Annotated in this window: 55 protein-coding genes (2 of these 55 only partly in view); 32 read left to right on the top strand and 23 right to left on the bottom strand. The window is 37.2% G+C overall.

All coding sequences use genetic code 11. The features are described from left to right. Nucleotides 1-192, top strand: partial view of a hypothetical protein gene (locus ND855_RS02430; RefSeq protein WP_265357031.1) — the 3' end only. Its footprint begins 1992 nt before the window's first position; the window shows 192 of its 2184 coding nt (coding positions 1993-2184); its start codon lies beyond the left edge, outside the window; its stop codon occupies nt 190-192. Next, nucleotides 189-932 carry a motility protein A gene (locus ND855_RS02425; RefSeq protein WP_265357030.1) on the top strand — a complete coding sequence of 248 codons (744 nt, stop codon included), beginning with the start codon at nt 189-191 and terminating at the stop codon, nt 930-932. Before ND855_RS02430 ends, ND855_RS02425 begins: the two co-directional genes overlap by 4 nt. Nucleotides 933-945: 13 nt before the next feature. On the opposite strand, the gene ND855_RS02420 is transcribed toward ND855_RS02425, so the two are convergent. Then, a complete protein-coding gene (locus tag ND855_RS02420) occupies nt 946-1926 on the bottom strand; it encodes a class I SAM-dependent methyltransferase (protein ID WP_265357029.1) in 981 nt (326 codons plus the stop codon). A 207-nt stretch (nt 1927-2133) separates the two neighbouring features. Here ND855_RS02420 and ND855_RS02415 point away from each other — a divergent pair, with 207 nt between their 5' ends. From ND855_RS02415 to ND855_RS02390, 6 genes are all read left to right on the top strand, one after another. After that, entirely contained in the window at nt 2134-2547 is a 414-nt protein-coding gene (locus ND855_RS02415; RefSeq protein WP_100720127.1) for a ribonuclease HI family protein, read from the top strand. Next, nucleotides 2544-2906: a hypothetical protein gene (locus tag ND855_RS02410; protein WP_265357028.1), complete on the top strand. Its 363-nt coding sequence runs from the start codon at nt 2544-2546 to the stop codon at nt 2904-2906. Before ND855_RS02415 ends, ND855_RS02410 begins: the two co-directional genes overlap by 4 nt. Nucleotides 2907-2939: 33 nt before the next feature. Beyond that, nucleotides 2940-3362, top strand: coding sequence for a Fur family transcriptional regulator (locus ND855_RS02405; protein WP_135595003.1), 423 nt, complete (start codon nt 2940-2942; stop codon nt 3360-3362). Continuing rightward, a complete protein-coding gene (locus ND855_RS02400) occupies nt 3353-4639 on the top strand; it encodes a CCA tRNA nucleotidyltransferase (RefSeq protein WP_265357027.1) in 1287 nt (428 codons plus the stop codon). The genes ND855_RS02405 and ND855_RS02400 overlap by 10 nt, the downstream gene beginning before the upstream one ends. 179 nt (nt 4640-4818) lie before the next feature. Further along, nucleotides 4819-6333 carry an outer membrane beta-barrel protein gene (locus ND855_RS02395; RefSeq protein ID WP_265357026.1) on the top strand — a complete coding sequence of 505 codons (1515 nt, stop codon included), beginning with the start codon at nt 4819-4821 and terminating at the stop codon, nt 6331-6333. Between the two features lie 4 nt (nt 6334-6337). Next, nucleotides 6338-6808, top strand: a complete 471-nt coding sequence (locus ND855_RS02390; protein WP_407658695.1) for a cytochrome c family protein — start codon at nt 6338-6340, stop codon at nt 6806-6808. Between the two features lie 99 nt (nt 6809-6907). Here ND855_RS02390 and ND855_RS02385 read toward each other — a convergent pair whose 3' ends face one another. Continuing rightward, nucleotides 6908-7354, bottom strand: coding sequence for a hypothetical protein (locus ND855_RS02385; protein WP_265357024.1), 447 nt, complete (start codon nt 7352-7354; stop codon nt 6908-6910). Nucleotides 7355-7470: 116 nt separating this feature from the next. Here ND855_RS02385 and ND855_RS02380 point away from each other — a divergent pair, with 116 nt between their 5' ends. The 4 genes from ND855_RS02380 to ND855_RS02365 all read left to right on the top strand — a co-directional run bounded on the left by ND855_RS02380 (nt 7471) and on the right by ND855_RS02365 (nt 12541). Continuing rightward, entirely contained in the window at nt 7471-9510 is a 2040-nt protein-coding gene (locus ND855_RS02380; protein WP_265357023.1) for a methyl-accepting chemotaxis protein, read from the top strand. Nucleotides 9511-9573: 63 nt separating this feature from the next. Further along, a complete protein-coding gene (locus ND855_RS02375) occupies nt 9574-10689 on the top strand; it encodes a cytochrome-c peroxidase (protein WP_265357022.1) in 1116 nt (371 codons plus the stop codon). 356 nt (nt 10690-11045) lie between these two features. Further along, nucleotides 11046-11627, top strand: a complete 582-nt coding sequence (locus tag ND855_RS02370; RefSeq protein ID WP_265357021.1) for a hypothetical protein — start codon at nt 11046-11048, stop codon at nt 11625-11627. Nucleotides 11628-11683: 56 nt separating this feature from the next. After that, nucleotides 11684-12541 (top strand): LIC_13355 family lipoprotein, encoded by an 858-nt coding sequence (locus ND855_RS02365; protein WP_265357020.1) that lies wholly within the window; start codon nt 11684-11686, stop codon nt 12539-12541. A 122-nt stretch (nt 12542-12663) separates the two neighbouring features. Here the strand turns inward: ND855_RS02365 and secA are convergent, their stop codons facing one another. From secA to ND855_RS02350, 3 genes are read right to left on the bottom strand one after another with little or no spacing between them, the layout of a single operon-like run. Further along, on the bottom strand, nt 12664-15423 hold the full coding sequence (secA, locus tag ND855_RS02360; RefSeq protein WP_265357019.1) for a preprotein translocase subunit SecA: 2760 nt from the start codon (nt 15421-15423) through the stop codon (nt 12664-12666). A 10-nt stretch (nt 15424-15433) separates the two neighbouring features. After that, the gene (locus tag ND855_RS02355; RefSeq protein WP_265357018.1) at nt 15434-16123 is read right to left on the bottom strand and encodes a type 1 glutamine amidotransferase; all 690 of its coding nucleotides are present in this window, start codon (nt 16121-16123) and stop codon (nt 15434-15436) included. Further along, nucleotides 16120-16701: a TlpA family protein disulfide reductase gene (locus tag ND855_RS02350; RefSeq protein ID WP_265357017.1), complete on the bottom strand. Its 582-nt coding sequence runs from the start codon at nt 16699-16701 to the stop codon at nt 16120-16122. The genes ND855_RS02355 and ND855_RS02350 overlap by 4 nt, the downstream gene beginning before the upstream one ends. A gap of 147 nt (nt 16702-16848) precedes the next feature. Here ND855_RS02350 and ND855_RS02345 point away from each other — a divergent pair, with 147 nt between their 5' ends. Next, nucleotides 16849-17322, top strand: coding sequence for a DNA primase (locus ND855_RS02345; protein ID WP_265357016.1), 474 nt, complete (start codon nt 16849-16851; stop codon nt 17320-17322). A gap of 110 nt (nt 17323-17432) precedes the next feature. Continuing rightward, entirely contained in the window at nt 17433-18752 is a 1320-nt protein-coding gene (locus ND855_RS02340; protein WP_265357015.1) for a 6-hydroxymethylpterin diphosphokinase MptE-like protein, read from the top strand. Here ND855_RS02340 and ND855_RS02335 read toward each other — a convergent pair. Further along, complete coding sequence (locus tag ND855_RS02335; protein WP_238759933.1) at nt 18749-18928, bottom strand: hypothetical protein; 180 nt, start codon at nt 18926-18928, stop codon at nt 18749-18751. The genes ND855_RS02340 and ND855_RS02335 overlap by 4 nt on opposite strands. Before the next feature lie 134 nt (nt 18929-19062). Between ND855_RS02335 and ND855_RS02330 the strand changes: the two genes are divergently transcribed. Beyond that, nucleotides 19063-20535, top strand: a complete 1473-nt coding sequence (locus tag ND855_RS02330) for an HDOD domain-containing protein (protein WP_100720567.1) — start codon at nt 19063-19065, stop codon at nt 20533-20535. After that, complete coding sequence (locus ND855_RS02325; RefSeq protein ID WP_265357014.1) at nt 20528-21310, top strand: ABC transporter ATP-binding protein; 783 nt, start codon at nt 20528-20530, stop codon at nt 21308-21310. The genes ND855_RS02330 and ND855_RS02325 overlap by 8 nt, the downstream gene beginning before the upstream one ends. A gap of 42 nt (nt 21311-21352) precedes the next feature. On the opposite strand, the gene ND855_RS02320 is transcribed toward ND855_RS02325, so the two are convergent. Further along, the gene (locus ND855_RS02320; RefSeq protein ID WP_322113513.1) at nt 21353-25081 is read right to left on the bottom strand and encodes a Cna protein B-type domain protein; all 3729 of its coding nucleotides are present in this window, start codon (nt 25079-25081) and stop codon (nt 21353-21355) included. 285 nt (nt 25082-25366) lie between these two features. Here ND855_RS02320 and ND855_RS02315 point away from each other — a divergent pair, with 285 nt between their 5' ends. The 7 genes from ND855_RS02315 to arsB all read left to right on the top strand — a co-directional run bounded on the left by ND855_RS02315 (nt 25367) and on the right by arsB (nt 30894). Further along, entirely contained in the window at nt 25367-26545 is a 1179-nt protein-coding gene (locus tag ND855_RS02315; RefSeq protein WP_265357012.1) for a DUF445 domain-containing protein, read from the top strand. Then, nucleotides 26542-27504 carry an NAD-dependent epimerase/dehydratase family protein gene (locus tag ND855_RS02310; RefSeq protein WP_265357011.1) on the top strand — a complete coding sequence of 321 codons (963 nt, stop codon included), beginning with the start codon at nt 26542-26544 and terminating at the stop codon, nt 27502-27504. The genes ND855_RS02315 and ND855_RS02310 overlap by 4 nt, the downstream gene beginning before the upstream one ends. Nucleotides 27505-27533: 29 nt before the next feature. After that, complete coding sequence (locus tag ND855_RS02305) at nt 27534-28340, top strand: hypothetical protein (protein WP_265355882.1); 807 nt, start codon at nt 27534-27536, stop codon at nt 28338-28340. Nucleotides 28341-28528: 188 nt separating this feature from the next. Continuing rightward, nucleotides 28529-28870, top strand: coding sequence for an ArsR/SmtB family transcription factor (locus tag ND855_RS02300; RefSeq protein ID WP_265357010.1), 342 nt, complete (start codon nt 28529-28531; stop codon nt 28868-28870). A gap of 1 nt (nt 28871) precedes the next feature. After that, a complete protein-coding gene (locus ND855_RS02295; RefSeq protein ID WP_265357009.1) occupies nt 28872-29288 on the top strand; it encodes an arsenate reductase ArsC in 417 nt (138 codons plus the stop codon). A gap of 10 nt (nt 29289-29298) precedes the next feature. Continuing rightward, nucleotides 29299-29859 (top strand): DUF6428 family protein, encoded by a 561-nt coding sequence (locus ND855_RS02290; RefSeq protein ID WP_265357008.1) that lies wholly within the window; start codon nt 29299-29301, stop codon nt 29857-29859. Next, nucleotides 29860-30894: an ACR3 family arsenite efflux transporter gene (arsB, locus tag ND855_RS02285; RefSeq protein ID WP_265357007.1), complete on the top strand. Its 1035-nt coding sequence runs from the start codon at nt 29860-29862 to the stop codon at nt 30892-30894. Nucleotides 30895-30905: 11 nt separating this feature from the next. Here the strand turns inward: arsB and ND855_RS02280 are convergent, their stop codons facing one another. From ND855_RS02280 to ND855_RS02255, 6 genes are all read right to left on the bottom strand, one after another. After that, nucleotides 30906-32156, bottom strand: a complete 1251-nt coding sequence (locus ND855_RS02280; RefSeq protein ID WP_265357006.1) for an NADH:flavin oxidoreductase/NADH oxidase family protein — start codon at nt 32154-32156, stop codon at nt 30906-30908. Between the two features lie 86 nt (nt 32157-32242). Then, nucleotides 32243-33256 carry a sensor domain-containing diguanylate cyclase gene (locus ND855_RS02275; RefSeq protein WP_265357005.1) on the bottom strand — a complete coding sequence of 338 codons (1014 nt, stop codon included), beginning with the start codon at nt 33254-33256 and terminating at the stop codon, nt 32243-32245. Nucleotides 33257-33296: 40 nt separating this feature from the next. Next, nucleotides 33297-33884: a DUF6962 family protein gene (locus ND855_RS02270; RefSeq protein WP_265357004.1), complete on the bottom strand. Its 588-nt coding sequence runs from the start codon at nt 33882-33884 to the stop codon at nt 33297-33299. A 47-nt stretch (nt 33885-33931) separates the two neighbouring features. Continuing rightward, on the bottom strand, nt 33932-35743 hold the full coding sequence (locus ND855_RS02265; RefSeq protein ID WP_322113553.1) for a PAS domain S-box protein: 1812 nt from the start codon (nt 35741-35743) through the stop codon (nt 33932-33934). A gap of 235 nt (nt 35744-35978) precedes the next feature. Further along, nucleotides 35979-36449, bottom strand: a complete 471-nt coding sequence (locus ND855_RS02260) for a GNAT family N-acetyltransferase (RefSeq protein ID WP_265357002.1) — start codon at nt 36447-36449, stop codon at nt 35979-35981. Between the two features lie 227 nt (nt 36450-36676). Next, nucleotides 36677-37843 carry an acyl-CoA dehydrogenase family protein gene (locus ND855_RS02255; RefSeq protein ID WP_100719757.1) on the bottom strand — a complete coding sequence of 389 codons (1167 nt, stop codon included), beginning with the start codon at nt 37841-37843 and terminating at the stop codon, nt 36677-36679. A gap of 59 nt (nt 37844-37902) precedes the next feature. Here ND855_RS02255 and ND855_RS02250 point away from each other — a divergent pair, with 59 nt between their 5' ends. Next, nucleotides 37903-38973, top strand: coding sequence for an alpha/beta hydrolase (locus ND855_RS02250; RefSeq protein WP_322113377.1), 1071 nt, complete (start codon nt 37903-37905; stop codon nt 38971-38973). Nucleotides 38974-39027: 54 nt separating this feature from the next. Next, nucleotides 39028-39732 carry an SDR family oxidoreductase gene (locus ND855_RS02245; RefSeq protein ID WP_265357000.1) on the top strand — a complete coding sequence of 235 codons (705 nt, stop codon included), beginning with the start codon at nt 39028-39030 and terminating at the stop codon, nt 39730-39732. 53 nt (nt 39733-39785) lie between these two features. Here the strand turns inward: ND855_RS02245 and ND855_RS02240 are convergent, their stop codons facing one another. From ND855_RS02240 to ND855_RS02220, 5 genes are all read right to left on the bottom strand, one after another. Then, nucleotides 39786-40301, bottom strand: coding sequence for an SRPBCC family protein (locus ND855_RS02240; RefSeq protein WP_265356999.1), 516 nt, complete (start codon nt 40299-40301; stop codon nt 39786-39788). Beyond that, a complete protein-coding gene (locus ND855_RS02235) occupies nt 40298-40642 on the bottom strand; it encodes an ArsR/SmtB family transcription factor (RefSeq protein ID WP_265356998.1) in 345 nt (114 codons plus the stop codon). Before ND855_RS02235 ends, ND855_RS02240 begins: the two co-directional genes overlap by 4 nt. 125 nt (nt 40643-40767) lie before the next feature. After that, complete coding sequence (locus tag ND855_RS02230) at nt 40768-41862, bottom strand: GAF domain-containing protein (protein WP_265356997.1); 1095 nt, start codon at nt 41860-41862, stop codon at nt 40768-40770. 123 nt (nt 41863-41985) lie between these two features. After that, nucleotides 41986-42888 carry an aldo/keto reductase gene (locus ND855_RS02225; protein ID WP_265356996.1) on the bottom strand — a complete coding sequence of 301 codons (903 nt, stop codon included), beginning with the start codon at nt 42886-42888 and terminating at the stop codon, nt 41986-41988. After that, a complete protein-coding gene (locus ND855_RS02220; protein ID WP_265356995.1) occupies nt 42888-44051 on the bottom strand; it encodes an LLM class flavin-dependent oxidoreductase in 1164 nt (387 codons plus the stop codon). The genes ND855_RS02225 and ND855_RS02220 overlap by 1 nt, the downstream gene beginning before the upstream one ends. 109 nt (nt 44052-44160) lie before the next feature. Between ND855_RS02220 and ND855_RS02215 the strand changes: the two genes are divergently transcribed. The 4 genes from ND855_RS02215 (at nt 44161) to ND855_RS02200 (ending at nt 48613) form a co-directional block, all read left to right on the top strand. Further along, nucleotides 44161-46002: an SLC5 family protein gene (locus tag ND855_RS02215; protein ID WP_265356994.1), complete on the top strand. Its 1842-nt coding sequence runs from the start codon at nt 44161-44163 to the stop codon at nt 46000-46002. A 95-nt stretch (nt 46003-46097) separates the two neighbouring features. Further along, nucleotides 46098-46853, top strand: a complete 756-nt coding sequence (locus ND855_RS02210) for a rhomboid family intramembrane serine protease (protein ID WP_265356993.1) — start codon at nt 46098-46100, stop codon at nt 46851-46853. A 111-nt stretch (nt 46854-46964) separates the two neighbouring features. Then, entirely contained in the window at nt 46965-47804 is an 840-nt protein-coding gene (locus ND855_RS02205) for a hypothetical protein (protein WP_265356992.1), read from the top strand. Between the two features lie 89 nt (nt 47805-47893). Continuing rightward, a complete protein-coding gene (locus tag ND855_RS02200; protein WP_265356991.1) occupies nt 47894-48613 on the top strand; it encodes a glycosyltransferase in 720 nt (239 codons plus the stop codon). A 20-nt stretch (nt 48614-48633) separates the two neighbouring features. On the opposite strand, the gene ND855_RS02195 is transcribed toward ND855_RS02200, so the two are convergent. From ND855_RS02195 to ND855_RS02185, 3 genes are all read right to left on the bottom strand, one after another. Then, a complete protein-coding gene (locus tag ND855_RS02195; protein WP_265356990.1) occupies nt 48634-49914 on the bottom strand; it encodes an adenylate/guanylate cyclase domain-containing protein in 1281 nt (426 codons plus the stop codon). Nucleotides 49915-49999: 85 nt separating this feature from the next. Then, nucleotides 50000-51211 carry an NADP-dependent isocitrate dehydrogenase gene (locus tag ND855_RS02190; protein ID WP_100719767.1) on the bottom strand — a complete coding sequence of 404 codons (1212 nt, stop codon included), beginning with the start codon at nt 51209-51211 and terminating at the stop codon, nt 50000-50002. 46 nt (nt 51212-51257) lie between these two features. Further along, nucleotides 51258-51824 carry a hypothetical protein gene (locus tag ND855_RS02185; protein WP_265356989.1) on the bottom strand — a complete coding sequence of 189 codons (567 nt, stop codon included), beginning with the start codon at nt 51822-51824 and terminating at the stop codon, nt 51258-51260. A 79-nt stretch (nt 51825-51903) separates the two neighbouring features. Between ND855_RS02185 and ND855_RS02180 the strand changes: the two genes are divergently transcribed. Both ND855_RS02180 and ND855_RS02175 read left to right on the top strand, forming a co-directional pair. Continuing rightward, nucleotides 51904-52278 carry an LIC_13246 family protein gene (locus ND855_RS02180; protein ID WP_265359328.1) on the top strand — a complete coding sequence of 125 codons (375 nt, stop codon included), beginning with the start codon at nt 51904-51906 and terminating at the stop codon, nt 52276-52278. Nucleotides 52279-52367: 89 nt separating this feature from the next. After that, nucleotides 52368-53372 carry a hypothetical protein gene (locus tag ND855_RS02175; protein WP_265356988.1) on the top strand — a complete coding sequence of 335 codons (1005 nt, stop codon included), beginning with the start codon at nt 52368-52370 and terminating at the stop codon, nt 53370-53372. Nucleotides 53373-53388: 16 nt separating this feature from the next. Here ND855_RS02175 and ND855_RS02170 read toward each other — a convergent pair whose 3' ends face one another. Continuing rightward, the gene (locus ND855_RS02170; protein WP_265356987.1) at nt 53389-54336 is read right to left on the bottom strand and encodes an MBL fold metallo-hydrolase; all 948 of its coding nucleotides are present in this window, start codon (nt 54334-54336) and stop codon (nt 53389-53391) included. Nucleotides 54337-54384: 48 nt separating this feature from the next. On the opposite strand from ND855_RS02170, the gene trmB reads away from it, so the two are divergent. After that, nucleotides 54385-55044, top strand: a complete 660-nt coding sequence (trmB, locus tag ND855_RS02165; protein ID WP_265356986.1) for a tRNA (guanosine(46)-N7)-methyltransferase TrmB — start codon at nt 54385-54387, stop codon at nt 55042-55044. A gap of 78 nt (nt 55045-55122) precedes the next feature. Here trmB and ND855_RS02160 read toward each other — a convergent pair whose 3' ends face one another. Continuing rightward, nucleotides 55123-57671: the 3' portion of a tetratricopeptide repeat protein gene (locus ND855_RS02160; RefSeq protein ID WP_265356985.1), read on the bottom strand. Its footprint extends 1045 nt past the window's final position; the window shows 2549 of its 3594 coding nt (coding positions 1046-3594); the start codon falls outside the window, past its right edge; it ends in the stop codon at nt 55123-55125.

The raw sequence follows: 57671 nt of genomic DNA, 5'->3' as shown, positions 1-57671 counted from the left end.
GAGCTAGCTAGAGTTAGGTTATACATCAACCAAGAGAACTGGAAAGAAGTAGAACCTATTATTTCTGCACGTTTAAGAGAAAATCCCAATTCTGTGATTTGGGAACGATTGAAAAATGAAGTAATCGAAAAAAAAGACTCATTTAGACGTATCAGTATACGACCAGATGCAAAAGAGGCAAGAATCCAATGATCCATTCTACATTACTCGGTATCCTCGCAGCAATTTTATCCGTTTTTGTTGCGATCTTAATTGAAGGTGCATCATTACGATCATTTTTCCATATCCCTGCCATGTTTCTTATCGTTGGTGGAACGTTAGGTGCTACCTTTGCATCTTTTTCTATTTCACAAATTTCAAAAGCCATTCGGGATACTCGCTTTGCATTGCAAAAACGGAGAGAAACAGATTTAAAACTTTTATTCTTTCGATTTTGGGAAAAAGCACGGAAAGATGGATTACTTTCTCTTGAAGATGAATCCAAAAAATTGGATAATCCATTTTTACAAAAAGGAATTCAATTGATAGTAGATGGATCTGATCCAAGAACGATTGAAGAAATCCTTTGGGAAGCACATGAAGAAAAAGAGAAAGAAGACTTAAAATCTGCAAGAGTATATGAAACAGCCGCTGGTTTTTCTCCTACGATTGGAATCATTGGAACCGTACTCGGGCTAGTCACGGTTCTAGAAAATTTGGATGGTGGAACAAAGGTGCTCGGCCAAGGAATTGCAACTGCTTTCATTGCAACATTTTATGGTATTTCCTTTGCAAACTTAATTTTATTACCTATTTCCAATCAATTAAAAGTAGTTGCAAAACGAGAAAGTAACGAACGTCAGGCGATCATGAGAGGGATTTTATCCTTACAATCAGGTGAAAATCGCAGAATTTTAGCAGAACGAATCGATCCTTTTGTCAACCAATCATGAGATACATTTAGTACTAGATAGGAACGATGCAAAATAATTGGTGGATTTTTTGGTCCCTAAAGTCTGGTGGTATCGACTCCGATGTACGATTCATACATAGATACCCTCTCTCCTTCCATTCCTCTTCTTCAACTTCCATTTTAAACTTACGGAAATTAGTTGAGAACCAAATTTCACCGTGATCGGTTAGAAACTTTGTTAGCAACAATAAAAGTATATTTCTGTGTTTCGTTTGCACATCCCATTCTTCGTACATTTTTTTACTATTTGAGAATGTTGGTGGATCAAGGAAAATTAAATCATACCTTTCTCGGTTAGTTTTTTTTGCTTCACCTTCTAACCATTGCAATATGTCAGCATTGATAATTTGATGATTCGGACCAGCAAAGCCATTTCGTTGTAAATTTTGATTGGCCCATTCACAATATGTTTTTGATAGATCTATACTTTTTGTCTTGATTGCACCACCTGACGCAGCGTATACGGAAAACGCACCTGTATATGAAAATAAATTGAGAACAGATTTATTTTGTGATTTTTCTTTTAACCATTTCCGCGTAATTCGATGGTCAAGAAACAAACCTGTGTCCAAATAATCAGAAAGATTGATTCGGAATTCTAAGTTAGCTTCCTTTACCCAATGATCATTCCCTTCAATTGCAATTTTTTCGTATTGATCAGTTCCTTTTTGTTTCCTACGACTTTTCAAAAAAAGAGTATCATCTGTTATCTGAAATACATTTTTCACAATTCCAGCAATTTGTGCAAATCTTGTCTCGTGGTCAGCTTCTGCTTGGAACCGTAACGAACTTTTATCATACAAAACAAATCCATTTGGATATCGATCCAATATACATGCAACTTGGGGTATGTCTTCCGAATAGATCCGATAGCATTCAATATTTTCTCGTTTCGCCCATTTTTCGCGCTCTTTTTTTAATTTGCGAAGGCGATTTTCAAACATTATGAGGGCACCTAATCCTTGTTCCGTCATGGTTAGTTCCTTATTTGGTGGGCTTTTTAGGTATACTTCCCCGCCCTACTCGAGACTGGGTGGGGTTATCCACCCGCCACCCAATAAGCTCCAAATAACATACCTACTGGAAAAGTCCTCTTAATTTCAATTTCTAAGATTTTTTTTTCAAAGAGGTTCATGTTTTTGATTGGTGATAGTTTCATCATTGAAAATCATGTCGGCTATATGTCCTCTAAAGATACTACTTTTGTTTATTGTGATGGAAGTTCCCGTGGGAATCCTGGTCCTGCTGCGATAGGAGTTTCCTTTCAAGATAATGATGGGAATGAATTTTTGTCCTTATCTGAAAAGATTGGAAATGCAACTAACAATATCGCAGAATGGAATGCTTTATTTCGAGGAATGGAAGAAGCAATCAAACAAAGTATAAAAAAGATAAAGTTTAGATTAGATTCGGAACTAGTCGTAAAACAAATGAAAGGTGAATACAAGGTAAAAAACAAAGATCTGTTAGTATTTAAAAATAAATGCGAAGAGCTCAAAAATTCATTTGATAATTTTGAAATTCAATATATACCACGCGAACAAAATGCACGAGCTGACCAACTTGCAAATCTTGCACAAGATAATAAGGGATGAAAACTCTACTACCTCAATTTGCCTTCATTCTACTTTCCTTTTGGATGGTATTAAGTTGTAAACCTTCTTATACAAAACAATTGGACAAAATATTAGAAGAGGGAACCATCTATCAGTCTGCCATATTTTGTGAACAAAATAAAATACATCTAAAGGAAAGAGAGTTAGTATGTATTGAGGTAACTAAAAAGGCAAAAGAGGAAATTGATTCCATCATCAATCGTAGATTAGACTTAGGAATTGCACCAGTTATCATTGAGAAATCCAAAGGAAAAGAAATTGAGGAATTCTTAAAAGTCCATACACAAATGGGGATTCGTTATTGGGAAATCTGGAAATCGAGTGTGATTTTAGAATAGACAATCTTCGCCATTTTGCGATAACCATTTTATATGGCTGGCGATCCTTCTCAAATTCTCAAAAAAATTGGACTCAAGGTTACGAAAAACAGAGAACAAGTTTTATCGATCTTACAAGGATCCACAAGACCACTCAACCACCAAGAAATCATGGAAAAACTCCCCAAAGAAGAATCTTGGGATCGAGTTACGATCTATCGTGCATTATCTGATCTAGAAGAAAAAAATTTACTCAACTCTCTGCATTCAGCTGATCGTGTGACTTATTTTGAATTGAAATCGGACGGCAATCATGTTGTATCACTTGCCCATGGCCATTTGATCTGTAATGTCTGCGGAAAAATCGAATGTATCGATGATCCATGGAATGGTATGCCTTCCTCAAAACAACTAAAAGGTTTTACGACAGAATCGGTTGAAATTGTTTTTCGAGGCAAATGTCGAAATTGCCAATAAACCTTTCTTCTTACATTCCAACCTTTCATAAAAATCATCTAGAGATCATAGACTCTACTTTAAAAAATTCAGGTTTTGAATGTTATTTGGTAGGTGGTTCAGTTCGAGATTTGGTAATGAAAAAAATTCCAAAGGAATACGATCTCACTACAAATGCAGAACCAAAACAAGTTAAGAAGTTATTCAGAACAGTTATTGATACTGGTATCGAACATGGTACAGTCACGATTGTCATTGATAAGGTAAATTATGAAGTTACAACGTATAGAATTGATAAAGATTATACGGATGGGAGAAGGCCTGGTCATGTTGAATTTGGTACAACGTTACATGAAGATTTAAAAAGAAGAGATTTTACAATGAATGCATTGGCATTCGATCTTAAATCTGAAGAATTAATTGATGATCATACTGGGTTAGTTGATATAGAAAATAAAACAATTCGAACAATTGGTAACCCTATCCAAAGATTTTCAGAAGATGGATTAAGGCCAATTAGAGCCCTTCGTTTTGCTAGCACACTAAACTTTGTCATTGATGAAGAAACAAAAAAAGCAATCCATCTAACAAAACACATCACTCAAAAAATTTCATTGGAACGATTCCAAGATGAAATACTAAAATCATTTGTAGGCGAAAATCCAGCAAAAATGATTCAATTGTTAGCAGAAGAAAATATTTTTCAGATTTTTCTTCCAACAATACCCAATGATCTTATACCCAACGAAACGATTCTTAATAGGCTCAATCAAATTCCAAATGAATTGGTTGGGTTCCAACTTGCCTTTGCTTTTTATTCGATTTTACCTAGCTTAACACTCAAAGAATTGGAAACCCATTTACGTACTCTAAAGTTTTCAGGACAAAACATAAAAGATACAATTTTGTTTTTTGATTTGTTGTTAAAATGGAATCAAATTACGAATACTAGTTCTCTCTCATCTTACACGATAAAAAAAGAATTCTTAGCGCCCGTTAAACGACATTTTTTAAATCGTTATGAATTGAATCGTAACTTTTACGAAAAATTAAAACCAATTTTTGGTGATCAAATCGAAACGATGATCACAATTTGGGAACAAAATCCGCCCTTATTACTTTCCGACTTGGCAATGAACGGCAACCAATTGAGTGAAAATTTTCCAAACTTACCTAAAACTAAATTTGGAGAGGTGTTAAACCAACTCTTGGACATCGTTTTACAAACGCCTAAAGAAAATGAATATCTAAGACTTATCCAACATACTGCTGATTTTATAAACAAATTGTCCAAATAATTCGAACAGAGGTAACGTACCTCCGGACGTTTTGTTCTCTTTTTAATCAAAATTTGCCTTTTTTTTCTGATTTTCTCCCCTGAATTCGAAACCTCTCATTTTTTATTCCAATTCCAACCTCATCAATTGCCAACCTGGTACACAACTTGCACATCAAGTTCACATAGGAGAAATGGCAAATGAGAAATAAATACACTCTATTAGCGACGATCGTTGCTACCTTATTTTCCCAGGCTTCCCTTTTTGCTCAGACAAAAAAGGACAAAGACAAGCCTTGGTATGAGTTGGTAAATTTTTCCGGATATGTGGACGTATACTATAACTATACATCAAATAACCGGCAAGGGGCAACCCAAGATACTGCAGGAACATTTCACACTTACAACAAACAATTTGCTGTAAACGCTGTGAAATTGTCTATGGAAAAGTTAGCGGATAAGGAAAGCCCTTGGGGATTTCGTTTGGATATGCAAAATGGACAGAACAACATGTACCAAGAGCGTCCTTACCAAACAACTAACTCTCTCCATAACATGCAATTGTTACAACAAGCATATGTTTCAGCTTATTTCCCGGTCTTAAAAGGATTAACCGTTGATGCTGGTAAGATGGCGACTCACATCGGACTAGAGTTACTTGATTCGAAAGACAACATTGCTTACACCATTGGTTACGTGTTCTTTAACACAATCCCCTTTATCCACACTGGTGCGAGAGCAAACCTTCAAATCAATGACCGTTTATCAACAGGTTTCTACCTATATAATAGTGCACAAGGAACAGGATACACAGGTAACGGACAACAATTTGGTTACGTAGGTGTGACTCCTTATGGTGATGCCGCTGGTGGATCAAGTCTCACAAGCACTCAACAACATGCGTATGCAGATGGTCCAAACCCTACAAGAGCAATTGGAACACAAGTGAAGTATGACGTTGTTCCTGATAAGTTTCAAGTTGTATGGAACACATTACAAGCAAACGACAATATCAAAGGTAGACAAGACAATAGTCTCTACTACTTAGAACAAGCGACTGGAACATCTTTTCCAAAACAATCTGCTTTCAAAACAGACCATTGGATGATCCAAAACTTGATCTTAATCTACAAGCCAACTGACAGATTGACTACAATCTTTGACTATACTTATGGTGAAAGAGCTGGTCAAACAAACACTGCAGCTTTTGGATATGAGCCAGGTGGGATCACAAAAAACAAGTTAGATGCAGCAATGCCAGGACTAGTACCAGATTTACCAACAGGTTTAACTGCTGCTGGACTCACTGCAGATACCAACCTTTCTCGTGAAAACAGAATCAAAAGGATTTACCAAACTTACCAAGTGCAAGCTAAGTATCAATTCACTGATACATTCGCTTTGGGTTTCCGTTTTGAGTATTTGGATGACAAACGTTACGGTGGATCTCTCGTAGTAAACCCTCCATTATTTGCTGTGACTCCTACAAACCGTTACGATCTTAAATTCCAAGATTCAATCGGAGCAAGAGCAACAAGTAACTATGGACAAATCAAAACTTTAACATTCACGCCTACTTTTGATCTCACTGAGAACCTCCAAGTAAAAGTGGATTTAAGAAGAGATTGGGGTCCTGGCCAACAATTCGTAGATACATCTGGAAGACCAGCGTCTCACCAAAACGGTATCATCGTTGGTATGGTAGCAAAATTCTAAGGAGATGAAAATGAATCAGAATAAAAAAACTTTGAAATCAAGTTTGATTGGAATCTCTTTAGCCCTTCTTTTAGCAACCAGCTTCGTTGGTTGCACAGAGTCAGGTGCTAAAAAAGAAGATGATCCAAGTGCACTACTTTACTTGGTAAACAACCGAACTAGCCTAAATGCAGTTCAACAAATTTGTTTAGGAACATACGTTGCAGCTAACTCTTGTGTAGGAGGAACTGAATTCTTCAACCCAGGAATCGGATGTTCCCTCACAAAATTGGAAGGTAAAACAACTGATGACCTAAATGCATTGAAAGAATGTGTGCTTAAAAAAGTGAACGATACAGTGCAACCTTGTAACTTACCACAATTCACTTACGCTCTTGCGCAACAAGCTCTGGCAGGTGCTTTTGCAGCATGTAACACTTCGTATACGACAACTGCCGGTGCAACGGTAGATTTGAAAGGATACCTAGTTTACTAAAAACTCACTTAAGTCAGGAGATCACACTCCTGACTATTTCCTTTACTTTAACTTTTCACTTTATAATACTTGATCGAAAGAAAAATGAACCAACATCACTTATGGTTTTTTATGTTCAACCTTCTCAACAAAGGACCTTCTGAAGATCACAGTGATTTCTTTATCTGGCGGAGATTCACCATCAAATTTACAAATTGGTCTCTTATAAATCCAATACTCTCTGTCCCCTCCCCTTTTGATTTCATCTGGCACTCCAATAAACTCTTTTACAAAATTACCGTTTTTACCAGGAAGTGTATCCTTGATTTCCTTACGTAATTTAAGACCAGCCAGTTGTTCTTTTGTCAACTTAGCAAGATCTTCCTCACGTTTTTCTTCATCTGTTTGGATATCTTTAACAGAGTTCGACATAAATTCTTTGCACTTTTGTTCATCTTGGAACGTTTTCATACAATTTTCAAAAAGGTTTTCTTGGTTTTTTACCAGTACCGTTTTTGCACATTGCAAAGAGACAAGTAGGATGGGAATGACTAGGGATTGTTTCATAAATCCTCCGTAGATCTTCTAAGAAATGAAATGAGTAAAATTTTGGAAATCATTAATCCTTTTGCAATGAAATGTTATAAAAAATCGTCTGAACCTTTAAAATGAGTTTATCACTAATGAGATTTCTGTCAAAAATTTCTATCCAAAGCCGATTATTGCTCTTTCCACTTCCGCTCATTGTTTCTTTAGTATTTATCTTATTTTTATTAGTCCAATCGCAAAACGAAACCCTTGAATTTTCTAGAAAAGAACAACTCGGACTAGTAACCATCCAACCAATATCAGCAACCTATCGAGAAGGTTTACGTAGATTAAAAATTGGGCAAGAGTCTACCAAAGAATTAATTCCCCACCTTCAAAATATCAAAAAACAAATCATAGAAACTGAAATCATTAGTATAGATGCCGATGAAGTTGTGAAACTTGAACAATATGCAAAAAAGGATTCTTTCGACCAAACTACGACTCTACAATTTTTGAATGATACACAAGAACTTTTGCTAAAAATTGGAGACCTTTCGAATTTAATCTTAGATCCGGAAGTTGATTCGTATTACCAAATGGAAATTGTCTTATTTCGTGTGCCGTCTATGTACCAAAACATTTCCCTATTAAAAGAAATGATTCGAGACGAATACTTAGGTTTAAACGCAAAATCAAAAACATTTTCGAGTGAAAGTCTTACCAAAGCCATCTTAACAATTAATGGAATTGAAGTAACATGTAGAGAAATTAGTAAATCGTATAAAAAATCCTTTGATGCCAATCAAAAATACAAAAAGGAATTGGAAGAAGTCAAAAAAAATGCAGAGAAAACCTGTTCCGACTACATAGTAGAACTTAAAAGCACTCTTTTACAAAATAAAATCAAGCCAACATCAGCTGATATTCTTTTTAACACGGTACACAAAGGTACTTCCATCGCTGGTACCATCCAAGGCAAATCAAATTTTCTTCTCGAACAAATTATAAGCGATCGTGTTCAATTGCTTACCTGGAAAAGAAATTTTAATATCATCTTAGTATTCATCTCCTTACTCATATCTACTGTTTTCGTTTATTTTATATTCAAAAGTGTCAATGATCCATTAAAAAAAGTGCTCATTAAAATTGATGAACTTTCAAGCGGTGAAGCAGACCTTACAAATAAATTACCTGACTTCGGAAACAATGAAATCGGTAAAATTACTTATTCCATCAATTTATTCTTAGAAAATCTAAATCAGATCATGAACCAATTAAAAATGTCTGTCAGCGAATCTGAAAAAGTATCTTCAAAATTAAAACAAGATGCCATTTCTGTTTCAGATAACGCAACATCGCTTGCTTCTGTGTCTGAAGAATCAGCAGCATCATTGGAAGAGTTGACTACTTCATTCGAAATTATGTTCGAATTCATCACAAATGAAACAAAAAATATAGTAAAAATTACGGAAGAAATGACAACGATCAAAAGTTCGATTGCAAATATTGAAAAGGCACTATTGCAATTAACTGAACTTTCCGATCAATCAACTTCACTTGCAAATTCAGGAAATAGATCGATACAAAATACCGATATGACAATGACTGAAATCCGATCTGTGACTAAAGAAATCACGGGGATAATTGATTTGATTACTGAAATTTCAGAAAGAACCAACTTACTTGCATTAAATGCTAGTATAGAAGCAGCGCGAGCTGGTGATGCAGGAATGGGATTTGCTGTAGTGGCAGAAGAAATTTCAAAATTAGCTGATAAAACACAATCTTCAGTGAAGAGTATTAAAAAATTAATCGATAAAAGTCATCTTGTAGTCAATGAAGGTTCCACTCATGTAATGGAAGCAGTGAGTGCACTCAGTGAAATTGTGGGTCAATCAAAACGCATGAATAATGCTGTAACACACCTTAAAGAAGAAATGACAACTCAATCCAAAAGTTTACTGAGTGTCACAAGTGAACTCAATGGCTTAGAAGAAATGGCGCGAACGATCGAATTATCGAGTAGAGAACAAAAAAAAGCATCAGAAGACATGGTTAATACCGTGAACACATTATCTGGAAGTGCTCAAGAACTCGCAAATAATTCAGAAGATTTGAACCAAGTAAGCCAAAAAATTGGGGACATAGCAACTAACATTGCCAAGATCACAAATACGTTTCGCACCCACTAATGAATGATTTTTTTAACTTTATCACCTAACGGATAGACGTTTTTTCTAGTTTTTGAATTTTGTTTGCTCAAAATTGTATGGATTCCCTGTTTGGTCATCATGGGATCCACTGCAACAAAAAGAGTCATCGATAAAGTAAAATTCTTAATTCTATTCTTTTCTATATTAACATTTGTTTGTGTTTCTAATTGCAAAGAATTCAAAAATGATACTGGTGAAAACAACCAATTTCAATATTTAATTTCAATACAATTTATTAACGATATTTCTTTTGCTTCCGATCTCCAACAAAGAGCCAAGAATCAAATTGGTTCTCTTCCTGATTTTCCCCCTGGTTCAGAAGAGGATACCGATGCAAAAATTAATTTAGGTAATAAGCTATTTCGTGATATTAATTTGTCTGCAAATCAAATCCAAGCTTGTGTTACCTGCCATCCTATAGATGGAAGATCAGCTGGTATGGATCGTCAATCCACACCGAGGGGTACATTTGGCCAACTTGGGAAAAGAAATACACCAACGATTTTAAATGTTGGCTATAGTTCTGTACTGTTTTGGGATGGTAGGAGAAATTCACTCTATGACCAAGCAATTGACCCATTTATCAATCCAATAGAAATGTCATTATCATCTGAATCCGAACTGATACAAAAAATCCAGAATGATCCCTCTTATAGCGAATATTTTGTAAGGGCCTTCCCATCAAACCCAAATATTAGTCTACACAATGTTAGATCATCTTTAGCGTCCTTTGAAAGAAGTTTAATTTCAAAATCAAAATTTGATGATTTTGTTATGGGTAATTTACTTATCTTCAATCGACAGGAACTGGAAGGACTGAATATTTTTTTAGAAGTTGGATGCACTAATTGCCATTCAGGATACCTATTAGGTGGTAATAATCTTTCAAAACTTGAATCTTCTTTTTTATACAATCCAAATGATTTTGGTAAGTTTGAAATTACAGGTAATTCGAATGATAGATATTTATTTAAAATTCCAAGCTTAAGAAATGTAACTTTAACTCAGCCATACTTCCATGACGGAAGTGTAACTTCCCTTAGAGTGACAATTGAAAGGATGAATGAGTACAAATTGAACAGGCGATTGTCAAGTTCAGAAATAGATTTGCTGATTGTGTTCTTAAAAACACTCTCTGATAAAACAAAATCAAATTAAATTTGTTGACGCATAATCATGCTAAGACAAATGTGACAATACCTTCAGGGAGGAAACAGGTGAGAATCCTGTGCTGACCCGCAACTGTAATACGGAAAATAGCTAATACCTTTTTCTGTTGAGCCAGATCTTCCCCGCAATGTTTTCTCGTGGATTGGGAACTTTGCACACTTATGCTCTTTATTTTCAATAGAGAGCATAAAGGGGCCCCGAAGGAAAATTCGGGGCACCCGTATGGAAAACAAAACTATTCGATTATTATCTTTAGATTTGGTATACACATGGTTACATTCATGTCGTAACAACTTTCCGTTTCGTGTTCCCCTAAATTTCAAAAAAGATTTAGGAGAATCTAAATGAAAACTTTAATTAAACTAACACTCGTGATGTTATTAGCACTGGTGATTTCAGCGTGTGCTGATACTGGCAAAGTAGACAAATCAGTTGCTGACAATAATCTAGCATTAGGTTTATTAAAAACCGTTGAGTCATCGTCAAGAGAAGCTGGGCAAATCGAAATTAGAGGTACATACTTACAAGCAAGTTGTTCTGCTGGCACTTGTAATACACCTGGCTCCAATACAGTTACAATCCAATCCAACTTTGGAACTACAACTGGATATTTATATGTAGATTATGTAAATGGAGCAGGAACTTCAACCTACCGTGTAAATGCAGAGATCGTAGAATTTAATAATACCGATCGAGTTTTGTATTACAAACCTAAAAATAGCGCAAATATTTCTGCACTCATATGGACGATTACAGATGCGAAAGAAATTTTAATTTGTGATGTATTTAATGGCAAACCAACGTTAGCTGAAACTAAAACTGACCTTAATTCAAGAAAAGCATCTGGAACAGTCTATACTACAAATCCAAAATCTGCAGGATGTAATGGTTCCTTTGCCTTCAATTTTCTAACGAGAACTTTTTAAGAATCAAAATTTTGCCTTCATTATAATATTGAATGAAGGCATATAGGAGAACCAACTTGGGAAACTACCAATTAAAATCAGTCCTATTTATATTCATATTTACCTTTCCTTTTTTACAATGTAAAGAAGAGGAAAATAAAAATGATCTCTTATTATCGTTACTTGCAATTCCGAAGGTAAATAATTCTTCTGCTATACCATGTCCACCAACATCTCTACCGACTGAAATCCCAATTGCAAATACAGTTGTCTCCGCTAATTCAACAGTCAGTGGATTTAATAATCCGGCCAAAGCGATCAATGGAATCTGTGGTGGCGGAGAGTTTTCAGGTTCATTAGATGTATATGCCTTAAATTTGACAGGAACTGGTGCTAGTTTGACTTTATCTTGGGCAGGAAAAACTGTTAAGAATGTAAGTGGTATCGATTTTATCGTCTACGAAAATCCATTCAGAGTATCAGAATCTAGCGATCGTTATGCTTTTGACCCAATGGTCGTACAAGTTTCTTTTAATGGAACCGAATACTGTGGATTTGATCTAAGCGGTTATAATCCGAGTGTATCTGATAGTAATAAAATATCATCTTGGCCTGGTTTTGCGGGACTTCGACCAGTGATTTACAATATGGCCACAAAACCCTTTACTTTAAATGAATTATTTACTCCAACAGGGAACGGATTTTTGTTAGGTGGTGGAGATGGCTTCAATTTAGATGATCTAATTGTTGGCGGACCAGGTGCCAACTGTGATTCATCTGCTCGATCAATGATTCAAACCAATGGATTTAAATATATAAAAATGATTTCCGCATCAGGTGTGACGAACCCAAACACAGGGAATGGTTACACCTATCCACATTCATATGACAATGGATCTGACATAGATGGTGTCATTGCAAAATATATAGAATAAGGGTATTTTCAATTTGAATCCTCAAGTAATCTAGTTTGAAACAAATTAGATTACTTGAGTTTTTTTTAGATATAACAATTGATTAATTTGAATGGAGTTAGAAACATCCAATCTCAATCATCTTAACGCTTGTTACGGCGACTAGACCTTCTCTCTGAACCGCCCCCAGAACTTGTGGTTGAGGAAACTTGTGGTTTAGTTTTATTGGATTTTAACTCATTGCCAAACATGTCCACTTCCGCTCTTTGTTCTTGGCCAATTTTTTTGTACTCTTTTGGTGAAGAATCATCCTGTTTTTTATCAGATTCAGTTACTTCAATTTTAAGCAAAAAAGAAACTACTTCGTTTTTAAGATTTTCCACCAATTGGTCAAACATCTTAAAACCTTGCAGTTTGTATTCGATGAGTGGATTTTTCTCACCATAACCAACAGTCCAAATTCCTTCTTTTAAATGGTCCATTGCATATAAATGTTCTTTCCATCTATGATCTAAAATATCAAGGAAAACATTCCTTTCAATCGATCTCCAAATATCATCTCCAATGGAAGAAACTTTAAAATCATAAAGTTCTTTCACTAATTTTGATACAACTTCAAATACTTTTAATTGTGGATTAGATTCTTTTTTGAAATCTTTTACTTCTATGGTATGCTCGATGCCTAAACTTTGTAACCACTCATTGAGAGACTCTATTTCCCAAGCATCAACATTATTACCTTCACAATATAGAATTACTTGGTTTTCCACCACTTCGTCAAAAAAATCAACGATGGTTTTGGACATATTTCCTTTGTCCAATAATTCGTTACGAATCCCATAGATATAAATTCTTTGGCGGTTCATGACATCATCATACTCTAACAAGTGTTTTCTGATATCAAAGTTGTGACCTTCGACTCGTTTTTGTGCCCTTGCAATTGCATTGGAGACCATACTGTGTTCCAATTCCTGGCCTTCAGGCATTTTTAAAGTATCCATGATACGTGCGATACGATCAGATCCAAAAATTCTCATCAAATCATCTTGTAACGATAAATAGAATCTTGAGGAACCTGGATCACCTTGTCGACCTGACCTTCCACGAAGCTGGTTATCAATCCTTCTTGATTCATGTCGTTCAGAACCAATGATATGAAGTCCACCTGCTCCAATTACAAAATCATGATCTACTTTCCATTTTTTTGCATCTGTCAATATTTTGAGACATTCTTTTTTGATCGTTTCATTTCGAACATCCCCGATTTTCCCTTCTGCTTCATCGAACTTTTGTTTGATGAGACATTCTCGAAAACTATAGATTACCTCTAATTCATTTTTGTTTTTGATTCCTAAAGAATCACATTTATCATCCAATTTTTCCAAATCATCTTTGTATTTAGGCGCACCACCTAGAACAATATCTGTTCCTCGACCTGCCATGTTGGTTGCAATTGTGATGGCTCCTGGTTTACCTGCGTTGGCTACAATTTCCGATTCTCTTTCGTGTTGTTTTGCGTTTAAAACATTGTGTTGGATTCCATGTGATAATAATAGTTTAGATAAAACTTCCGATTTTTCAATTGAAATTGTTCCAACTAATACCGGCTGTTTCCTTGAAACTTTTTCTTGGATGTCTTTTACGACTGCATCAAACTTTTCTCGTTCCGTTTTATAAACACGGTCAGGTAAATCTTGGCGTTGGATTTTTAAATTAGAAGGAATTACAATGACATCTAAGTTATAGATTTTTTTAAATTCCTCAGCTTCCGTATCAGCCGTTCCAGTCATACCGGCTAGTTTTTTATAAATACGGAAATAATTTTGGAATGTAATGGATGCTAATGTTTGCGATTCACGTGCAATGGGAACACCTTCTTTAGCTTCCAATGACTGATGTAATCCATCAGAGTAACGCCTTCCTTTCATAAGACGGCCCGTAAACTCATCAACAATGATCACTTCCCCATCTTGCACTACATAATCTTTGTCTTTAAAAAAGATTTTATGAGCTTTTAGAGCCTGTTGTACGTGGTGAACAAGTTCAATATTCTCTGCGTGGTAAAGGTTTTCCACTTCCAATAAGTTTTCCACATGATGAACACCAGCTTCTGACAAAATTACATTTTTTGCTTTTTCATCAATTTCGAAGTCTTCTCCTTCAATTAACTTAGGGATGATTTTATTAACCTTAAGATATTTGTCAGTGGATTCTTCTGCTGGACCTGAAATGATGAGTGGGGTTCTTGCTTCATCAATTAGGATTGAGTCAACCTCATCCACAATGGCAAAGTTATGTTGTCTTTGGACACGGTGTTCTTTGTAACTTACCATGTTATCACGCAAATAATCAAAACCAAATTCGTTGTTTGTTCCGTAAGTTATATCAGAATTATAGGCAACTTTACGTTCTTCGTGATCCATATCATGTTGAATGACACCAACAGATACTTTTAAAAATTCAAAAACAGGGCGCATCCAATTCGCATCCCGTTTCGCCAAATAGTCGTTAACTGTAACTACGTGAACCCCTTCACCTGAAAGTGAATTGAGATAAATAGGAAGTGTAGACGTTAAAGTTTTACCCTCACCAGTTTTCATCTCAGAAATATTGCCCCAATGTAAGGAAATACCACCCATCATCTGAACATCAAAATGGCGCATACCTAATGTACGATACGCAACTTCTCTTACAGTTGCGAATGCTTCTGGTAAAATATCATCTAGAGTTTCCCCGTTTGCCAATCTTTCTTTAAACTTAAGTGTTTGAGAGGAAAGTGTTTCATCGTCCATCGCTTTGATTGAAACTTCAAATGAATTGATTGCTTCTACGATTGGATTGAGCCTTTTTAAATCTCTTTCGTATTTGCTACCGAATAGTATAGTTAAGATTTTTTGAAACATGTTTTGTCCGTTATAAATTTATAATATTGCTAAATATGATTTTGGCATTTTCTTCCATGATTTTCTGTTTAGAATCGATGTTAGAAAAATCTCCATTGCCCTTAGAGATAAACTCCCTATGGACATTTTGCCAAACTTGTAACATTGGCAATGTAGGTTCTAAGTGAGTTTGAAATGCAAACACTCTGTTTTTGTATGAAAACATTTGGTTTGCGTAAAACTCACTGGCAAGTAAATGATCGGCACCAACAGGAATATCAAAAATATCTTCGTGCAAATGGAATGCCATGATAGATTCTTTTTGAATTCCAGAAAAGATAGGATGTTCTGGTTTTAAAATTTGAAGTTCGGAAAAACCTGTTTCCGGACCCTTTGTTCCAGGCCTCACATTTGCACCGAATGCCCGTGCTATGATTTGAGACCCCAAACAAACTCCAATTAATTTTTTATTGGGTAAAGAGATTACATTTTCAACAATTTCGTAATATGGTTTAAAAAATTCCTGTTTATCAGGATCGGCAACTGACTGCGGACCACCTAACATGACTATCAAATCAAAATTCAAATGAATCTCTGGCATCAAATGGACACGAGAATCATAAGCATTATGGTAACTGATACGGTATCCTTTTTCACGTAAAATTGGTTCTAGTATTCCAGGACCTTCACAATCAATGAATCTGATAATCACTGCTCTCATATAGATTCCATTCCAAATTGGTAACGAAAAAAATTGAATTTAGGATCTTTCTCAATAGAGTCTTTTGTCGTTAGTTCTGAGATTGAACCTATGAAGTTATAATACAAGCGAAGAGGTTTTGTTTCGAACAGCAGTGTTTCTGGTGTTCCAGTCACAAGTCCACCTTCCTTAACTCGAAAAGGTTTCTTCATAAAGATGATAGGGATTTGTATATTACGATTTTTGATTTCAACTTTCATTCTCTCTTTTGCCAATTGGTAAACTTGGCCAAACGGAAGTTCGTCGGTGACATCAGGAACAATTTGGTATGGATCAACTACCATATAAATTGCTTTTGTTGGAAATTTGTTTTGGATCTCAACGTATAATAAATTTAATGCGGGAATTTCTTTCCAACAGGGTACACAGTCAGGAGAATACACATTCATCGCGATTTGGTCTTTTGCCAAGTTTGCAAAGTTGATTTCTTCCCCATCCGCGGTGACACCAACAAACGAAGTTTCTCCAAAGTAGGAGGATTTCGCAGGTGCGCAAGTAATGAGACATAAACTAATCAATAAACTGAGGGGGGTCTTCATAAATCCCATATTTTGGACGGTCCATCCCCATGGTTTGGACAAGGAGAACGTCTGTAAAGTCCGTTTTCGAACTTTCCCTTGACATATGACCCCCATGCCCCATTCTGGTCTAACGTTCCACTCTCTTCCCCAGGAATTTATAAAAAAATGAGCCAATCACATAAAGAAGACTTCGATATCGTATCCTTAATAGAACTTTGCCGGGAAAAAAAATACGAAACATGTGTGGCCGGTTTCAGTGCGATCGATAAAATCGAAAAAATCACTCTTCCTAAAAAATTAAAAAATCGTAAACTCACAGTCCAAGCATTGTATGCACTGACTAACGACTTAGTGCAATGGAAATACCTTTCTTCTGAAGAAAAAGCTCTCCTCCAAGCAGAAAAAGACAAACTTGCAGGTGTCACTTCCACTTCGGGAACATCATTTGCTCCCCATGCAGAAGAAGACATCGAAGAAGATTTTATCCCTGAAGAAGAAGCTAAAAAACCTGAATTTGAAGACGGTTATGAAGATGAATTTGGTGATGATTCTGAAGAAGAAGAAGAGGACGATGAGGATGATGATTTCGACGACGACTCTGATGACGAAGAAGATTCAGAAGAGGACGAAGAGGATTAGAGGTTAGTCCCATTCCTCTACTTCCCTTATTTCAAGACAACCTCCTCTACAACTTTCAAACCCCAGAAACATTTTATTTACACTCAAAAGTCTCCCCTGAAAAGGAGGCTTTGCGATTCTTAAGCCAAATCCAAGCAGATTCCATTCCCATTATCCTTGGATTAGGCGCTTTACATTCTGTTCGTTCCCTTGTTGTATCCCCTATCGGCAAACCAGTTGTCATTGTTTGGGAACCACTACCTGAGGTATTCGAACTTCCCGCATTCCAAACCGAAATAGAAGGACTTTCGGAAAAAGCAAAAGAGAATGGATTCACATTGGTTCTTGTCACTGGCATTACGCCAAATTGGAACGAAATCAAAGAAAAACTCTCTCTCTCTACTCGCGAAAAAGTACCAATCAATCAGAAATGGACTTTGTATGTGACACCGAGTTATGAACGTTATTTCTCAAATTTGATCGAAGAGTGCCGGGAAAACTTTCTATCTCAATTCCAATCGCAAAACACAAATCAAAATACAATCCAACACTTTCGTAAAGTATGGACTCATAATTATTTAAAAAACAAATCCACGCTTGGGAAAACAAATGAAGCCATCCATTGGTTTCAATCCTTTCACGGAACGAACTCCCATGTATTATTTTTAGGTGCAAGCCCAGGACTCGAACGAGACATTGAGTCGATCAAAAAACACCGCAATACATTCACATTATTTGCCAGTGATACATCGATTGGTTACTTATTAAAACATTCCATTGTTCCAGATTATATTCTTTCCTTTGATTCAGGAAGAGGTACTTTGTTTCATTTTTTAGTTGATTTACCAACAACTATTCCCATCATCACTTGGTTAGGTGGCTCTCCCTGTTTATTTGAACTCCCTAATCTAAAAATTTTAGTGAATACAGGTCATCCTTTGGACCAAATTGTAGCTTTTTATTTTCAAAATGAAAAGGGTTTCCATTGGCCACATATACAAAACCCAAGTTTAAATTTACTGGGTATGATGATATCCATCACAAAGGGAATATTGAATCGGAATTTAGTATTAAGTGGTGTGAGTTTTGTATCAGAATTTGGGAAGTCACATTGTGGTGGTACCGGATACGAGCGATACTATTTACCTCAATTGCATAGAAAACAAAGTATGGAATCTTTCACCAAACGTCTGTATTCTGGTGTTAGAAAAGGAAAAAATCAATTGGTGTGGGATGAATTGTTATCTGCAAAAACAACAGAGAACATTCAAAATTATTCAGAGTTAACAGCATTCAATACAAACAAACCATTCGAACAAACGGTAGAACTCAATTCGTTTCAGGGTTTTCCCCCAAGGATTTCCGATTTGGCAAAGTGGGCAAACCAAGACCAATCTGGTATCATCCATTCCAAAACACTCAATGTTTGGTTGCGGTTTTCACTAGGTTAAGCTCCGAATAGAATTGGTATTTCTTGTAAATTCCATTCAGCTCGTTCACGATTCGCAGGGATCCTATCAAATCCTTTTGTTTTTTTGGTTTTTCCCTTAGGTCTTTTCTCTAAGTCTTCTAAGATTTTTTCCAATCGTTCTTCCATCATCAAATGTAAATTCATTTGGTCTAACATATCCATTGTGTTTTCCTCCACTGATGAATACAGATTACCAGAAGGGGGGGACAAAATAGAAACTGCTTTGGAAAAAAATATCTATTGCCTCCAAAAGAATTTAATTTATAAGAGTGTAACGGGAAACATCGTTTGTGAATTTTAAAGATATCATTTCTCAATTAGAAACTTCCAAAGAATCCAGAATTAATTTTTATTTTGTGACTGAAGAACAAAATCAGGAGATATACGCATTACTTGTCCATGTAATGGGGTATATGGACAAATTATATTTAGTGGAAGTCATTTTCACTGTCCTTAAAGAACTCTTGATGAATGCCAATAAGGCAAATGCAAAACGTGATTATTTTAGTCGTGAAAAATTGGACATCCAAAATGCCACTGATTATGCGAAAGGGATGTCAAGGTTCCAAGAAAACATCATCATGAAGTGGAATGAACAATTAGAGCGGTTAGATGGTGGAAATTATTACATTAGTTTACTCATGAAAGTGGAAGGAAAATCCATTCACTTCGCAGTTGAAAATAACGCACCGATCACAAAAGAAGAATTATCAAGGATCAATCGCCGTATTGAAGTCGCTAAAAATTATAATGATTTATCAGATGCTTTCACTGATGTTTCCGATAGTACTGAGTCAGCAGGTTTAGGATTAGTACTGATCCAATTACTTTTAAAAAATTCTGGAATCGGTTCTGATAAATTTAAAATTTTTACAAACGAGAAAATAACACGCGCTACACTGAGTGTTCCCGATGTTACTACTCCAGTCGAAATCCAAACAGACCTTAAAACTAAGTTATTAAATGAAATAGATGGCCTTCCTCCTCTACCTCATTCATTGACCAAAATCATCCAACTCTGTAACAATCCGGATTCAGACCTTCACATGATTTCACAAGAAATTGAACGTAATCCTGCATTGTCTGCTGATTTACTCAAACTTTCCAACTCTGCTTTTTTTGCGAATCGCAGCCAAGTGAGTTCCATTTTACAAGCAGTGAAAGTAGTTGGATTAAAAAACCTCCGTAACCTTCTTTATGTTTCTGGTGTTCGTAAGATTATGGATGGCCAGTACGGCAAAATGATGGATGTGTGGGAACACTCCAGTCGTTGCAGTTATTATGCACGATACCTCGCAACAGAAAACAATCATACTAATAAAATTGCGGATATCATTGCCGTATGTGCACTGTTACATGATATCGGTAAATTTTTACTGTTATCTGTTGATAGGGGATTTTTCAAAAAAATCGAAACCTACCAAAGAGGTACGGATTCTGGAAACTCAACTCTTTTAGAAGAGATGGCAATTGGACTTAGCCATCCACAACTAGGGGCATTACTTGCTGAAAAATGGGAATTTCCACAAGACTTACGTGTTGCCATTGAATACCATCACAAACCATTTTTAGCTCCACCAGAATTACGAGATCTGGTAGAAGTGATTTACATGGCAAATATGATGGCAGATTTCCATGAACAGAAGAAAGGGTTTTATGCCATTGACAAAAACTTATTAGCTAAGTTTAATTTAGACAACATCGATGTTTTTTCAGCAGCTGTGAATAAAGTAGAGGTATTATACAAAAAAACGAATGAGTGAAGTGGTTCGGTTTCAGTCTGTTTCGTTTGTTAGAAATGATAAAACCATTTTACAGGATGTCAATTTTTCCCTCACCCAAGGTGAGTCCTTAGCAATCGTTGGACGTAACGGAGCTGGTAAAACAACACTCATCAATTTACTATTTGGTTACTTATGGCCGACATCGGGAACTGTTTCAACTTTTGGCGAAACATATGGTGACACACCCATGGCTCCCTTACAAAACAAAATGGGGATTGTCCAACCAGGACACCAAGAAACTTTACTACAAAGACTCACTGCATTCGAAATGGTGCTAACAGGTGTAATTGGAACATTGGGATTGTACAAAGAACCAACACCTGAACAAACAAAAACTGCCTCTTTATTATTAGAATCAATTGGTTTAGAGAATAAAGCCCACCAACAGTACCAAACACTTTCTTCTGGAGAAAAAATGAAGGTGCTCTTATTACGTGCGTTTGGTGAAGGAAAAGAATTACTGATATTGGATGAACCAACAGCTGCTCTCGATGTCACAGCAAGGGTAGATTTTGTCCGGTCGTTATATTCATTAAAACAAACCAATCCGAAACTCACAAGAATTTTGATCACACACAGAATCGAGGAAATCCCCGAAGATTTTCATACAATTCTTTTATTAAAAGAAGGTCAGGTATTGGCGTTTGGAGAAAAACAATCCGTTTTTACCGATACAAATCTTTCAAAGTTATATGATTTAAATCTCGCTGTAAGCGAAAAAAAAGGACAGTATCAACTTACTGTCCTTTCATAACGTTACACTCTATTAACTAAAGATCTGACGATCAATTGCTCTCTATTGATACATCGATCGTTCAATGAAATTGGTTGCTTTACAACTTCCAACACCTACATCTGTGACGGATTTGTCTTGTGCTATACAGAAGAGTTTCCACCAACGATTGGAATAGTTTGGTGCGATGGAATAATTTCTCACTTCACCAACACTTCCTTTGAAGATTCTAACCGTTGCGCCAGAGATTCCCATACTTGCCTCACCTGACCAGTTATAAACACTGTAATATCGATTTGGTTGGTTCCAGATTGAACCTTGCACTGTAATGGTTTCTGGACCATATCCAGTTGTGATATCATAGTCCAAACTTCCATTCCCAACACCTAACGGAGTTTTATTGTTCCATACGATGCGGTCGTTTGCTTGGTTTCCATATTGCATGTGTGAATCCAAATCTCTAGGTTTTGCACCCCATGATAGGACAACTCGCATCTCGTTTTCACCAAGGATTGGTGTGACTAAGATGTTTTGGTTAGCAGGAGTTTCCGATCCAGCGGAAACAACAGTTCTGTATGTTGTGGAATAGTTTTCTTGGACCGAAGTACAATCACCACGTTTCCCGGCACCTGATACTTCGAGAGTATAGTTTCCTGGAGGAACTGATGGAATGGCATAGGACCCATCCGTTGAGGTTTTCACAGCTGGGATTGTCACTCCATTGGCATCAATCGCATAAGGACCAGACTTCACATTCACACCTGGACGGATACGTGCTGTTAGGTTACAAACTCCCGTATTGTAGAGGGCAGATAAAGCTCGACCAGAAACCGTCCCACTCGTTTGGCTTCCAGGAACAAAGGTTATGATATCAAAGTTAGTTGTTACATCAGCTTGGATGTCAACAATCCCTTCTACGGTTTGGTAACCGGCTGATACGAATCGAACCTTCCAACGACCAGCATTGATATTAAAAATTGTGTATTGGCTTGAATTTGAGAAAATTGTAGAGCCAGTTGCGATGGATGCTGGTTGGACACCCGCTGATGGACGTAAGGTTCCTCCATTTGGATCTACAATTTCCAAGGAATAAGTTCCAAGGAAAGCAAATCCACCAGGAGTTCGCACTGATCCAGAAAGATTTCCACGACCGTCATTTGTGATTACAGGAGTGTTCACAACAACAGTTCCACCACCTGTTCCCACTTCGACAGGGAAGTATGTGGTGATTCCATTTTTTTCGACTCGTAAATGGTAAGATCCTGGGGAAAGGAATGGAAAACTATAACTACCGTTTGCTTGGGAAGAAACAGATCCAACAGTTTGGTCATTACCAGCAGTTCTTGTAGAAGAGACCGAACAATTCGGAGAGTCAAACCCACCAGAGCAGTCTCTTTTCACATCTGGAGTGAAATTTCCACCAACTAACCGACCCAATGTGATCGTTGCCCCACTGACAACGGAAGTTGAAATCGCATCTGTTACTACACCAGTGACAGTTGCACGTGGGCTATGAAGCACAACTCCATTCAATTGATAAACAACAGGATTGGAAGCATATAAATTGGTTGCAACCGTTGAAGTGTCCACACGAAGGCTATTGGAAGACAAGTAACTAGACTGATACGATGGAGCCACTCGGTCCACAACAATGATTTGGTAAGAACTTTGTCTAAAATTGTATTCGGTTCCGTCAATGATGTCAACCGAAGCTGTATTATCATTTGCACGGGCAACACTCGGAGTCGTTGCGAGTGTCGTTGCGGATCCAGTACCCAATTGGTAAAGTGCATAGGTTACTTTTCCTGCATCATCATTTGTGAAAGGAGCTGGTAATACTTGTGGTAATGTCACAACATAAGAACTTCCACCAAAACTAAATTGGCCAGAATTTGTTGTCGTGATGTGAACAAGTGACGCGCCTGCATCATTCGTATTTCCTAACATCACAACATACAATCCAGATTGAGTTGTATGGAGTGAGTTTGCGTTAGGAGCAGCATCCCTGACTGAAATAGAACCGGCAATTTGTGAACGTGTAGCGATTGAAGTCATCGAAATGGTTCCCGCATTGTACGTTGCGCCATTTAGACTCACTTGTAATGGATTGGATGAACAAGGAGTCGGATGATTGCCACAATAGTTTTCAAATCCTGGTGCAGAAATGTAATACGCCCAAAGTCCACTAGCGCCTAGAAAGGATACTTCTTTGGATGTTGGATTTACTTCATAAACTTTGTTCGCATATGTTTGGTAAGCCCATGGACCATTCCCTTGCACATTTGCCAAACAAGTAGCCGTTGGATTAATGGCACAAGAACAAACAGAACCCGTTGGATTGATGGCACAATTTGTTCCTGCAACAGCACCTAAGGATTCAAGAATCCAAAGTTTGATTGCATTTCCTAAAATTGCATCATCTTTCAAATAGACAATGTTAGATGGTGCTTGGTTGGCTGATGGTCGAACGTTGATCACAGCGCCAGCAACATGGTCATTATTTGCATCTTTTACATACCCAACCACTAAGGAAGGTTTTGCAACAATGAGAATTGGATCGTTTAACGTTACAGATTTTGAACCACCATTAGGAGCTGCTGTAAAGAGAAAGGATTGGGTGACTGTGTAAAAAGAAGGGTTAGAAACTTCTAAATAATAGACTCCATTTGTTAGTTCAAATCCTTCGATGGAGAAATTTCCATTTCCTGTGATTTGAACTGTTTGCAAAATAGCACCTTGCTCATTTTTAAGTTTGATAGTAAATACGGAAGTTTGGTCATTCGACAATGCTCCGTTACGAATCAGTCCAGAAAGTAAAAGATCACTTTCAGTTGCTGCCAACCAAGGTAAATTGGTAATTCCTAAATCAAGAACAGCCACTGTATTTGGATTGGTACCAGGAAACGTAAAATGTACACTTTCTTGTGTCGTCGCATACGGTTGGCCAGATACTACAACAGAATCTCCAACATAAACGATCGTATAATTTCCGTTAGGGAGGGGACTTATCGAAATCACATATTGCCCATTGGCATTTGTAATCCCCGTCCCAACTGTGTTTCCATTGGAGTCAAGGATGTTCACCACAATCCCTGCCACAGGCCCAGATGGAACCGTTACCCCACCACCAGAAAATCCAGGGCTTGTGACAACACCTGTGAACTGCGCTGGTCCTTGGGCATAATACATTCTTTCTGCAAGTAAATTACCTACATTCACTAAGGTGAACGGAGTTTGTGTTGGGTTATACACATACGAAAAGTCTTGGTAGGTATAATTTAATCCATAACCAGTGTTAATGAGAACGCGATAATTGTTATTAGGAAGGTCTGCTAAGTCAAATTGGAAACTTCCATTTGCTTCTGCAAATTTTGCAGCTACCAGTGTACTCACTTCTCCATTCGCTACTTCGATGCGGACAGAAATTAAAGTGAGATCAACACAATTCGGAAGTGCTGGTGCTCCTGGATTTCCACAAATCACATTGGCTGGGACTCCTGCAACCACTGGAACAATCGAACCAATGACACGTGCTGGTCCATGGTTTGGAACTTCTTGTTCAGAACCATTGCTTGGAACTTCATCCGGATCTGTGACTATGATGGAACCACCAGAAGGAGGGAGGGGAACACCGTTGGAATCGGGAGGGAGATCAGTTTGTCCACTGTTACCAGAAACAGCACCGCCTGTTCCTAACAACAACCAGAATGGCATGGATTTTTTCTTACGAGAACAACCCACGGATACAACAGAAATGAGTACGAGAATGGTGAACAACCCTCGAACGCGCATAGACTTACCCTCTAATCAAATTCGCTTTGTGGCGTTTTGCCACTTCCTTTCAAATGGCTTCGGGAAATTCCTAAGAGCTCCCAAAGTGTACCATTTGTAGTCTGTTTTCGTACAGAAAGCAAACCTTTTTTAGGGGTATCGGATAAAAATTTCCTTTTTCATAGCGTTTGTGCCAAAAATAGACAGGAAAATGAATTTCGATTGCCCATTCCTTTCCGCCACAAAGCCTACTCCTAGCGAAATATGTGGGATTTTTGGCTTTCGGTAGGCGGTTGGAAATTACTCATGATCCCATTCACATATGGGTTTGTGGGTTGGGTGACCAATTGGTTGGCACTCAAAATGACATTTTACCCAATCCAATTCATTGGAATCCCTCCCTATTTAGGGTGGCAAGGGATTATACCCAGAAAAGCACACAAAATGGCCAGTAAGTCTGTGGATGTGATCACAGAACGCCTTCTCAACATCAAAGAGGTTTTCCTTAAAGTAGATCCGAAAAAAGCAGAGGTTGTTTTTTTACCAGCGCTAGACTCAAGCATTCGTTATACGATAAAAGAATTTTCGGATAGTTTAGATCCAAAACTTTGGGAAATCATTCCTGACATTGTCAAAGAAGAAATTTATCATAAAGTACGAAGGGAAAGTGGGATTACCATTCGTAAGGTGATTAAAAAACTGCAAGCAGACATTGATTCCTTGTTTGATGTAAAAGCTTTGGTATTAAAAAAACTTTCTGGTAATAACGTAGGTTTGGTGGTAGAACTTTTCCAAGAAGTTGGTGCCCCAGAGTTTCGATTTATAGAACGATCTGGATTTTATTTTGGTTTTTTACTTGGCCTTGTCCAAATGGTATTTATGATTTTTTTTCCTATGGCATGGACTCTTCCCATCCAAGGAGTGATAGTTGGTTACCTAACAAATTACTTAGCACTTGAAATGATTTTTAGGCCACTGTTACCAAAAAAAATTTTGGGGCTTTGGACTTACCAGGGATTGTTTTTAAAACGACAAAATGAAGTATCTAGGTTGTATGCAAAACTTGTAAGTGAAAAAATCCTAACACCTAAAAATATACTATCAGAACTTATTTTTGGAAAAGCTTCCAAGGAAATCATCGAAATCATTCGCAAAGAAGTAAGTAGCCATGTAGATACCGTTACGTTCCTTGCTAAACCTGCTTTGTATGCGACTGGTAAAATCAATGAATTTGATTCTGCAAAAGAAAGGATTGCTGTGGCGATGGCTGATAATGCAATTGAAAATGCTTTCCATTTAGAATCGTATTTAGGGGAATCTTTACAGATTGAAACAATGATGGGAGATCGAATGTCAGCTCTTCCCCCAAAGGAATTTGAGTCCATCTTACGTTCGGCATTCCAAGAAGACGAAATGTTACTGATACTTGTGGGTGCTGCTCTCGGTGCTCTTGTTGGTTGGTTTCAAATGGTATTCATTATATGAAAAAAACAATTCTCATCACAGGTGGAAGTGGAGTCCTTGGCAAAGCTTTGATACAAAAGTTAATCCCTGATTACAAAATCATAGCGATTGGAACCAACTACGCCAATTTTCCTGAATCGATACGCCATCATCAAAATTTTAAGTTTTATGAAAGAAACTTAGCAACGATCCAAGATCCAAAAGATTTTAATCTTTCAGAATCGATTCATCTTATTCTCCACTTAGCAGCTGTTGTATCGGGTGCAAAGGTAAACGAAGAGACTTATTACCAGATTAATGTGAATGCTACAAAACACCTTGTTTCTTATGCAGTTCAAAATAAAATCCCTCACTTTGGATTTGTGAGTAGTATTTCTGTTTATGGATCCAAAGAGATCAACTTGAATCTGCAGAGTGAAAGACATGGAACCACTATCTATGCAAAAACAAAAGCTTTGGCCGAAGATTTTGTTTTCCAAAGTGGTGAAAATTATTCAGTACTGAGACTGGCAAGTATTTACGGCAAAGGAACCAAAAGTTTTGTTTCCAAACTCAAATCCTTGATGAAAAAAGGAGTGTATCCAAAAATCCCTCCCATTCGTAAAAAATCGATCTTACACATTGAGGATGCAACTGCGGCAATTTATCTTTGGACCAAACAATGTTTAGATGGAAAAAAACCAGAAAAAGTTTATGTGTTTTCCCATCCTGAATTTGTGACAATCCAAGGAGTGATCCAAACTTTCCAAGAATTGGGGATCACAAAAAAACGATTATTGCCTATTCCTGTTTCGGGTGTTTGGTCCAAACTTGTGGAACTTGTCTTTCGTTTGATGAGTTGGATCCGAAAAAAACCTTACCACGGTTCTCCCCTACAACCACTTCTCGAATCTGTGGCAATTTATGATGAGAGTTCCTGGGAAAAGATTGGAACTTTTCCAAAATCAGATTTACGAAAAGGGTTACTTGACTATCAATAATGGTAGGAGACTTAGCCGATATATTCAGTATGAAAAAGCGACTTTGCCTAGTATTTATATTATGTCTTACTATCACGGGATTGGAAGCTGCCACTTGGGTTGAAGACTCACTCGGATTTGCCTTTGAATACCCTAGAGGTTGGGCAAAGTCTGTATTACGATATACGGACACGGTTCGCATCCAAATCGCTAAATCCAACCGTGAAGCCATTTTGCAAATTGATGTGGCTCGCCGAACCAAAGATTATGACATCGATCGCTTTATTGAAGAAACAGTTGATACATTTTTAACAAAATACCCTGATCTAAAACTAGTACGCGAAAAGGTTTTGGAAAATGAAATTGCTGGGTTTGATGAATCAACTTTTGTTGTTTTGCATTATACAGAAAATAAACAAACAATCTCAAACCGTTTTTTATTCCACAGAAAAGGTGGAATGTATTATGTAATCCAGGCCAAAACTACTCGCGTTTTATTTTCTAAATATGCGAAAGACTTGGATATGGTGATGAAAAGTTTTCGCAGAGAACCTCGGGCTAAAAATCGATGGCGTAACGATAGTTTGGCGTATCTCGACCCTGTCAAAGATGAAAGACTCATACAGTATATTTCTATCACAATCCGTCCGATTGAAACTTTTCCACATGAACAAGGTATCTCTCAAAAACAGGATGATGGTTGGTTATTTTCGGTTGAAGGAAACCACAAACCGAATGGTACAGAATTTGATTCGAGACCAAAACCAAGTGACCAACACTACTCCCCAGCCGATGTCAAACCAGACACTCCAACATCCGATGATCCCGTGGTCATCCCGGACGGTTCCGGAATCTAATCTAATGACTAACAATCATCCATTTTCGAGTTAAATTTGAGAATGGATGTTGTTGCAAACTGAACTTCACCGTTCCTAATCGAATTTTGGGGCTTATCCCTTCGAAGGATTCCATTCATAAGAAAAAGACCATTTTTTCCCTTGACCGATTCGGTCATTTTTCTTTTATCGTATATTTACGATATACAATGGCCTTGAACAAAAAAACAGAATTCCCGACTCCCATCCAGAGTTTTGCCTCCTTTGCCAAACTCTTATCACATCCAGCAAGGATTGCGATTTTAGAAGTATTGGCAAAACGCCAAACTTGCGTTTGTGGGGAGCTAGTTGATGTACTGCCTCTGGCACAATCGACGGTTTCACAACACTTAAAAGAATTAAAGGAAGGTGGACTTGTAAAAGGGGAAGTTGAGGGAACAAGTTCCTGTTATTGTATCAACTGGGAAAACTTCAATCAGATGTCAGACGCACTTATTTTATCACTCAATACGATCAAAGAATTTCAACGAGAAAATGGGAGCTGTTGTTAAAATGAAAAATATTTTAATCCTATGTACAGGTAATAGTTGTAGAAGCCAAATCGCTGAAGGTTGGATGCGATTTTATGCAAAAGAGAAAGCCAATGTGTATAGTGCAGGTATCGAAACTCATGGAGTGAATCCAAAAGCGATTTCTACCATGAATGAAGTCGGAATTGATATTTCCAATCATACCTCAAACCATATCAACGAATACAAAGACATATCCTTTGATTATTTGATCACTGTATGTGATCACGCCAAAGAAAACTGTCCTTATTTTCCCAGTGATGCAAAACGATTCCATCACAACTTCAGTGATCCATCTAAAAAGATAGGAACTGAATCCGAAATCAAAGAAGCCTTCGCACAAACAAGAGAAGAAATTCGAAAGTATTGCGAAGATTTTGTAAACGAAAAATTAAACTAACGAGGAATATATGAACCAATCAATGACATGGCTTAATTTCAAAAAGAATTTGGATTTGTATCCTGAACTACAACTTACTTTTTTATACCAAAACCAAGAAAGAATCTATCCAAATTACCATATCACTGAATTTAAACTAGCCACGATCGAATCAGTTGATTGTGGAGGGAACTATGATACTTGGAAAGAAATCATATTACAAGTATTGGAGCCAAACGAAAAAATCGAAACTAGTTCAATGGAACTTAAAAAGATAAATTCAATTTTTACAAAAGTTTCTAAACAAATATCGATTCCAGATGATGCAATCCTGAGAATTGAATTTGGAAATTCCAAATCTGCAATGAGGCAATATTTTGTTTCCAATTTACAGATTGTTGGTACTGAGCTTGTTATGGAATTGGTTGATGGAAAAACAGAATGTAAGGCATCCGAAAGTTGTGGCGTCAAAAAAGATTCCAATATCTCTATTCTTAATGAAGAATTTGTGAGTGAAAAACCAATGTCAAAAAACTCATGTTGCAATAAAAAACCATCTGAAGTCAGTTTAGAAAAAGTTGGTTGTTGCTAAATGAAACATTTATCCTTCTTAGACCGATTTTTGACTATTTGGATTTTTGGCGCGATGCTCTTGGGTGTTCTCATTGGAAATTATTTTCCAAACTTTGTTGGTTTCATTTCTTCTTTAAATAGTGGTACGACAAATCTCCCGATTGCTATTGGCCTTATCCTAATGATGGTTCCACCACTTGCTAAAGTGAAATACAGAGAAATGGGAAAGGTATTTCGAGATGGAAGGTTACTTTTTCTTTCACTTCTGCTCAATTGGATTATCGGTCCAATTCTCATGTTCATTCTAGCGATTCTCTTTTTACAAAATGAACCTGAATATAGAACAGGATTGATTCTCATTGGATTGGCAAGATGTATTGCTATGGTGATTGTTTGGAATGATTTAGCAAATGGTGATAGAGAATATGGAGCTGCACTTGTTGCTTTGAATAGCATTTTCCAAGTGTTCTTTTATAGTTTTTATGCCTATTTATTCATTACCATCTTACCTCCTTACTTTGGTATCACTTCATCGAATGTCTCAATTGAAATTTCCGAGATAGCAAAAACAGTAGGAATTTACTTAGGAATTCCATTTGTGATTGGATTTTTATTACGTTTTGGATTTGAATCATTGAACAAAAAGGAATTCTATGAAACAAAATTCCTTCCTAAAATTTCGCCAATCACCTTAATTGCACTTTTGTTTACGATCATTGTGATGTTTAGTTTAAAAGGAGAAATGATTTTAGAACTAACTGAAGATGTAATACAAGTTGCCATACCATTACTCTTTTATTTTATCATCATGTTTTTCTTAAGTTTGTGGATGGGATACAAACTAGGTGTTGATTATTCAAAAAATGCAGCAGTCAGTTTTACAGCTACTGGAAACAATTTTGAACTCGCGATCGCAGTTTCAATTGGAGTTTTTGGGATTAGTAGTGGAGCAGCTTTTGTTGGAGTCATTGGTCCCCTGATTGAAGTTCCAACTTTAATACTACTTGTAAAAGTGGCTCTTGCTTTTCGGGACCGATTCTATCCAAAAATGTAAGTTAGCTCCAATTAAGACGAAGCTAATTTTTGATCCAACCAATGTCTGTATCGTTTTGTCAATTTGGACAATCGGATTTGGTCCATAATCAACCGAAACCAGGGAATTAGGTTTACATTCGGCATTTTTCCCTTTGCCAATCGTTGGAGTTGGTAACGCACCATAGCCATTGTTGCAAGACCGGTAAGAGTTTTAGATTTCCAATTGGGGATCGGCAATCTAAAACTGGATTCTTTATTTTCCTTCCATTCCATTGGTAAATTTGGATTTAAAGCCAAGGCAGTGGCAATCCCAACGAGAGACACGCCTGATTCTATGACAGACTCCGCAATTTGTTTTCTAACAATTCCACCAGTCACCATTATGGGAACAGATACTACTTTTGTCACTTCTCGTGCAAAATCCAAAAAGTAGGCTTCTCTTGCTAAGGTGGAACCATCTTTTGAAATACCTTGCATGGCAGGAGCTTCATAATTCCCACCAGAAATTTCAATAAAATCAACACCTAACTTTTGTATCATATTGATGACAGTCGTTGCATCTTCAAATTGAAATCCACCTTTCTGGAAATCACTTGAATTGATTTTTACAGATACTATAAAATTCGGTTTTACACTCTTACGAACAGATTGAATCACTTCTATTAAAAATTTTGCTCTATTTTCTAAACTTCCTCCCCAAACATCTGTTCGCTGATTCACTAAAGGAGAAAGGAATTGGCTTATCAAATACCCATGGGCAGCATGAATTTGTACGCCATCAAAACCAACTTCTTCCGCGAGTTTTGCTGTCATTACAAACCTTTGGATGGTTTCCAGAATTTCAGTTTCATCCATCGCTTTCGGTTTACCCAAAAGTTTAGAAAGATTTCCAATATCGACTGCAACTGCAGAGGGAGCCCAAACGTTACCACCTAACTTCGCCAATATTTGCCGACCTGGGTGGTTAATTTGCATAATGATTTTTCCACCTGAAGATTTAGCTTTGTTCGCCCAGGTTTTGAAACCATCTAACCTACTACCAGACTCGAGGACCACCCCACCAGGGCCTGTCAGAGACCTATGATCTACCATTACATTTCCAGTAATGATTGTCCCAACTCCACCCTTTGCCCATGCTTCATATAAATTCCATAGTGCGGAATCTGGTTCTAAATTTTCATTGGATAAATTTTCTTCCATCGCGGCTTTCACCAATCGATTCGGAAGTATGATTCCATTTGGTAATGTGAGGGTTGTAAATATTGCGGAGTTTGAATTCATCTTTTCCCTTAGACAAGAAGAAGTGATAACTAACTAAAGAAAAATTTAAGGAAGAAACGTGGGGAGGTAGAGAATGAACCTTAAGGTTATTGGTTCTTTTTTCCTTGTCGTTTGTTCTCATACATCCTCTCATCGGCCTTTGCAATTAAGGATTCCAGTTCAGCTCCATCTTCTGGGTAATGAGCAACACCAACACTTGCTCTGATTTGAAGGGTTTGGGACTTAAATAAAACTTCCCCTTCCACGATTTTCATAATATTGGATAAAAACGATAAAACTGATTCTTTTGGATCAGGACTCATTAAAATTAATCCAAATTCATCACCACCTAACCTTGCTAATATATCATGATCTTGGATTAGGTTAGAAAGCCGTTTCGCAAATTGTTCGATGTAAAAATCACCAGCTGCATGTCCAAATGTATCATTCACTTGTTTTAAACCATCCAAATCAAACATCGCAACAGTCAGTGAAATTGGATTGGATTGTAAACGAGTGATTCCTCTCCTTAAATAGTCATAAAATGCAGAACGATTGTAGATTCCAGTAAGTGTATCGTGGCTTGCAAGATAGGACATGGATTGTAATCGTTTTTCACGTTCTGCCCAACGGTAAGCATTGTGTAACACAGCTGCCATTGTTCCTGATAACATATTGAGAGTATGAAGATCGTTATCATGAAAGTATGAAGGTTTTGAACTGAATACCTTTAATACACCTAACACTTCTAAATCGAAGTATAGGGGAACTACAATCATGGATCGTAAGCCAACGACACGACAAGCTTCACGATTCACTCGGTTGTCTTCTTCTGAATCGACACAGTATAAAATTTCTTTTGATTGTAAACTGAGTCCAGAAAAACTTCCAGAAACATGTAGCCTTAATCCAATTTGATTGGAAGCAGAACCACTCGCAGCACGGTATACTAAATCATCGCCCTCAACTAATTCGAATACAGCACCTTCAGCTGAAACAAGTTCCTTGGATCGTAGTGTGATCAGATCTAATAGAAGTGGTATGTCAGGATTGGCGGCAGTGAGCTCTGTTTGAATCTTTAGTATTTTTTCTAAGGTTGACTCTGAAGGAGATGAGACCATATCGTTTCAGAGTTAGCTTTCGGAAAGGATCAATATTGATCTAGCTTATTTTTCGAATTCCTTCACCTAAACAATAATTCGCAATCGCAAGTAACACATGAAAGATATCAACGTTCAGGAAAGGTCCTGATGACCCCTTCGTACCAATCACTAATCCTGCTAATATAAACAAAACTGCTCCCACGATGCCCATCGTAGCTGCTTGGTTGTGCTTCGGAAAACGTATGATGGAACTGACAAGTACGATGACCATTGCAATTCCACCGACGACTGTCGAATAAATTGGCAAAGGAGCCAAGTAAGCAAATACCAAATACAACACAAAAAGGATTGTGATGAGTAGGAAAAAAGTTTTTTCCGAAATGGAACGAAAGGAAAAATGAAAAAATGCAAGCCCGATGAGTGGAACACCAAGACAACCAGAGAGGCCTACAAAAAAACGATAGATTGGATCGAGAGTATTGATGCCTAAAAAATGAATGGACCCAAGTCCTGCAGAGATACCTATGATCGCAAACCCATACAATGCGGAACGAGATGGGATTGATGATTTACCAAAAAAACGATACGCTACACTGAGCGAAACTAAGGACAAAAACAAATCTGATAAAAATGTGGAAAGAACCATGGTGACAGAATTAGAACCAAATTCAGAAAAGTGGCAAGTGAAAATCCTTATGTTTTCGAATTAAATTCTGGTGGTATCACTTCTTGGGACTTTCTTACAATATCCCCAATGACATCGTCAAGCTCATTAGCAGAATCTAATAAATAACCTAAACTCTTATCCTCTTCCTCTTTTGTCAAACTTCCAGTCCGAATGAGTTGGGTTAATCCCATAATCCTGGCCAATGGGCTTCTCACCACATGTGACTGTGTCCATGCAATTGATTTTAGTTTTTGGTTTTGAGTTTTGATGGCTTCTAATTGTGTTTCTTTTTCGGTTACATCATGAAAATTGTCAACGATCCCACCTATCGATTCATCTGATAACATATTGGTAAGTGTTGATTCCACATACCTCCAAGATCCATCTTTGTGTTTGGCACGAAAGGTTTCACTCGCCAAAGAACCTCCAAGAGGTAATGCTAATACATCAAATAATCTTTTTTTAAGTTTAGGGGAATCATCTGGATGCACAACATCAAACAAATTGAGACTTAATGCTTCTTTTTCCGTATAACCCATTACTTTTGTGATCGATGGAGAAACATATTTTCCTTGTCCTCTTGGACTCAGGATCATAATGACATCGGCTCCATTCTCCACTAAAACACGGAACCTTTTTTCATTTAAGATCAGTTCCTTACTCTTACGCATTAAACTGGAGATATCTTTTGAAAAACAAGCAAGGCCAGTTATTTTTTCGTCTACATTTCGTATGGGATTAAATGAAACTTCTCTATGTTCTTCTTCATGAGTGATTGGACTTATGAAATTTTCAAAAGAAGTGAAGGATTCACCAGAGAGTCCTCTTTCATAGTATTCTTTCCATTTATAATAAAATTCTTCGCCAGCAGTTTTTACTAAAACAGAATCACCTTCCTTAGCGGGGTATTGTTGTAAAAAACTGAGGACATCTAAAAAGGATTGATTCGCTGCCACCAAACAAAAGTTTGTATCGATAGACCAAATGAGATCCGATGTTCCATTGATGAGTGCTTCTTGGTTTCGTTTGATACGAATTAATTTTTCTTCATTGATCACTTTTTCAGAGATATCACGAGTTAAACTTAATACGGATGTGATTTCGCCTTTTTGGTTTGTAAGAGGAACTGCAGTACTTTCCATCCAACGATGAGTTCCTTTCATACCAATGATTCGAAAACGAGCACTTGATTTAATTCCTTTTAATGCATTTTCGTGAAGACTTTGGTAGAATCTAAGGTCAGATGGTTCAATTAATGCTTCTACTTTTTTTCCGATCGCATCCTCTGGAATTTCTGCTTCAATCATACTCAGCCCTGCTGGGTTCATTTCAATGAGGATTCCATCAGGGGAAACAACCTTTACACATTCTGGTTCTGATTGTAAAATAGAACTGAGTCGTAATTCTTGTTGTTTGAGTTGTATATAAGATTCGGTTCGGTCAGTAATGTCCTGGAATATTCCCACAATTTGAATGGGCTTACCGGAATTATCTCGAACCAATTCCGCTTGGCTGTGAATCGTTCGAACTGCGCCATTTTTTGTTACTAAGCGACATTCTAAATTGTATGGGATCCCCTTTTCGATCACATCTTCCATATGTTGTTTTGCTTTTTCTCGATCGTCGGGATGGACAGAATTGTAACCTAACTCAAGTGAGATGGGCATTTCCACTGGATCCATTTCTAAAATAACAAAAACACCTTCAGACCAATGTATGGTTTGAGTGATAAAATCAAATTCCCAATGACCCAGTTTCCCTAATGTTTCCATTTGGCGAAGGATACGAAGGTAATGATCTTCTTTTCGCGATTTTCCAGGGAATGGTTTTTTTGGGATACTTGTCACTTTGATTACCGGTCCAAATGGGACTTAGATTTTCTAATATAAGAAGTCTTAAGTCAGCCACTTTTTTACAGATTACCGAATCAGAAATAGAATTTAGGAAAAAAAGTTCATAAGAATAGTTAGATCCTGCCAGGGATCTGGAGGGTTTAGTCCTTGGTGAGTGGTAACGAACTAAGGACGGGAGCGTGAGCGCACCCCGTAAGAGCCCGCCCGGGCAGCCAAAATCTTAAAGAATTGTTTGGGAAATTTTTTTTTCAAAACAAATGGCCGTTGGATCAGTGGTCCATTTTCCAAAGGCAGGGATTTCATAAAAACCATAGTTTTTATATAACGCAATTGCTTCAGGTTGTGGAGAACCTGCACGTAAAATCATGGAAGTATAACCATCTTTTGCAGATTGTTTTTCCAACTCTACTAACAAAGATGATGCGACTTTTAATTTACGAAAACTGGGAAATACAAAAACTGAATCCAATTCACATTGTTTATCACTAAACTTGGTATAGGCGACAGATCCCATTACCGCATTTGTTCCCAACTCTTCCGCTAAAAGGAATCTACCTCTGGGTGGTAAAAAATCAGAGAATACCATTGGGTTTGGTGCTTGGAAGCCATATCGATTTTGGATTTCTAACCAAAGTTGGTCCATACAAGATTGGGATTTTGAATCATGTGTGACTATCCATCGGAAGTTCATATTTGGTTCCTTCATTACCAAAAGATGAACTTTTAAAAATAGAAATTTGCAAATTCAATTTTTCGCTGGAGGAATTCGGCAGGAGGTGTAAGAGGGAGTCATTGGGTGGCGGGTGGACGCACCCCACCCAATCAGGGCGGGGATACCTACATCCAAACTGTACCACCCCAAAAAAAAAGCCCCCATCTCTGGAGGCTCCCTTTCAACAGAATTTCGGTTCGAAACTCTTAGTCTTTTTTCGAAGCTGCTTCTTTGATTACATAAGCTGCAATTTCGTTCTTTTGGATTTGAGTTGTTCCTTCGAAAATTGTGAGGATTTTTGAATCTCTCATTAGCTTCTCAACAGGATACTCTTTTGTATATCCGTATCCACCAAAAATTTGAACTGCATCAGTTGCACACTGAACAGCACACTCAGATGCGTATGCTTTTGCAATTGCAGAGTATTTTGGAAGGTTAGGGTCATTTGCGTCAGAAAGACGAGCTGCTTTGTAAGTGATTTCTCTTGCAGTTTCAACTTTGATAGACATATCAGCTAACATGTGTTGTACTGCTTGGAAAGTTCCGATTTTCACACCGAACTGCTCTCTTTCACGAGCATAACGTGCTGCGTGGTCAAGTGCTGCTTGCGCCACACCCACACCCATTACTGCTACAAATGGACGAGAAGCATTCAATGTTTGGAGTGCGTAAACGAAACCTAGGTTTTCTTTTCCTACTAATTGTTCTTCGCTCACTTCACAATCTTCAAAAATAACTTGGTGTGTAGAAGATGCACGGATTCCGAGTTTATCTTCTTTTTTACCGACTGTAAGACCTTTTGTATTACGTGGCACATAGAAACAAGAAACTCCACGTGTTCCACGGTTTTTATCAGTATAAGCAAATACAGTAAATGCTTGGGCATCAGATGCACCAGTGATCCATTGTTTTGCACCGTTGATGACCCATTTGTCACCTTTTTTCTCGGCACGAGTGGTCATTCCTGGAACGTCAGATCCAGCACCTGGTTCTGATAAACAGAAAGAAACTCCGAACTTACCGTCCGCAATTTCAGGGAGCCATTTCAATTTTTGTTCGTGAGTGGCACCTTTGAGGATAGGAAGGATTCCAAGACCAGTGTAAGCAAATCCTAGAGCGATTCCAAGGCAACCACGAGACAATTCCTCGATGGCCAAACACTGCTCAATGGCTCCAAGTCCCCATCCACCGTATTCTTCTGGAATCACAAGACCGTTGATTCCAAGTTCGGAACGCATTTTGTTGATGAGTTCAGTTGGGTGTTGGTTTTTTTCATCCCAGTGCAAGGCTACTTCATGCGGGATTTCTTTTTTGACGAAGTTACGAACTAAATCTCTGATTTCAAGTTGTTGCTCTGTGAATTGGCTATACATTCCGGGATGTTCCTTCTAAGAATGGGGTATTTACTACCTTTTTTCGTACGACCCTTCCTGTGCCAAGGGTTTTTCTCTCTTTACAAGAAAGCAAATACACTGTAAAATTTTCCATTTGTATGGCTAAATCGTGTTCTTTATTCCACAACCTGAGACAGATCACTTCTGTCCTCCTTATCACAATCACCTTTGCAATTGTTTCTTGCGCAGGACGACCCAATTACCAGTCGAAAGCAAACTTAAGTTATGCGAACTTTGAAGTATACTTCCAAGAAAAGTTAAACGAAAGTAAACGCAAAAACCACAGACCTGGAAACGAAGAACGTTATATCAGTTTTGGGAAAAAAACACCTCTCGCATTTTTATACATCCATGGATTTGGTGCGTCTCGTGCAGAAGGTGAAGATGTAATGGAAAAATTGGCGAAAAAGTATAAGGCCAATACATACTTACTCAGGCTACCAGGTCATGGAACAAATAAAGAAGACCAAAGAGACCAAAATTTTAACAACTACTTGGATGCGTCACGTGAAGCATTGTATATGATGCAATCACAAGGAGACAAAGTGATTGTATTTGGAAGTTCTATGGGCGGACTACTTGCAACTTGGCTGGCATCTGAATACCCGGAAGAAGTGGACGGACTTGTACTTGCCAATCCCTTTTATGCACCTGTGGATGGAAGTTTAAATATACTTAACTATCCTGGAGGACTTAGTTTCATCCATTTACTAAAAGGAAAGGTAAGAGCTTCATCACATAACAATCCTAAAGTGCTTCCAGAAAGAAACAACTATTGGTATCCGGAACAATACTTTGCTGCACTAGTGGGAGTAAACGATCTCAAAAATTACGCAGCAGTACCCGATGTATTTCGAAAGGTAACTTCTCCCGCATTATTATTGTATTATTACAAAAATGAAAAAGAACAAGACCCAACAGCAAGTGTTCCCAAAATGTTGGAAGGTTATGCCAACTTTGGTTTAGAAAAAACACCAAATCCTCTCAATAAAAAAGTCGCAGTTGAAAACGGAATGCATGTTCTTATGTCTAAATGGGTGATCACTGATAAAGTATTCATCGAAGCTCAAATAGATGTTTGGTTAAAAGAATTACTGAAAACCAAATAAGTCTGAGAACATTTTAAAAAGTAGATCGCGGATGCAAATTCGAAGGAGTTTCCCATGAACCAGAGTAAAGAAAAAATTGCACTTGTGACAGGTGCCAACCGAGGGATTGGGAAACAAATCTCCATTGATTTGGCAAAACAAGGAATCTATGTTCTCATTGCTTCCAGGAACGTTTCTGATGCAGAAGATACTTTAAAACACGTAAAATCGTTTGGCAAAGGAGAGATCATCTCTCTCGATGTTTCCAAAGAACAGAGTATCAATGAAGTTTACGATATCATCACTGGGAGTTTTGGTCGTCTGGATATCTTAATCAATAATGCAGGGATATTTACAGACCCAGGTTCCTTTTTTGAAACCACTTCAGAAGACTTACACCGCACCTTAATGGTAAATCTATTTGGACCATTTCGATTGATCCAAGTTTTTTTACCGATGATGATCCAAAACAATTATGGTCGTATTGTCAATGTTAGCTCTGGAATGGGACAACTATCTGATATGGGAGGTGGTTATCCTGCGTATCGGATCTCCAAAACGGCCATCAATGCTTTGACAAACCTTTCCAGTACAGAAGGTGTTGGAAAAAATATCAAAATCAATTCCGTATGCCCTGGTTGGGTGAAAACCGATATGGGTGGTGCCAATGCTACAAGGCCAGTGGAAAAAGGTGCTGAAACCATAGTATGGGCAGCCACTCTTCCCGATAACGGTCCTACGGGGAAATTCTTCCGAGATAAAAAAGAAATACCTTGGTAAAAACGAACCAAGGGATTCCCAATGCCTTGGTTTTTAGTAACAGAAGTTTTTCCCTACTGAATCGTTGCAAGGTATTTGTCCAACTCCAAATAACATTCTGCCATCCCATCTGCGGCACCCGATTCCACCATCATTTTACAAATGTCAGGTGAAGCGTATCGACAGACATGTGTCATCAGAGTTCGTTTTCCTTCTGTTGTGAATGTGCGTGATTCGAAAGTGGCATTTGGATCTTCCGGAGCATTTGCATCAAATGTTGCCATATCCATAATGTAATTTTCTGTGTTGGCGAGGGTTTCTGGAACGACAACCTCCCGAAAGGTTCCATACACACCTGATTTGTTTCCCTTCTCATCTGCATAAAGATAAAGGTATTTCCCACCTACTCTTAGGTCTTGTTCACAAGTATCGAGAACCATACCTTCCGGTCCAATGAGCCATCTTCGCATTAACTCAGGTTTGGTGTGACAATCAAAAACCAATTCTCTAGGTGCATCGAAATAACGTTGAAATACAACCTCATTGTCACCATTTCGAATCATCTTCACTTCATTTTTTTTTGAATTCATTTTTTCTTCACCCCTTTTGGTTGTATTCTTTGTAATTCGTCCAATAACCCGTCGAGTGCCTGGTACCGTGTTTCCCAAATTTGGCGGTATTTCTCCATCCAATCCACAGCTTCTTTGAGAGGAGCAGTTTGTAACCTACGTGGTCTTTCCTGAGCCCTTCTCGTTGTAGTAATGAGCCCTGCTTCCTCTAAAATCTTAAGGTGTTTCGAAATGGCTGGTTGGCTCATTTGAAACGGTTTTGTGAGTTCCATCACCGTTAGGTCTTTTTTTGCCAGATGCATCAAAATGGCCCTTCTTGTGGGGTCAGCCAGTGCGGAAAATGTTGCGTCCAGAGTTTGCATATCTAATTAGTTATATAAATATTTGGTTATATAATATTTAAATGTCAAACTCCTTTTTAAGGAGAAAATGAAAAAATTGACGATCTTAAAATATTTTTTCCGATTGAGTGACTCAGAAATTCCGTTTATTGATTCTGAATTTTTTCATCCAAATGATTAAATTTAGAAAACGGTGGGATCTTATTCTTTTCTATTGAATTTGAAAGTCCGATTCCCATTAATTCAAATATCCTTTGAATGATTTCAGATGATTGAATGTTTTGTTCACCGAATCCATAAAAACCAAACAATCCTATTCGCTGATTGTGAACTTGAAGGGGAAATTCCATAAGGCAAGAAACTCCAAGTAAACCCAAATGTTCTTGTACCAATTGAGAAGTTTCAACTGATAGATTTTTGATAATCCTAGCGTTACCTGAAGAATTGAAAATGGAAAAATTGAATTCAACATCTGAAAACTTTTGGCCTTCATAGATTCCATGAACGTTTCCCTCTATGAAACTATACTCCCAGCCATCCCCTATTTTTGTTGCAATCAGCCCTAAAGGTAATCCAAAAAGTTTGATACCAGCCTGTAGATAATTCCGGCAAATTTTAACAATATCATCTGTTTGATAGGAAAGTAACCTATATAATTCACCTAGAGATTGTTTTACAAAGGAGCAATTATTTAATGATTCCGAAATAAATTTTTCATTTTTGTATCGAATTAATTCTAAACTCAACTTATCCGCAAGTACATCGATCAGCTTTAAATTCTTAAATTTATGTTTAAATTTATTTTCTGCAATCATCCCAATGACTCCAATCACTGTGCCGATGTCCGATCGAATAGGATATCCCAAATAGATTGTAGATGATTTATTAAAGTTGTTTATACGAAGTGACTTAAAAAGAAAATCATCTTCTAATAGATTGATTTCAAAAATCATATTTGAATCAATCACATTCGAACATGGGAGTTGAGATTTAGGTATCGTTTTTGGAAAATCTAAATCTTCTGAACCATGTATAGCAAGCAAGTGAAAGGAGTGTGTATCTGGTTGGTATTCTAAAATCCAAGTAACAAATATTTCTGGAATTTTGGCTATTGTTTGGACAGTTTGTTCCCAAATCTTTTCCCTATGCAAAGAGTTACTATGGAATTGTAAATCATCCGTAAGGTCCGCATTAAATGAACCACCAGAAAAATATTGGTTTGGAGTTAATTCAGAAAGCATACAATGTCCCTCTATTACCAACTCCAACAAAACGATTTTGGCAGACTATAACCAAACCCTAAACAATAGGAGTTTTGTTTCTTAAATCATCCAATATATTTCCCGTTCGTAGAATCCAATGTTTTAGGCGACTTCTTTACCTCTTGCCACTTCCAAAATGGCAAACCAATCCACTCTAGAAAGCGGATAAGTAAAACATGCAGCAGCAGATTTGATCCGTTCCAAATCATTGGTTCCTAAAATGGGAATCATTCCAGCAGGGTGATTCAAAAACCATGAGTATAGTACTTGGTCGATACTTGCGCCATGTCGTTTTGCAATTTCCTGCAATTTGATTGAGGTTTTGATTTCCGTTTCCGTTTTCGGTGAAAATATTTTTCCACCAGCAGTAGGAGACCATACCATAGGATGGATGCCAGATTCAATCATTTGGTCAAAGGTTCCATCAAACATAGGTTCAGTGTGAAATAGATGAAACTCCACCTGGTTTGTGAAAAGAGGACGTTTGTATTTCGATTGGACCATTTGGAATTGTGAAGGAGTAAAATTAGATACTCCAAAATGTTTGACCTTACCTTCCAGAGCCAGTGCATCAAAAACCTCTGCCATTTCAGTTGGATCCATGAGTGGATCAGGCCTGTGAATGAGAACCACATCCAATGAATCAACTTGCAGTTTCCGCAATGAACGTTCCACCGAATAACGTATATGTTCTTTAGATGTATTATAATGTTTTGTTGGATATTTGGCACCTGGAATTTGTATCCCACACTTGGTGATGATTTTGATTTTATTCTTTAGGTTTGGGTATTTTTTTAGAACCTTCCCAAAACGTTCTTCATTTTCAAAATCTCCATAAATATCTGCATGGTCGAACGTATCAATCCCAAGTTCTAAACATAAATTGATCTTTTCATAAATTCGATCTCCGCCAAATCCATGTTTGTCTTCATGTAACCTCCAAATTCCATATACCAAACGAGAAATGGATAAATTGTGTTTTGGAAAATGAATCTGTGGAACCATTATTTTCTTTCTCCTGTTGTCAGAGGTGTGACAGGAATACCCTTGGGTTTCCTTCCTTGTGCTTCTGCAAAATTCACTGTTTTTAATTTTGGTAACACTTTGTTCGCGAATAGTTTTGATTCCTCTATGAGTGGATAACCGGAAAAAATAAATGCGCGGATTCCCATCTGGATGTACCTTTGGATTTTTTCATACACTTGTTCGGGTGTTCCCACAATCGCAGAACCACAACCAGATCGTGCTAGTCCAATCCCTGACCATATCATAGGTTCAATGAACAAATCTGAATCAGCGGACTTACGAAGTTCATCTTGGCGCAAAACACCTGCAGAATTGGAATCAAGTGCTCTATGTTTGATATCACTAGCTCTTTCCATATTCAATTTTGATAACAGACTTTTAGCGGCATCTTTTGCTTCCTTTTCAGTGTCCCTCACAATCAAATGGATCCGTAAACCAAAATCAATTTTACGCCCAAAACTAACTGCACGCTCACTTAAGTCTTTCATCGTATCAGCAAGTCTTTCTTCCGTTTCAGGCCACATCAAAAACACATCACAAAACTCAGCACATAATGCTCGTGCATCTTCTGAAATCCCACCAAAGTAAAGTAAGGGACCACCATTTGTTTGGTAAGACTTCACTGGATCAGCAGATAAATCCAATTGGTAATGTTTTCCTTGGAAGTTGATGTGATCTCTTGTCCAACCTTGTTGTAAGATTTGGATCACTTCTTTTGAAATTTCATATCTCGTTTTGGAATCGCGGACAGTACCAGGTAAGTCAGAAGAGATGATGTTGATATTAAGCCTTCCCTTTAGCATATGATCCAAAGTGGAAAGGGTTCTTGCAAGCATGGGAGGATGGATTTCCCCACACCGAATCGCTGTTAGGAGAGAAATTTGTTTTGTAAACTGAGAGGCCGCAGCAGCAAATGTTAATGTATCTTGTCCTGTTTGGTAAGAGGAAGGTAATAGAATATTTTGATACCCCAACTCATCTGCTATGCGGATGATGTCGGCACAATGTTCGAAACTAGAACGTAAGTTCCCATCAGGAACTCCTAAAAATTCATAATCTCCATTGCATAGGTCACAAAACCAGGCAACTTCCACAGAAGTGTCTTCGGATCGAATGGCGGGTGCTTTGGGAATCGGATTCATTGTTGCCAATAGAAACCGAGATACCAAGAAACGACAAGAGGGATTTCAAAAAATCTATCGCTTGCATTATTTTTAGAAACAATCGATTCTGGCGGTTCTATTCCCGTCTATGATCACAACAATTGATATCTTTTTCTTTGGGTTTACCTTCCTACTTGTGCTCGGGATTGGTATGGTTGCAGGGAGAAAAGAGTCCTCATCAAAGGATTATTTTCTCGGTGGAAGAAGCCTACCCTGGTGGGGGATTGCGGGTTCTCTATTTGGCACCAATATTTCAGCTAACCATTTGGTCGGGATGCTCGGCATCGGTTTTTCTGTTGGGTTCGCTCAAAGCCATTATGAATTTGGTTCCATTCCGGCAATTGTACTTTTGGCCTTTGTATTTTTACCACTCTTCCGAAGGAAAAAGTTTTTTACTCTTTCTCAATTTTTGCAGGATAAGTTTGGAAAAGAAACTGGAAAGATCTACTCAGCAATCTCACTCATTCTCATTACCATACAACTGACTGGTGCTTTGTACATCGGAGCTCGTAGTTTTTTACCATTTTTACAAAACCTGGGTCTGTCGGTTACTTACACGGAACTTGTCATTTGGATTGCATTTACTTCTACCATCTACACTTGGTTTGGTGGACTAAAATCAGTAGTATACACAGATGTCATCCAAACCTTTTTAATTTTAGCATCTGGGATTGTACTCGCCTATCTTTCGATTTCAAGACCTGAAGTTGGTGGTTTACTTGAACTTTTTGCAAAAGAAGAAGGTAGAATGGACGGACTCAGTAAAATGAATTTATACTTACCTCCAAACCACCCTACACTTCCTTGGACTGGTGCACTGAGTGGGTTATTTATATTGCATACCTTTTATTGGAATACGAATCAATACGTCGTACAAAGGACATTAGGTGGAAAATCACTAAGAGAAGCGCGTTATGGGATATTGGTGGGTGGGCTATTAAAACTCACAGTTCCTTTTTTTTCGATCTTAACTGGGATTGCTGCGTATCAAATTTGGTTTTCTCTAGGAGAAACGACAAATATAGCTCCTGATGAAGCTTTTTCCAAATTGGTTGTATTGGTTGTTCCCGTAGGTTACGGACTCATCGGAGTCATCCTTGCAGGATTATTGGGAGCAATCTTTTCGAGCATTGATTCCATGTTACATTCAGCAGCAACATTATTCACCATTGATTTTTACAAACCCCTCTTTGAAAAAAACGGGAAATCACTTTCTGATGAAAGACAAATGAAATCGGGAAGAATGTTTCTCTTATTATTTTCTTTTTTGGTAACAGTGTTTGCAATCGTTCTCATTGATCCCAATTCTAAGAAAAATTTCTTTATTGAGTTATCCAATCAAAGTTCTCACTTCACACCTGCTCTACTTGTTGTTTTTTTACTTGGAATTTTTAATGTTAAAATCAACACCAAAGCAATCTGCGGGACAATCCTTCTCACTCCTTTCCTTTCCCTATTAAGCCCCTATCTATATACAAACTATGCACCTATTTTCATTAAACTTACGTTTGGTGAAGAATTGAATTTTTTGCACCGAGTCTTTCTGATCTTTCACTTTGCTTTTTTTCTACTGGCTCTCGTCGCATACTTTCAATACAAAAAGAATCATAATGAAAATTCACTCCATGGACTTTTTAACTTCAATTCATTGAATCAAAACCAACAAAAACAAAATCGGTATTTGAATTTAAATGGTTTTTTCATATTTTTCATCCTATTTTTTCTCCTTATTGTTTTACGAGTCCAATTCCCAAATCATAAATTCCTAATTGCGATATTCGGATTTTTACATTTTTTTATCTTTTCTTCAATACTTACCTATCGTAAAAAATCACCAAAACAAAACCTCATTTCTGTATTTCACAAACGAGATGAGTGGTTGTATGGAATTTTACTAGGTTTGACATTCTTCTTTTATTTATGGTTCTAGAAAAATAGAAAACACAATCTAACAGCTGCAAGTAAAAAGGAATTGCCAAACGAAACAAAGAAGTTTTCATTAGGAATGGAGACTCATCATTCACAATGTTTGTATTTGAAAAAGCAAATCAGAAATTTCGATTCCCAATTATCACTTTCTGCTTAATAGTCATCACTCTATGTACTCAGTTTTTAGATACAAATAACACTTATGCGTTTACTCCCAAAAAAGAATTTGGTTTTAGTTTATTCTCTTCTTTCTTTTTTAATTCTTCCTTCGTGGAATGGACAACAAATGCCATCTACTTGTACATGTTTGCTGACAATATTGAAGATGTAATCGGCCCTCTCAATTTTTTCTTTTTATTTATGTTCTTTGGAATCCTTACAAATCTCACTTACTTTTTATTCCACATGAACTCCATCGTACCTGTTGTGGGAACTTCTGGTGTGATTTCAGGCTTTTTAGGAATGTATTTTGTGTTTTTTCCCAAAGTAAAAAGTACAATGGTATTTGAAAAAATAGCATTCAATGATTTACCCATCTACTTTAGTTTGAGCATCTGGATTCTCATCCAAGGATACTTGTATTTGGTAGAACTCCATACTGAAATCCGAAGTGCCTATGCGGGCCAAGTAGTGGCTTTTTTCTTTGGAATGATCCTTGCAAATGGATTTGTCCACCACAAGTATCTAGATAGACTGGAACATAATTTAAGATTAACTACATTCCAAAACAAAACGGTTCTTTGCCCTTCTTGTAACCACCCGATCCCTGCCAAAAAATATGGAAGATTCCATTGTAACGTTTGCCAAACCAATTTTTTCTTTGATCGAAATGGAAAAAAATTCCTTCCATAACGATAAAAAATCATGTACACCACTCAGATTTCTTGTTCTATCAATTTTTTACATCGACAATTACTTAGTGTTTCAGTAAAATTCTCCCTTACCATTCATGGAGACTAAAGAATGAAACGAATCGCAACTTTGTTACTCTTATCGATTTTAACCTTACAACCAATTTTATCGGAAGACAAACCCTTACCACCAGGTCCACCTAAAGAAGGTTATTATATTATTACTTATAAAAATTACTCCGTAAATTTAGAAATACAAGTGAATGGATATGATGTGCGGAGTGGTTTATCCAATGAGGATTCATCAGGACAAGCTGATATTAACTATTGGATCTTACCTAGCGATAATAAAATTAGAATCCGATTCTCAGAACGAAAACAAAATAAAAAACAAACCTCAGGATTACCAAGTGAAGCTGAGGTAAAACTCATCATTGGTCAGAAAGGCCAGTTCCCTGATGAAGGTGTTTTATTAGAAAAAGTCGAACACAACCAATCAAATCCAAAACAAATGGGTTTATGGATCGAAATTCCGTTTCAAACCCCCTTCTCGCCACCAAGTGAGTTGTGGAAACAAGCAGAAAGTTTAAATCTATCAAAAGAATTGGAGGATTCCGCTATTTCTTTTTTAAAAGACTTCACTCAAGTGCTCAATACAAAAGATGCAAAAAAGATTTTGTCTGCGACTTCCTTTCGAGCAAAAGATACATCGGAAGTTAGATACTATCCTTATAATGAAGCCGATGAATTAAAATCAATCCAAGGAATGACAAAATCTATCGGATCCACATGGAAACTCAATCCATCTGAAATTCGGTTTAAATTACTCTGTAACAATCAAATTCTTGAAATTACAAATAAAAAAGGAGATCCGATTATCACTTCCAAAAAAGGTGCAGCAATTCCCGTTTATTTAAGTCGGATTGCAGGGAAATGGGTTATTGTTCGTTAGTATCTTTTTTCCATGAATGATAAATGACTTGAAATTAGAACAAACCCACAAAGAACTATCAAGGGAGAAAAGTATTTCTCCCTCAGAATATGAAAAACAATCACTTAAGTATCGTGATCCCTTGTTATCGAGAATTGAATCGATTACCAAACTATATCGAAACTTTGATCAATCATTTTCAATTTCATCCGAATATTGATTTTATCATCGTTGATGATGGTAGTCCAACAAGTGAATTTCATAAACTACAAAAAAAATTAGAGCTATTTTTATCCAATCCAAAGTTGCAACTTTTTCATTATGAGATCAATTTAGGAAAAGGCGGTGCCATATCATTTGGACTCTCTAAATCAAAAGGGAATTATTTAGGATTTATTGATGCTGATGGAGCAACTCCTGCTTACGAAGTGGAGAGAATCTGGAATTACATAAACAATCATAAAGAAGTAGACTTGGTAATCGGATCACGGATCCCAATGTTAGGCCGAAAAGTATCAAAATCATTCTATAGACACATTGCAAATCGGATGTTTTCGTTCTACTTTAATCAAATTTTCAAAATTCAAATTTATGACCCACAATGTGGATGTAAAATATTCAAAAAATCAATTTACGAAGAATTAAAGCCAAAAATTACCGACTTACGCTGGTTATGGGATACTCAATTACTTGTTTTATTTTATAGAAATCAATTCAAGATATCCGAATTTCCTATCGATTGGAATCAAATTCCTGAATCTAAATTCAGCTTCTTTAAAGACAGTTTAGCAGTATTGTATTCGCTTTGGAAATATAGAAATATTAGATAATAATACACCAAAAAAAATGACTAGTTCGATTCACGAACTGATTTTTTCTTCTCCGAAATCGCATAAATTTTTTTCGGAGAGCTGATTCCTTTCAATTTATGTTCGCCTAATTCTTCCCACCTAACCGGAATTTGTTTAGCTAAATTTTCGGAGGCAAGGACTGCTTTTCCTAACTCACCACACATTCCGGCGATTCGACTCGTCAAATTAACAGCTTCTCCAATCACAGTAAAATCCAAACGATCCATAGATCCGATATTTCCATACAAGATTTCACCAGAATGCAAACCGACACCATGATGGATTGAAATTTTACCCTCTTTTTCTCTTTCTTGGTTTAATTGCGTTAACAATTCACCTAACTTACGAATTGCGAGTAACACTTTTTTGCCTACAACCAATTTGTTTTTCTCATTGTAGGGAAATACTGCAAGGACACCATCCCCTAACAACTTTAACACTTCTCCCCCAAATCTTTCAATTTGAGGAATCGCTACACCAAAATAATCATTTAATAACTTGATAACTTCTTCAGGTGGAAGGGTTTCACTTATGCCAGAATAATTTCGAATATCTGAAAACCAAATTACTGATTGTATATTCTCTAACTCACCTAAATAGATTTTACCAGAGTATACCGTTGAACCAGTTCTTTTCCCTAAATAAATACTGAGTAAGGATTCTGTGAGCTCTGATTGGATAAAAGTCCACCATTTCAGTGCAATCAGGTTTAAAGATTTTGTTAAAAAATCTACTTCTGTTTCATTAAATCCATTTGGTTTTTTCGTTAATAAACTTAAGAAAGCATAACTATTCCCTTTTTGGATGACAGGAACGGCAAGATACCCGGTTCCGCCCAATGGTGCTAATTCTTCCAATATAGGATACGGATATTCTCCTTTTTTCTCGGGATCAAACTGATAATAATAAGTTTTTTTGGCAGTTAAAACATAATGAATGGGACTTGCTGTAAATTGAGAAGACTGAATAGAACCTAATCTAAATTTGGTGACCCGAATAGAAGAATCTGGAAATTCGTAAAACAAACTCGAATGGAATAAAGAATTCACCTGAACATCAAATAGTTCTTTTTGAGAATTTGGTGCCCAAAGATAAGCCAACGTCTCTACTTGAGGGTGTAAAGTTTTTGTTCCCATATTCCCTCTCATGATATCAAAACCTAAAGATTGTAAGTATTGAATATAAGAATGGAATAAAACAGCGGGAGAATCAATTTTGGGAAGTTCTACCAAATACCAATCCATAAAACTATCGAGTAAAGACTTGGATTCGTTTGTCATGGAATGTTTATTGGATAAGGAAAAAGAAAGAAGGCAAGAAAATAAAGAAAATCACCCTGCCAAAAGACAGGGTGAATTGTTTTGTTTATTTGAGTTTAGCATCCAAACGTTTTTGTACAGCTTCCATGAATTGGAACGTATCCAATTCTGTCTTTTTTGCTGCCGTTGAAAGAGAAAGTAGATCTTTTGTCATTTCTCCCCCTTCAATTGTTTCGATGATTGCCTCTTCTAATTTGTGAGCAAAATTCACTACATCTGGAGTTCCGTCGAGTTCTCCACGTTTTGCAAGTGCACCTGTCCAAGCAAAAATAGATGCTACTGAGTTTGTAGAAGTAGTTTCCCCTTTTTGGTACTTACGGTAGTGACGTGTCACAGTTCCGTGAGCTGCTTCGTATTCGTATTTTCCATCTGGAGATACAAGAACAGAAGTCATAAGTCCAAGAGATCCAAAACCAGAAGCAACCATATCACTCATCACGTCACCATCATAGTTCATGAGAGCCCAAAGTTGACCACCCTCGTTTTTCATGATTTGTGCAACTGCATCATCAATGAGGTAATAACTGTATGTGATACCTGCAGCTTTCATTGCAGATTCTTGTTCTTTTGCCATCGTATCAAAGATATCACGGAAACGAGCATGGTATTTTTTTGAAATGGTATCTTTTGTCGCAAACCAGATGCTGATTTTTTCAGATAATGCATATGTGAAACATGCTTTTGCAAAAGACTTAATAGACTCATCCAAGTTGTGCATTGCAAGAGCCACACCTGCACCTTTAAATTCATTTACTAACAGTCTTTGTTTTTCTTTTCCAGATGCGTCTGTATAAACGAGTTCTACTTTTCCTGGACCATCTACAAGAATCTCTACATCACGATAGATGTCACCGTATGCATGACGACCAATCGCGATTGGTTTTTTCCAAGAATTAACAGCCGCTGGAATGTTTTTGATAATGATTGGTTTACGAAATACAGTTCCATCTAAAATTGCACGGATTGTTCCGTTAGGTGATTTCCACTCTTGTTTTAAATTGTATTCTTTTACCCGGTCAGCATTTGGAGTGATTGTCGCACACTTCACACCAACACCGTGTTTTTTGATTGCATTAGCAGAATCAACAGTTACTTGGTCATCCGTTTTATCACGATATTCTACACCGAGATCATAATACTCTAATGTAATATCTAAGTAAGGGTGAATGAAACGATCTTTGATTTCTTTCCAGATGATTCTTGTCATTTCATCGCCGTCTAACTCGACTAACGGTGTTTTTACTTTAATTTTTCCCATTGATTTCTCCTAAACTCATACTATTTTAACTTAAAAATTATAAGACTTAATTTGAACTGCCTAAATAACGATTCCAAATATAATGACAGAACTCTGTCGAATTATTGATCGCTCCTGAAATGGTATGGATTCCAGTGAAGGATGTATATCTTTTTCTATATGCGTCCGATTCAGAAACAAGAGAAAGTTTCGCTTCTAATTGGAGTAAAACTTCTTTCCAGGATTCACAATGTTCGACTACAAAAGGATCATTTGCATTAATTTTTAATTGGTTGGCTTCCGTAATGTGAATTTCCCAAAAATGACTTGGAAATGCAGGAGGAGTATAACGATCACGTATGGTTTCCAAATCCTTTTCGATTTCCTGGTCTTTGAAACTATGGAAAAAGAAAAAGCTACTGAGTTTGAGTGAGATGGGCAAATAAAACCGAAAGGTTTTGTCATAGGATACCATTTGGTTTAACACCCAAAGGGGTGATTTTCCGGTTTTCCCTTTTTCTTGGAAGGATTTGGCATTCATTTTAGCCAATTCATCAAAACAGTATTGGGCGAACCGAAGTTTCTCTTTCCAGAATATTTCTAAGATCTCCGTGACCATGTCTGTTTCGTTCATCTTGGATAGGGGAAAGTATTTTTCAAGTGAGAATCCGTTTTTGAGAACCAAGTCACTCTCTCGTTTACCTCCCTTTGGTATGAATGACAATGATTTATCCTGGCATGAATTGGTTTCGAAAAAGGAAGAGTTTTTACATATCCTTAGGATTTTAAACCATTATTACGAAATGAGAGGGGAAACCAAATCCAAACAATTTGGATTTAGGCGACTTCTTGCCGATTCTGATCCAAACTCTGTCCAAATCTTTTTTGCAAAGATAGGCCCGTTTGAATACCAAGTAGCTTGCCGCATTTTACCCCATGAGGAAACGGAAACCTGGATCCATGTGGATGGCATAGCCGAGGAAAGGGAGCGCTTACGACAAATTGGAAATACAGAACACCCAGTGTTCTCTTTAGTGTGTTTGGGTGATCTCTATTCGATCTCCGTTCCGACTCTTTTATCCATTTAAAGGAAATCCCCAAGAAAAACCTTGCTTCTTTTTTCAGGCCCATTTAGTCTTTGGCGGTGCGATGGAAGAGTAACATTGGTAACCTCCTATTGATTGTTTTGGTTTTTGTAAGTGTATCCCAAAACCTTTCTGCTGAAGATTTTAAAACACAACACTACCCTGAAGAAGGTTATCTGCAAGGTTGGAATTTTACCTTTCGAAATGAAAAGTACAATCTCTTTGCAACTTTTCTTGTGAGTAATTTTGGTCCTGGTTCCTTAAACAATGGAATCTCATTACTGTTAAAAACCAAAGAACAACCTGTCTTTTATTCCACTCGCGAATTTGATGCAGAAGACTATGAATTTAAAAAAGGACAGTTTTACCAACGAAGTGGTGAAAACTGGATGGAATATAAAAACGGAGTGTATTCGTTTTATATGAACTATGGTGATTGGGAAATCAAACTGGATTACAAACCACGTAGAGGCAATGTTCCCATTTCCAAAGGAAAATTTCCTTTAATGGAAAAAGGAAAATTCGTACAAGCTGACATCCCTTTTTCCTATTCTACAGTCACGGGAACCATTCGCTACAAAGATGTAACAGAAGAAGTAAAAGGTGTAGGTGGACTCGAACATATCCTTACCAATGAAGCAGTTTATCAATTTTCCAAAAAATGGGAACTGGTACGTTCCCAAACGAAAGACAATTATCGAATTTTTACAGGTGGTTTTATTGGAAATTCTAATTTCCCAGGTGAATTTTTCCGTAGAGTTGCTGTTCTCAATCCATCAGGAAATTTAATCTTAGAAGGAACAGTTGAGAGGGTAGAAGTTTTAGAATGGGAAAAAGAACCTACTTCCGGTTATACGATCCCAAAATCGGAAATTTTATACTTCCAAAATGAAACTTGTAAATTGAATGTAAAACGAACTCGTCCCATCGCAACCATGAGTGCCTTGGAAAATATTTCTTCTTTTTTACGATTTTTCATCCAATTGTTTTTTGCAAAACCCTACCAAATCCATTGGTTAGCAGAACTTAAATTAGAATGCCCTGAATATTCAGGGGAAGCAAAAGGTTACCATTCCAATTATTTGATTAACGAGTGATTGTCTGTAGCAAGTCTTATAAAATAAACTTTTGGCCTTCATGTGCAATGTGTACTTGCATCCCACCTGGTTTTAATAAACGTGCTTCATCTAAGATGATCCTTGCCACTTCATGGTCAGTATGGTCAGGTTCATGGTGAGTTAAAACCACAGATCGGATTTCCATCATTTCTGCGAATTCAACAGCCTTGCTGACTGCAGTATGCCCCCAACCTATTTTTTTCTCCGCTTCAGAAGTGCTATACTGTGCATCGATGATGATAAGATCTGCGCCAGCAATTTGGGGTTTCATCTTTAATAAATGTTCTCTATCTTCTTCACGGTATTCAACATCCGTACAAAATAAAAATATTTTATTCCCTTCTCTAATCCTGTAACCTGTACACGAACCTGGATGGCGAAGCCCAAAAGGAATGATTTTTAGACCACCTAACATATAGGATTCAAATTCTTTCCATAGATGGAAATGTTTTTTAGAAGCCATCTGTTGGAAGGTGACAGGAAAGTTTTCTGGGTGTTGTTGTCTTTCCAAACGTTCTTCTAAATTGGGTATACAAGAATAAAAATGAATGTTAACTGAAGGAGAATAACCTGGTTTGAAAAAAGGCCAACCTTGGATATGATCCCAATGTGTGTGAGAAACAAGAATATGGAGATCTATCTCTTTTCCACTAAAAGCTTCTTGTGCCAGTTGGTTTCCAAGTACACGTAACCCAGTTCCCATATCCAAAATCACTCTTTCTCCACCATCACCTTCGATCAAAACACAGGTTGTATTGCCACCTAAGTCTTGTGAGAGAGGGATTGGTAGATGGTTTAAAAACTCCTCTTCGGAAAAACCGTTTGGATCTTTTTTCCACTCTTCTTTTGCTAAATGCAGAATCTTTAAGGTTTTTTCTCGTTGTTCCTGTTTTGAAATCGGAGTGGGAAGACTACCTCTCACACCAAAAAGAGTTATTTTCATCTAGTTCCTTTTAAAAATCCTGACATTAAATCATCGGAAGAAAAGCAATTGTTAGTTAATCCAGAAATCCAAGAAAAACTTTGGAAGTTTACCATTAGATCTTCCTACAAGTCTGACTATCTCCTGCAACCTAACGAACGCGGGAAAAAAATCGACCTAAAAAATTCTTTCCCTGCTCACACCAAAAACTTTGTTTTGGAGTTAGGTTCTGGTTGGGGTGAAGTTGCCATTGAATTGGCAAAAAATGACCAACAAACAGGTTACCTACTCATGGAAAAAAAGGTAAACCGCATCATCCACACCGAAAAACAAAGAAAAACGTTAGGTTTGGAAAATATTCGTTATATGACCGTTAACTTCCAATGGTTTTTCGATGAACTCCTTGAGAAAGAAATTTTTGACAAAATCATCATCAATTTTCCCGATCCCTGGCCCAAAAAAAAGCATCATAAAAACAGGCTGATGCAACCTCATATGATACAACAAATATACAGTTTGTTAAAACCAGGTGGTGAACTTTTATTTGCTACTGACTATGGTCCTTATGCGAGAAAAACCATCTCCCTATTTCGGAAATTTCCTGAGTTTTTATGGAAGAATAAAGAATACGAATTTGAGAGGCCTGGATTTCCCATTTCATTTTTTGAGGCGGAAAAACGAGGTGAAGGGAAACGAATTTATTACTTAAAACGAACCAAAACTTTGTGATTCGTTTTAGAGCATTTCATCCGTCCTTACCGATTTAAGTGTCAGAAAAATGATTTGAGTCGGTTTTACTCACACATTCTAATCAACAGTCACCGTGCTGATTCGCAAACCGTCACGATCACCTTTCCAAGGAACTGGTGTTTTTTCCTTTCCTTTGATGATCACTAATTCCTTCGATCTTCCTTCGACTACCAAACCATCCATAGGGTAATAAAAATCACCTTCGATTTGGTATGAATCTTTCCATTTTGAGCCACCTTTCCAAAGATAGGTGGTGTTCTCTGTATTTACAAGGAGTGAGTCGGGATTTTTTAAAACAGATCTTACCGATTCTGTTTTGCCGATGGCATATAATTTTGCTTTTTCAGTGCCTTCGTAGATTTGGCCACCAAGTTGAACCAAACAAGATTCTTCAAGACAACCTAAGAAATTTGCAGACTCTTTTGTATCTTTTTTGGCGATAGGAAGTGATATTTTAGATTCCTTTTCATTTGGCACAGATGGACTAAAAACTTGTACTAAAAAGTCTTTTTTAGTATCACGAATCACAAATAGTTTTCCTTCCCCATTAAGAGAGAATCCAACAAAATCATTTCCATTCCATTCTTCTTGGATTTCTAAATTTGGATTGGTACGAACCAGTTTTCGATTGGGAGATTTATCTTTTTCCAATAAGAGAAAAAATCCATTATTGTCAGCTGACCCTTGTTTTACTTTCCAACCAGCTAATACCTGTTTTTTGAAAGACATCTTTCCTGATTCAGGATAAATTTTGGTTGCAGTATCATTGGAAATTCCTACGAGTTCTTTACCCGCCACAAGTAACTGGAATGGAGTAGAAGTGTATTGTTTCCAAACAAGTTCCTTGGTGATGCGGTCATAACCTACTATCGCAGTTCCATAGTTTACGATGATACGATTTGGGTACACAATCGGAGTAGAAACTGGTGTTCCCGATAAATTGAGATCTGTTACATGGAGTGGTTCATCATCTAAAGCATCAGAAGGAAGTAACCTTGCGTATTTTGTTTCACCATATTCACGTAAGATTTTTTCTTTTACTGCATTTCGTTTGGACTTGGTTTTCTCGGATGGAGATTGTTTTTGTTTTGCATCCAAGATACGGAATTGGGCAAACATTGCTTCTGCAGATGGTTCTTCTTTTAAAACACGATCAATGGTTTTTTCAGCTTCATCCAATTTGTTTTCTTTGAAGTAAATGTACGCCAATTGGATTTCACCATCCATAAAATCAGGATCTGATTTACGAATGGATTCAAGGATTGATTTTGCTTCGTTTGTAAGATCTTCATTGAAATAAGCAATTGCTAAGTTATAAGAAGAAAGTCCAAATTCGGAATCTTTTGCTCTAGCCTTTTCAAATTCACGTTTGGCTGCATCCATTTGGTTCAATTTATAATACGCAAGACCTTTTGCGACATTACTTGGAGCAAAGTTTGGATTCACTAGGATAGCTTTGTCAAATTCACCAATCGCTGCTTCATAATTTTTACGCTTCATGGTAACAAGACCTAACATGTAATAGGCGTAATATGAATCTGGCTTTTCTCTTAAAATGTCATAGAAACCATCTTCGGCACGTTTGAGTTCTCCCTTTTTATAGTAGAAGGAATAAATCCCTTCTTTGAAAGAGATGGCATTTTCTTTATTGGATTTTACAGCATTTTCTAAAATGGAGAGGCCTTTTTCCTCTTCTCCTTTTTCAATATAACACTCTGCAATTTTGACAAGGAGAGAAGCTTTTGGCACTCGGTCATATGCTTTTTGGTAAGGTGTCACAGCTTCAATGAATTTTTTACGATTAAAAAGTGTATTACCTTCTTTGACTAATGGTAATATCTCCGCAAAACGAGAGTTCTCCGAAACAGTTTTTTCAGTTTCAATGAGTTCAGGAATGTCCTTTGTGTATTTTTTGGATTTTTGAATGAACTCGTTTGCTTTTGTATAATTCTCTTTTGTATTTTCCTCGACAGCTCGTTTGTAGTACAAACTTCCCAATCGATAATCTACTGCTTCATTTCCTGGGAACTTTTTCTTAAGTCCCATATAAATGGACTCAGCTTCATCCCACTTACTTGCATCCTCTGCAATCCTTCCCAGTGTGATGGCACTAAATGGATCTGTAGCGGAAAGAGTTTCCAATTTTTTAATGTATTCTTTTTCTTTTTTGGACTCACCCGTTTTTGCATACACACGAGCTAGGCCTTGTAACGCTCCTGGATTGGCATTGTCCAAACGGTAAGCTTCTAAGTAAGAACCTTCTGCTTTTTTGTATTCACTGAACGCAAAGTATCCACGGCCAAAGGCATTTTGAACGGCTGGGTTTTCAGGATTTACACCCATTGCTTTGCCATATTCATCAAACGCTTGTTTACGTTTTCCTTGGCGTAAAAAAGCATCACCACTTGCTATGAATTTTTGTGATTCTGCTAAGACTTTCGCTTTTCTGATGTCTTCTTTTTTTGCTTTTGGATGTGTTTCAGCTTTTTTTAAAACATCTAATGCTTCATCAAAACGACCTGAATCAATTAAAACATATGCCAAATTCATTTTAGGTTCGATAAAATTTGGATCCCAAGCGGATGCATCTTGGAAACTAAGTGTTG

This window comes from Leptospira paudalimensis (genome assembly GCF_026151345.1).
In the GTDB taxonomy this organism is placed as follows: domain Bacteria; phylum Spirochaetota; class Leptospiria; order Leptospirales; family Leptospiraceae; genus Leptospira_A; species Leptospira_A paudalimensis.
This window is presented reverse-complemented; position numbering and strand designations above follow the sequence as displayed.

What these genes read in the sequence shown, in the direction of transcription:
- ND855_RS02425 (WP_265357030.1), top strand. Translation starts at nt 189, where the DNA reads ATGATCCATTCTACATTACTCGGTATCCTCGCAGCAATTTTATCCGTT.
- ND855_RS02420 (WP_265357029.1), bottom strand. Translation starts at nt 1,926, where the DNA reads ATGACGGAACAAGGATTAGGTGCCCTCATAATGTTTGAAAATCGCCTT.
- ND855_RS02415 (WP_100720127.1), top strand. Translation starts at nt 2,134, where the DNA reads ATGTCCTCTAAAGATACTACTTTTGTTTATTGTGATGGAAGTTCCCGT.
- ND855_RS02410 (WP_265357028.1), top strand. Translation starts at nt 2,544, where the DNA reads ATGAAAACTCTACTACCTCAATTTGCCTTCATTCTACTTTCCTTTTGG.
- ND855_RS02405 (WP_135595003.1), top strand. Translation starts at nt 2,940, where the DNA reads ATGGCTGGCGATCCTTCTCAAATTCTCAAAAAAATTGGACTCAAGGTT.
- ND855_RS02395 (WP_265357026.1), top strand. Translation starts at nt 4,819, where the DNA reads ATGAGAAATAAATACACTCTATTAGCGACGATCGTTGCTACCTTATTT.
- ND855_RS02390 (WP_407658695.1), top strand. Translation starts at nt 6,338, where the DNA reads ATGAAAATGAATCAGAATAAAAAAACTTTGAAATCAAGTTTGATTGGA.
- ND855_RS02385 (WP_265357024.1), bottom strand. Translation starts at nt 7,354, where the DNA reads ATGAAACAATCCCTAGTCATTCCCATCCTACTTGTCTCTTTGCAATGT.
- ND855_RS02380 (WP_265357023.1), top strand. Translation starts at nt 7,471, where the DNA reads ATGAGATTTCTGTCAAAAATTTCTATCCAAAGCCGATTATTGCTCTTT.
- ND855_RS02370 (WP_265357021.1), top strand. Translation starts at nt 11,046, where the DNA reads ATGAAAACTTTAATTAAACTAACACTCGTGATGTTATTAGCACTGGTG.
- secA (WP_265357019.1), bottom strand. Translation starts at nt 15,423, where the DNA reads ATGTTTCAAAAAATCTTAACTATACTATTCGGTAGCAAATACGAAAGA.
- ND855_RS02355 (WP_265357018.1), bottom strand. Translation starts at nt 16,123, where the DNA reads ATGAGAGCAGTGATTATCAGATTCATTGATTGTGAAGGTCCTGGAATA.
- ND855_RS02350 (WP_265357017.1), bottom strand. Translation starts at nt 16,701, where the DNA reads ATGAAGACCCCCCTCAGTTTATTGATTAGTTTATGTCTCATTACTTGC.
- ND855_RS02345 (WP_265357016.1), top strand. Translation starts at nt 16,849, where the DNA reads ATGAGCCAATCACATAAAGAAGACTTCGATATCGTATCCTTAATAGAA.
- ND855_RS02335 (WP_238759933.1), bottom strand. Translation starts at nt 18,928, where the DNA reads ATGTTAGACCAAATGAATTTACATTTGATGATGGAAGAACGATTGGAA.
- ND855_RS02325 (WP_265357014.1), top strand. Translation starts at nt 20,528, where the DNA reads ATGAGTGAAGTGGTTCGGTTTCAGTCTGTTTCGTTTGTTAGAAATGAT.
- ND855_RS02320 (WP_322113513.1), bottom strand. Translation starts at nt 25,081, where the DNA reads ATGCGCGTTCGAGGGTTGTTCACCATTCTCGTACTCATTTCTGTTGTA.
- ND855_RS02315 (WP_265357012.1), top strand. Translation starts at nt 25,367, where the DNA reads ATGATCCCATTCACATATGGGTTTGTGGGTTGGGTGACCAATTGGTTG.
- ND855_RS02310 (WP_265357011.1), top strand. Translation starts at nt 26,542, where the DNA reads ATGAAAAAAACAATTCTCATCACAGGTGGAAGTGGAGTCCTTGGCAAA.
- ND855_RS02305 (WP_265355882.1), top strand. Translation starts at nt 27,534, where the DNA reads ATGAAAAAGCGACTTTGCCTAGTATTTATATTATGTCTTACTATCACG.
- ND855_RS02300 (WP_265357010.1), top strand. Translation starts at nt 28,529, where the DNA reads ATGGCCTTGAACAAAAAAACAGAATTCCCGACTCCCATCCAGAGTTTT.
- ND855_RS02295 (WP_265357009.1), top strand. Translation starts at nt 28,872, where the DNA reads ATGAAAAATATTTTAATCCTATGTACAGGTAATAGTTGTAGAAGCCAA.
- ND855_RS02290 (WP_265357008.1), top strand. Translation starts at nt 29,299, where the DNA reads ATGAACCAATCAATGACATGGCTTAATTTCAAAAAGAATTTGGATTTG.
- arsB (WP_265357007.1), top strand. Translation starts at nt 29,860, where the DNA reads ATGAAACATTTATCCTTCTTAGACCGATTTTTGACTATTTGGATTTTT.
- ND855_RS02280 (WP_265357006.1), bottom strand. Translation starts at nt 32,156, where the DNA reads ATGAATTCAAACTCCGCAATATTTACAACCCTCACATTACCAAATGGA.
- ND855_RS02275 (WP_265357005.1), bottom strand. Translation starts at nt 33,256, where the DNA reads ATGGTCTCATCTCCTTCAGAGTCAACCTTAGAAAAAATACTAAAGATT.
- ND855_RS02270 (WP_265357004.1), bottom strand. Translation starts at nt 33,884, where the DNA reads ATGGTTCTTTCCACATTTTTATCAGATTTGTTTTTGTCCTTAGTTTCG.
- ND855_RS02260 (WP_265357002.1), bottom strand. Translation starts at nt 36,449, where the DNA reads ATGAACTTCCGATGGATAGTCACACATGATTCAAAATCCCAATCTTGT.
- ND855_RS02255 (WP_100719757.1), bottom strand. Translation starts at nt 37,843, where the DNA reads ATGTATAGCCAATTCACAGAGCAACAACTTGAAATCAGAGATTTAGTT.
- ND855_RS02245 (WP_265357000.1), top strand. Translation starts at nt 39,028, where the DNA reads ATGAACCAGAGTAAAGAAAAAATTGCACTTGTGACAGGTGCCAACCGA.
- ND855_RS02240 (WP_265356999.1), bottom strand. Translation starts at nt 40,301, where the DNA reads ATGAATTCAAAAAAAAATGAAGTGAAGATGATTCGAAATGGTGACAAT.
- ND855_RS02235 (WP_265356998.1), bottom strand. Translation starts at nt 40,642, where the DNA reads ATGCAAACTCTGGACGCAACATTTTCCGCACTGGCTGACCCCACAAGA.
- ND855_RS02230 (WP_265356997.1), bottom strand. Translation starts at nt 41,862, where the DNA reads ATGCTTTCTGAATTAACTCCAAACCAATATTTTTCTGGTGGTTCATTT.
- ND855_RS02225 (WP_265356996.1), bottom strand. Translation starts at nt 42,888, where the DNA reads ATGGTTCCACAGATTCATTTTCCAAAACACAATTTATCCATTTCTCGT.
- ND855_RS02220 (WP_265356995.1), bottom strand. Translation starts at nt 44,051, where the DNA reads ATGAATCCGATTCCCAAAGCACCCGCCATTCGATCCGAAGACACTTCT.
- ND855_RS02215 (WP_265356994.1), top strand. Translation starts at nt 44,161, where the DNA reads ATGATCACAACAATTGATATCTTTTTCTTTGGGTTTACCTTCCTACTT.
- ND855_RS02210 (WP_265356993.1), top strand. Translation starts at nt 46,098, where the DNA reads ATGTTTGTATTTGAAAAAGCAAATCAGAAATTTCGATTCCCAATTATC.
- ND855_RS02205 (WP_265356992.1), top strand. Translation starts at nt 46,965, where the DNA reads ATGAAACGAATCGCAACTTTGTTACTCTTATCGATTTTAACCTTACAA.
- ND855_RS02200 (WP_265356991.1), top strand. Translation starts at nt 47,894, where the DNA reads ATGAAAAACAATCACTTAAGTATCGTGATCCCTTGTTATCGAGAATTG.
- ND855_RS02195 (WP_265356990.1), bottom strand. Translation starts at nt 49,914, where the DNA reads ATGACAAACGAATCCAAGTCTTTACTCGATAGTTTTATGGATTGGTAT.
- ND855_RS02190 (WP_100719767.1), bottom strand. Translation starts at nt 51,211, where the DNA reads ATGGGAAAAATTAAAGTAAAAACACCGTTAGTCGAGTTAGACGGCGAT.
- ND855_RS02185 (WP_265356989.1), bottom strand. Translation starts at nt 51,824, where the DNA reads ATGAACGAAACAGACATGGTCACGGAGATCTTAGAAATATTCTGGAAA.
- ND855_RS02180 (WP_265359328.1), top strand. Translation starts at nt 51,904, where the DNA reads ATGAATGACAATGATTTATCCTGGCATGAATTGGTTTCGAAAAAGGAA.
- ND855_RS02170 (WP_265356987.1), bottom strand. Translation starts at nt 54,336, where the DNA reads ATGAAAATAACTCTTTTTGGTGTGAGAGGTAGTCTTCCCACTCCGATT.